The 57,671-nt window shown below is 69.5% G+C and carries 48 protein-coding genes (1 of these 48 running past the window's edge); 30 read left to right on the top strand and 18 right to left on the bottom strand.

The features are described from left to right. Positions 1-176, top strand: partial view of a 4-carboxy-4-hydroxy-2-oxoadipate aldolase/oxaloacetate decarboxylase gene (locus G537_RS0109450; RefSeq protein WP_034851196.1) — the final stretch only. 475 nt of this gene lie to the left of the window's left edge; 176 of the gene's 651 nt are visible here — the last part of the coding sequence; its start codon lies off the left edge, out of view; the stop codon is at positions 174-176. Positions 177-215: 39 nt separating this feature from the next. Here the strand turns inward: G537_RS0109450 and G537_RS0109445 are convergent, their stop codons facing one another. The 13 genes from G537_RS0109445 to G537_RS0109385 all read right to left on the bottom strand — a co-directional run bounded on the left by G537_RS0109445 (position 216) and on the right by G537_RS0109385 (position 15,701). Next, on the bottom strand, positions 216-956 hold the full coding sequence (locus G537_RS0109445; protein ID WP_026869910.1) for a FadR/GntR family transcriptional regulator: 741 nt from the start codon (positions 954-956) through the stop codon (positions 216-218). A 123-nt stretch (positions 957-1,079) separates the two neighbouring features. Next, complete coding sequence (locus G537_RS0109440; RefSeq protein WP_034851195.1) at positions 1,080-2,231, bottom strand: mandelate racemase/muconate lactonizing enzyme family protein; 1,152 nt, start codon at positions 2,229-2,231, stop codon at positions 1,080-1,082. Positions 2,232-2,236: 5 nt separating this feature from the next. Continuing rightward, positions 2,237-3,448: a D-mannonate dehydratase ManD gene (manD, locus tag G537_RS0109435; RefSeq protein WP_026869909.1), complete on the bottom strand. Its 1,212-nt coding sequence runs from the start codon at positions 3,446-3,448 to the stop codon at positions 2,237-2,239. Between the two features lie 192 nt (positions 3,449-3,640). Continuing rightward, entirely contained in the window at positions 3,641-4,507 is an 867-nt protein-coding gene (locus tag G537_RS0109430) for an NAD-dependent epimerase/dehydratase family protein (RefSeq protein ID WP_211230341.1), read from the bottom strand. Positions 4,508-4,521: 14 nt separating this feature from the next. Continuing rightward, on the bottom strand, positions 4,522-5,484 hold the full coding sequence (locus G537_RS0109425; RefSeq protein ID WP_034851194.1) for a mannonate dehydratase: 963 nt from the start codon (positions 5,482-5,484) through the stop codon (positions 4,522-4,524). Positions 5,485-5,659: 175 nt separating this feature from the next. Beyond that, positions 5,660-6,664 (bottom strand): ABC transporter ATP-binding protein, encoded by a 1,005-nt coding sequence (locus G537_RS0109420; protein WP_026869906.1) that lies wholly within the window; start codon positions 6,662-6,664, stop codon positions 5,660-5,662. Position 6,665: 1 nt separating this feature from the next. Then, on the bottom strand, positions 6,666-7,652 hold the full coding sequence (locus G537_RS0109415) for an ABC transporter ATP-binding protein (protein ID WP_026869905.1): 987 nt from the start codon (positions 7,650-7,652) through the stop codon (positions 6,666-6,668). A gap of 47 nt (positions 7,653-7,699) precedes the next feature. Then, positions 7,700-8,608, bottom strand: a complete 909-nt coding sequence (locus G537_RS0109410) for an ABC transporter permease (protein WP_026869904.1) — start codon at positions 8,606-8,608, stop codon at positions 7,700-7,702. 12 nt (positions 8,609-8,620) lie between these two features. Next, positions 8,621-9,619, bottom strand: coding sequence for an ABC transporter permease (locus G537_RS0109405; protein WP_026869903.1), 999 nt, complete (start codon positions 9,617-9,619; stop codon positions 8,621-8,623). A 401-nt stretch (positions 9,620-10,020) separates the two neighbouring features. Then, complete coding sequence (locus G537_RS0109400) at positions 10,021-11,826, bottom strand: ABC transporter substrate-binding protein (RefSeq protein ID WP_026869902.1); 1,806 nt, start codon at positions 11,824-11,826, stop codon at positions 10,021-10,023. A 249-nt stretch (positions 11,827-12,075) separates the two neighbouring features. Beyond that, positions 12,076-12,843 (bottom strand): GntR family transcriptional regulator, encoded by a 768-nt coding sequence (locus G537_RS37170; RefSeq protein WP_081688711.1) that lies wholly within the window; start codon positions 12,841-12,843, stop codon positions 12,076-12,078. A gap of 298 nt (positions 12,844-13,141) precedes the next feature. Beyond that, positions 13,142-14,314 (bottom strand): galactonate dehydratase, encoded by a 1,173-nt coding sequence (gene dgoD / locus G537_RS0109390; RefSeq protein ID WP_026869901.1) that lies wholly within the window; start codon positions 14,312-14,314, stop codon positions 13,142-13,144. 67 nt (positions 14,315-14,381) lie between these two features. Then, on the bottom strand, positions 14,382-15,701 hold the full coding sequence (locus tag G537_RS0109385) for a mandelate racemase/muconate lactonizing enzyme family protein (RefSeq protein ID WP_051248241.1): 1,320 nt from the start codon (positions 15,699-15,701) through the stop codon (positions 14,382-14,384). Positions 15,702-15,854: 153 nt separating this feature from the next. Between G537_RS0109385 and G537_RS0109380 the strand changes: the two genes are divergently transcribed. From G537_RS0109380 to G537_RS0109340, 9 genes are all read left to right on the top strand, one after another. Next, positions 15,855-16,892 carry a LacI family DNA-binding transcriptional regulator gene (locus tag G537_RS0109380; RefSeq protein ID WP_026869899.1) on the top strand — a complete coding sequence of 346 codons (1,038 nt, stop codon included), beginning with the start codon at positions 15,855-15,857 and terminating at the stop codon, positions 16,890-16,892. Positions 16,893-17,171: 279 nt separating this feature from the next. Beyond that, positions 17,172-18,368 carry a mandelate racemase/muconate lactonizing enzyme family protein gene (locus G537_RS0109375; protein ID WP_026869898.1) on the top strand — a complete coding sequence of 399 codons (1,197 nt, stop codon included), beginning with the start codon at positions 17,172-17,174 and terminating at the stop codon, positions 18,366-18,368. Between the two features lie 143 nt (positions 18,369-18,511). Then, positions 18,512-20,017, top strand: a complete 1,506-nt coding sequence (locus G537_RS0109370) for an ABC transporter substrate-binding protein (RefSeq protein ID WP_081688710.1) — start codon at positions 18,512-18,514, stop codon at positions 20,015-20,017. 80 nt (positions 20,018-20,097) lie between these two features. Then, a complete protein-coding gene (locus G537_RS0109365; RefSeq protein WP_155888575.1) occupies positions 20,098-21,054 on the top strand; it encodes a carbohydrate ABC transporter permease in 957 nt (318 codons plus the stop codon). Next, positions 21,051-21,941 carry a carbohydrate ABC transporter permease gene (locus G537_RS0109360; protein WP_026869895.1) on the top strand — a complete coding sequence of 297 codons (891 nt, stop codon included), beginning with the start codon at positions 21,051-21,053 and terminating at the stop codon, positions 21,939-21,941. Before G537_RS0109365 ends, G537_RS0109360 begins: the two co-directional genes overlap by 4 nt. Before the next feature lie 15 nt (positions 21,942-21,956). After that, positions 21,957-23,054, top strand: a complete 1,098-nt coding sequence (locus G537_RS0109355) for an ABC transporter ATP-binding protein (protein ID WP_026869894.1) — start codon at positions 21,957-21,959, stop codon at positions 23,052-23,054. Positions 23,055-23,107: 53 nt separating this feature from the next. Then, positions 23,108-24,280: a mandelate racemase/muconate lactonizing enzyme family protein gene (locus G537_RS37165; protein ID WP_034851193.1), complete on the top strand. Its 1,173-nt coding sequence runs from the start codon at positions 23,108-23,110 to the stop codon at positions 24,278-24,280. A 35-nt stretch (positions 24,281-24,315) separates the two neighbouring features. Next, positions 24,316-25,059 (top strand): ribonuclease activity regulator RraA, encoded by a 744-nt coding sequence (locus G537_RS0109345; protein ID WP_026869893.1) that lies wholly within the window; start codon positions 24,316-24,318, stop codon positions 25,057-25,059. 289 nt (positions 25,060-25,348) lie between these two features. Then, positions 25,349-26,725: an aminotransferase gene (locus G537_RS0109340; protein WP_026869892.1), complete on the top strand. Its 1,377-nt coding sequence runs from the start codon at positions 25,349-25,351 to the stop codon at positions 26,723-26,725. Here G537_RS0109340 and G537_RS0109335 read toward each other — a convergent pair. The 4 genes from G537_RS0109335 to G537_RS37150 are packed head-to-tail and all read right to left on the bottom strand — an operon-like array spanning position 26,691 to position 30,130. Further along, positions 26,691-27,284 (bottom strand): hypothetical protein, encoded by a 594-nt coding sequence (locus G537_RS0109335; RefSeq protein ID WP_034851192.1) that lies wholly within the window; start codon positions 27,282-27,284, stop codon positions 26,691-26,693. The genes G537_RS0109340 and G537_RS0109335 overlap by 35 nt on opposite strands. A 2-nt stretch (positions 27,285-27,286) precedes the next feature. Next, on the bottom strand, positions 27,287-28,099 hold the full coding sequence (locus tag G537_RS41975) for a nucleoside-diphosphate kinase (RefSeq protein ID WP_155888560.1): 813 nt from the start codon (positions 28,097-28,099) through the stop codon (positions 27,287-27,289). Between the two features lie 13 nt (positions 28,100-28,112). After that, a complete protein-coding gene (locus tag G537_RS37155) occupies positions 28,113-28,847 on the bottom strand; it encodes an amino acid kinase family protein (RefSeq protein WP_034851189.1) in 735 nt (244 codons plus the stop codon). Positions 28,848-28,858: 11 nt separating this feature from the next. Then, entirely contained in the window at positions 28,859-30,130 is a 1,272-nt protein-coding gene (locus tag G537_RS37150; protein WP_211230340.1) for a DegT/DnrJ/EryC1/StrS family aminotransferase, read from the bottom strand. 108 nt (positions 30,131-30,238) lie between these two features. Here G537_RS37150 and G537_RS0109315 point away from each other — a divergent pair, with 108 nt between their 5' ends. The 10 genes from G537_RS0109315 (at position 30,239) to G537_RS37130 (ending at position 40,663) form a co-directional block, all read left to right on the top strand. Continuing rightward, positions 30,239-31,336, top strand: a complete 1,098-nt coding sequence (locus G537_RS0109315; RefSeq protein WP_483790110.1) for an EamA family transporter — start codon at positions 30,239-30,241, stop codon at positions 31,334-31,336. A 43-nt stretch (positions 31,337-31,379) separates the two neighbouring features. Beyond that, positions 31,380-32,216 carry a MurR/RpiR family transcriptional regulator gene (locus tag G537_RS37145; protein ID WP_051248239.1) on the top strand — a complete coding sequence of 279 codons (837 nt, stop codon included), beginning with the start codon at positions 31,380-31,382 and terminating at the stop codon, positions 32,214-32,216. A gap of 77 nt (positions 32,217-32,293) precedes the next feature. After that, positions 32,294-33,493, top strand: a complete 1,200-nt coding sequence (locus G537_RS0109305) for an ABC transporter ATP-binding protein (protein ID WP_026869889.1) — start codon at positions 32,294-32,296, stop codon at positions 33,491-33,493. Next, entirely contained in the window at positions 33,490-34,404 is a 915-nt protein-coding gene (locus G537_RS0109300; RefSeq protein ID WP_064742099.1) for a carbohydrate ABC transporter permease, read from the top strand. Before G537_RS0109305 ends, G537_RS0109300 begins: the two co-directional genes overlap by 4 nt. Continuing rightward, the gene (locus tag G537_RS0109295) at positions 34,401-35,255 is read left to right on the top strand and encodes a carbohydrate ABC transporter permease (RefSeq protein WP_081688708.1); all 855 of its coding nucleotides are present in this window, start codon (positions 34,401-34,403) and stop codon (positions 35,253-35,255) included. The genes G537_RS0109300 and G537_RS0109295 overlap by 4 nt, the downstream gene beginning before the upstream one ends. Before the next feature lie 35 nt (positions 35,256-35,290). Beyond that, on the top strand, positions 35,291-36,574 hold the full coding sequence (locus G537_RS0109290; protein ID WP_026869886.1) for an ABC transporter substrate-binding protein: 1,284 nt from the start codon (positions 35,291-35,293) through the stop codon (positions 36,572-36,574). 23 nt (positions 36,575-36,597) lie between these two features. Continuing rightward, entirely contained in the window at positions 36,598-37,461 is an 864-nt protein-coding gene (locus G537_RS37140; protein ID WP_051248238.1) for a phosphodiesterase, read from the top strand. Positions 37,462-37,469: 8 nt separating this feature from the next. Next, complete coding sequence (locus G537_RS0109280) at positions 37,470-38,129, top strand: HAD family hydrolase (protein ID WP_026869885.1); 660 nt, start codon at positions 37,470-37,472, stop codon at positions 38,127-38,129. A 201-nt stretch (positions 38,130-38,330) separates the two neighbouring features. Then, entirely contained in the window at positions 38,331-39,440 is a 1,110-nt protein-coding gene (locus G537_RS37135) for a hypothetical protein (RefSeq protein ID WP_081688706.1), read from the top strand. After that, positions 39,437-40,663, top strand: a complete 1,227-nt coding sequence (locus G537_RS37130; RefSeq protein ID WP_051248237.1) for an MFS transporter — start codon at positions 39,437-39,439, stop codon at positions 40,661-40,663. The genes G537_RS37135 and G537_RS37130 overlap by 4 nt, the downstream gene beginning before the upstream one ends. Positions 40,664-40,928: 265 nt before the next feature. On the opposite strand, the gene G537_RS37125 is transcribed toward G537_RS37130, so the two are convergent. Continuing rightward, positions 40,929-41,852, bottom strand: coding sequence for a LysR substrate-binding domain-containing protein (locus G537_RS37125; RefSeq protein WP_051248236.1), 924 nt, complete (start codon positions 41,850-41,852; stop codon positions 40,929-40,931). 125 nt (positions 41,853-41,977) lie between these two features. Between G537_RS37125 and G537_RS0109260 the strand changes: the two genes are divergently transcribed. The 10 genes from G537_RS0109260 to G537_RS37115 form a co-directional block, all read left to right on the top strand. Beyond that, a complete protein-coding gene (locus G537_RS0109260) occupies positions 41,978-43,033 on the top strand; it encodes an ABC transporter substrate-binding protein (protein WP_034851259.1) in 1,056 nt (351 codons plus the stop codon). A 45-nt stretch (positions 43,034-43,078) separates the two neighbouring features. Further along, positions 43,079-44,149 (top strand): ABC transporter ATP-binding protein, encoded by a 1,071-nt coding sequence (locus G537_RS0109255; protein ID WP_026869883.1) that lies wholly within the window; start codon positions 43,079-43,081, stop codon positions 44,147-44,149. Beyond that, positions 44,142-45,017: an ABC transporter permease gene (locus G537_RS0109250; RefSeq protein ID WP_026869882.1), complete on the top strand. Its 876-nt coding sequence runs from the start codon at positions 44,142-44,144 to the stop codon at positions 45,015-45,017. The genes G537_RS0109255 and G537_RS0109250 overlap by 8 nt, the downstream gene beginning before the upstream one ends. Beyond that, on the top strand, positions 45,014-45,808 hold the full coding sequence (locus G537_RS0109245) for an ABC transporter permease (protein ID WP_026869881.1): 795 nt from the start codon (positions 45,014-45,016) through the stop codon (positions 45,806-45,808). Before G537_RS0109250 ends, G537_RS0109245 begins: the two co-directional genes overlap by 4 nt. A gap of 2 nt (positions 45,809-45,810) precedes the next feature. Continuing rightward, positions 45,811-46,104 carry a (2Fe-2S)-binding protein gene (locus G537_RS0109240; protein WP_026869880.1) on the top strand — a complete coding sequence of 98 codons (294 nt, stop codon included), beginning with the start codon at positions 45,811-45,813 and terminating at the stop codon, positions 46,102-46,104. Then, positions 46,101-47,501, top strand: a complete 1,401-nt coding sequence (locus tag G537_RS0109235; protein ID WP_026869879.1) for an FAD/NAD(P)-dependent oxidoreductase — start codon at positions 46,101-46,103, stop codon at positions 47,499-47,501. Before G537_RS0109240 ends, G537_RS0109235 begins: the two co-directional genes overlap by 4 nt. 1 nt (position 47,502) lies before the next feature. Beyond that, complete coding sequence (locus G537_RS0109230; RefSeq protein ID WP_026869878.1) at positions 47,503-48,669, top strand: NAD(P)/FAD-dependent oxidoreductase; 1,167 nt, start codon at positions 47,503-47,505, stop codon at positions 48,667-48,669. A gap of 6 nt (positions 48,670-48,675) precedes the next feature. Next, positions 48,676-49,332, top strand: a complete 657-nt coding sequence (locus G537_RS0109225; protein ID WP_026869877.1) for a GntR family transcriptional regulator — start codon at positions 48,676-48,678, stop codon at positions 49,330-49,332. A 245-nt stretch (positions 49,333-49,577) separates the two neighbouring features. Then, entirely contained in the window at positions 49,578-51,956 is a 2,379-nt protein-coding gene (gspD, locus tag G537_RS37120; protein WP_155888558.1) for a type II secretion system secretin GspD, read from the top strand. Between the two features lie 439 nt (positions 51,957-52,395). Next, the coding region (locus tag G537_RS37115) for a toxin TcdB middle/N-terminal domain-containing protein (protein WP_034851187.1) at positions 52,396-57,671 on the top strand (5,276 nt) is incomplete at its 3' end.

Genomic DNA, 57,671 nt, shown 5'->3' with positions numbered 1-57,671 from the left:
TCGTCATCGGCGACGACGACGGCGTCGTCGTGGTCCCGCGCGCCCTGATCGCGCTGGCCCTGAAGGCCGCCCGCGAGCGCGAGGACAGGGAGGATGCGATCAAGGAGAAGCTGAAGGCCGGCGCCACCACGCTCGACCTGCTTGGGCTGCGGCCGCTCCTCGAGCGCGCAGGCTGAGACTGCCCGGATGTTGTCACACAGCTTGACGGCGGTTCTCTACTCGCCGGTCATCGCCTTGTAGCGCGCCCGGCTGCCGGCCAGGTGCCGGCGCATCTCGGCGCTCGCGAGCGCGCTGTCGCGCTGCCGGACCGCCTCGAGGATCGCCCGGTGCTCCGCCTCGATCCGCTCCTGGTGGTCCGCGAGACCATAGGCCGACGCGGCCGACGGATCGAGGTGGCGGCGCGGAAAGGCGAATTCGCCGAGATGATCGATGAAGTCCGCGAAATACTTGTTCTGCGTCGCCGCGGCGATCGCCTTGTGGAATGCGAGGTCGGCAGCCACCAGGCGCCGCCAGTCCTTGGCAGCCGCCTCTCCTCTCTCCAAGGCGACGGACATGGCGCGGATGTCGTCGTCGCGGTGGCGGGCGGCGGCCAGTGCGGCCGCCTCGACCTCGACGGCCAGACGAAGCTCCAGGACCGACAGGATGTCGTCGAGCGTGGCCCGCAGAACGGCCGGACCGATCCGGGGCGGCGCCGCTTGCGCCGCCACGAAGGCTCCGGAGCCGCGGCGCGTCTCGACCAGCCCCGACGCCCGCAGCGCCGCGACCGCTTCGCGCACCACCGTGCGGCTCACGCCGGTGGTCCGGGACAGCTCGCTTTCCGTCGGCAACCGATCGCCGACCTTGAACCGTCCGCTCAGGATCTCGCGCTCGAGGGCCGCGCTCAGCGACGACACGAGATTGGTGTTCGGCACCACCCTGTCGAGCGTCAGGGATGCGGGGGGAGATCGTCTGGCCACCGTCGCCGCGCGCTCAAGTTGTCATGCAACTCCTGGAATATGGGCTGCCGCGCACCGTTGCAAGAGCGATGAAGCGAGCGGCATGGGAGGCGAAAGCAGGCCCCTCGGTCCGGCCGAGGGCTGCTACCAATTCGTCACCGAGCCGTCCTTGCGCGTCAGATGCGGCGCCTCCCAGAACTTGAAGCTCTGCTTCCGGATCAGCTCCTCGTTCACCTCGACGCCGAGGCCGGGCGCGTCCGTGACCGGATAATGGGCGTTCTCGATGCGCGGCTGGACCGGGAAGAGCTCGGCATCGTCGAAGCCGAGCTGCTCGGCCGTCGAGGTCCGGGTCTCGAGCCAGGCGAAGTTCGGCACCGCCGCGGCGAAATGCACCGTCGCCGCCGTGCAGATCGGGCCGAGCGGGTTGTGCGGCATCATGTCGACGTAGTGCGCCTCGCTCCATCCGGCGACCTTCATCGCCTCGGTCAGCCCGCCGACATTGCAGACATCGATCCGGTTGAACTGGTGGATGTTGCGCTCGATGTAGGGCAGGAACTGCCATTTCGAGGCGAATTCCTCGCCGATCGCGAAGGGCACGTCGACCATCCGCCGCAGCGCCTCATAGGCCTCCGGCGTCTCGTCGCGGATCGGCTCCTCCAGGAAATCGAGCGTGCCGGAGGGCATCTTCTGGCAGAAGCTCGCCGCCTCCGCGACCGACAGGCGGTGATGGAGATCGATGCCGAGCACGACCTCGTCGCCGAGCGCCTCGCGCGCCCTGACGCACCATCTGGCCGTCGTCGCGATGTGCTCGCGCGGCTCGTAGACCGTGCTGCCGCCATGGCCGGAGGGCGACAGGCGCATCGCGGTCCAGCCGGCCGCGATCAGCGCCCTCGCCTGCTCGATCATCGCCTCGCCCGGCGGCGCCGAGGTGGTGGCGAAGGTCGGGATCCGGTCGCGCTGCTTGCCGCCCAGCAGCTGGTAGACCGGCACGCCGAGCGCCTTGCCGAGGATGTCGTAGAGTGCGATGTCGATCGCCGAGATCGCCGCCTGCAGCACGCGGCCGCCCTCGAAATACTGGCTGCGATACATCTCCTGCCACAGCGCGCCGATCCGGAACGGATCGCGGCCGATCAGGAATTCGCGGTAGTGGTCGATGGCGCCGACCACGGCCTTCTCGCGGCCGGAGAGGCCACTTTCGCCCCATCCGAACAGGCCCTGGTCGGTCTCGACCTTGACGAGCAGCTGGTTGCGCGTGCCGACCCAGACCGGGTAGGCGCGGATGGCGGAGATCTTCATTCGGGTCACCAGTGCCAGAGCGTGCCGTCCTCCAGCCGGTTCACCGGCAGGTAGGCGCGCTGATAGGGGTGTTTCGCGGCGAGCGCCTCGTCGATGTCGACGCCGTGGCCCGGCGCGTCGCCCGGATGGATGTAGCCGCCCTCCTGCGTCCAGGCATGCGGGAAGACCTCGTGCATCAGCGGGGTGTAGCCGGAGAACTCCTGGATGCCGAAATTCGGCACCCAGAGGTCGATATGCGCATTCGCGCCCATCGCCACCGGCGAGACGTCCATCGGCCCGTGGCAGGCGGTGCGGATGTGATAGACCGAGGCGAAGTCGAAGATCCGCCGCAGTCCGGTGACGCCGCCGGCATGGACCGAGGTGACGCGGATGTAATCGATGAGCTGCTCCTCCATCAGCAGCCGCGCATCCCAGATCGTGTTGAACACCTCGCCCAGCGCGATCGGCGTCGTCGTGTGCTGCCGGATCAGGCGGTATCCCTCCTGCAGCTCGGCCGGCACCGGGTCCTCCAGCCAGAACAGCCGGAACGGCTCGAGGTCCTTTCCCAACCGCGCCGCCTCGATCGGCGTCAGGCGGTGATGCGTGTCGTGCAGCAGGTGCAGGTCGTCGCCATAGACGTCCCGCAGCCGCGCGAACAGCTTCGGGATGTGGTTCATGTATTTCGCGGTCGACCACACTTCCTCGTGCGGCAGCGCCTCGACCATGCCGCCGGTGCCCTGCTTCGCCCCCTTGCCGGTGCCGTAGATCGCGGGCAGGCCGGGGATGCCCACCTGGCAGCGGATCGCGACATGGCCCTCGTCGCGCTTCCGGCCAACGGCGTCGACCGCCTCCTCGATCGTCATGCCCTGGGCGTGCGAATAGATCATCGCCTTCTGCCGCGAGGCGCCGCCGAGCAGCTGGTAGAGCGGCATGTTCGCCGCCTTGGCCTTGATGTCCCACAGCGCCATGTCGACGGCCGAGATCGCCGCCATGGTGATCGGCCCGCGCCGCCAATAGGCGCCGCGGTAGAGGTATTGCCAGATGTCCTCGATCTGCGCCGGGTCGCGCCCGATCAGGAGCGGCGCGACATGGTCCTGCAGGTAGCTGACGACCGCGAGCTCGCGCCCGTTCACCGTGCCGTCGCCGATGCCGGTGAGGCCCTCGTCGGTGACGATCTTGAGGGTGACGAAGTTCCGCCCGGGCGAGCAGACGATGACCTTGACGTCCTGGATCTTCATGGCAGCCCCTCAAATGGAATCGCTGTTCGGCGATCGACAAAGCCCTGTCATCTTTTCTCGATTGTCATCCTCGGGCTTGACCCGAGGATCCAGGGGACGCCAGAGCGGCTCTCGATGGCCCCTGGATTGCCGGGTCAAGCCCGGCAATGACAATCAGGGTGAAATGCTCTTGCTCACGGTTGGCACCCATCCTCAGTCGGGATCGTGGCGCCAGCCGAGCATCCGTTCGGCCTTCGCTGACGAGAAGAAGGCGCGGTTGCCGCCGAGGTCGCCGCGGATCGGCACGTCCGGGAAGAAGCGGGCGGCGAGCTCCAGGCTCGGGATATCCATCACCGTGTCCGGCGCGACGATGTAGAACACCTCGTGGCCCCGAAACGGCGCGTCGAGCGCCAGCAGGCAGGCCCGCGCCGCCGCGTCGTAGAGCGTGTAGGCCCAGAGATGCTTCGACGCCGCCTTGGTGACGAAGCCGTAGACGGCCGCCGCCTGGGCGCGTTCCTCCACCACCAGGTGAAAGCGCATGCTGGCGATCCTGAGGCGGCCGTAGCGGCGGGCGAAGGTGTCGGCCTGCTGCTCGCAGATCCATTTCGACAGCCCGTACGCCTCCTCGGTGTAGTTCGGATGCGCCTCGTCGAGCGGGAGATAGTCGAAATGCGCCTCCCGGCTGAAGGACAGGCCGATCGCATTGACGCTCGACGCCTGCACGATCCGGGTGATGCCGACCTCGACCGCGGCGCGCAGAGCGTTGTAGCTGCCGACGACATTGTTGTTGTGGACGATGTGGTCGGGGTGGTGGCCCGGCGAGGGGATGGCCGCCATGTGGATCAGGGCGTCGCAGCCGCGGAAGGCGTCGACCAGCGCGTCGTAGTCGCCGATATCGGCCTGGACGAAGCGGAGGTTCTCCTGTGGCTCCGCCGGCGCAGCGCGGTCGATGCTGACGACGCGGTGGCCGCGGCGCAGCGCCGCCGCGGCGATGGCGCGGCCGATGCGGCCGCTGCCCCCGGTCAGCGCGATCGTCTTCGTCCGGGCCCGGGCGGGCTTGCTGGTCTCGATCGTGTCCATGGTCCCCTCCCCGCTCAGGCGCCGTAGACGGACTGGTGCAGCCCGCGGATGTAGCCGATGGCGTAGAGCCGCCCGAAGGCGGAGTAGCCGGCATGCTCGTTGCTGTCGCCCTCCACCGTCGGCACGTGGTCGGGGCGCAGCACGCCGTCGAAGCCGATGTCGCGATAGGCGCGCATGCAGGCCAGCATGTCGGTCTTGCCGGCGTCGTGCCATGTCTCCCGGAACGCCTCCGGCGTCCCCTGCACGTCGCGGAAATGGACGAAGGAGATGGCCTTGCCGAAAGACCGGATGGCGCCGGGCAGGTCGTCGGTCATCAGCGTGAAGTTGCCCTGGCACAGCGTGATCGTGTTCATCGGGCTCGGCACCGTCTCGATCAGGCGCTGGAAATTGTCGATGCTGCGCATGATCCGGCCGACGCCGCGGATCGGCGACAGCGGCGGGTCGTCGGGGTGCATCGAGATCTTCACCTTCGCCTCTTCGGCGACCGGCAGCACCTTCTTCAGGAAGTATTCGAGATTGGCCCAGAGCTCGTCCTCGCCGATCGGCGGGTTGCTGGTCAGATCCTCGGGCACGTCGGCGAGGTTGAAGCTGGTGACCACCGAGCCGCCGCGCGAGGGCGTGGCAAGGTTGGTGCGCACCCAGTTGAAATCGGTCATCCACTCGTAGCACCAGACCGGGATGCCGAGCCGGCCCATGTTCCGCAGCAAGGTGCAGACCGTCGCGATCTCCTCGTCCCGCCCCGGCAGGCCGCGCTTGGCCTTGTTCAGCGGCGGCCGGGCCTCGATCACCTTCAGGGTGAAGCCGGCGTCCTCGTAACGCTGCTTCAGGCGCTGCAGCGGCCCGTAATCCCACGGCGCCTCGCCCTGCAGCAGGTCGTCGGGCGGCAGTCCCCCCACGGCGAGGTCCACCCCGGCCTGACGCGCCAGCTTCCAGACGGGCGTCGGCGTGGGGCTGATGAATTCGGCGATTTCGAGCATGTCGTAACGTTCCGTGCGGTTCAGTGAGCCCAAAAATCGTCATTGCGAGCGAAGCGAAGCAATCCAGGGGCCAGTGCGCACCGGCCCCTGGATTGCTTCGTCGGCTTCGCCTCCTCGCAATGACGGTTCTTTCGTGGGAGAGAAGAGTCTCATCATCGGTGATGCTCATCGACACTCAGGCAGGCAGCAGTTCCGACAGGCGCTCCTGCGCGACCTGCGGCTGCCGATCGTAGAGGAAGCATGAGGCGGTATGGCGATCGCCGATGCGGAACAGCGGCGGCTCCTTCCCGCAGGCCTCCATCGCCCTGGGGCAGCGGGGCCGGAAGCGGCAGCCGTCGGTGCCGATGGCGGCGTCGCGCGCCCTGATCGGCTGCGCGCCCCAGCGCCGGTCGAGATTGGGCCAGGGGATCGAATCGACGAGCAGCTGCGTGTAGGGGTGCTGCGGATCCTTGATCACCCGGTCGACATCCCCCGCCTCCATCACCGAGCCGCGATAGAGCACGATGATTGACTTGGCGATGTGATAGGCGGTCGTCAGGTCATGCGTGACATAGATGATCGAGACGCCGTGGTCGCGCTGCAGGTTGCGGAGCGTCTCCAGGATGGTGGCGCGGAGCGACGCGTCGACCATCGACACCGGCTCGTCCGCGATCAGCAGCCGCGGCTTCAGCAGCAGCGCGCGGGCGACGTTGATGCGCTGGCGCTGCCCGCCGGACAGCTGGTGCGGGAAGCGGCCGAGGATGTCCTCGGGCCGAAGCCCGACGGCGGTGAGCGCCTCCTCCATCTTGCGGCGGCCATCCGCCTTCGACGTCGCCAGGCCGAATTTCCGGATCGGCACCGTCAGCAGATGGTCGACCGTGTAGAACGGGTTGAACACGGCGAAGGGATCCTGGAAGACCGCCTGCACCTCGCGGCGATAGGCCATCTTCTCCTTGCCGCGCAACGCCGAGACATCCTTGCCGCGATAGATGATCCGGCCCGTCGTCGGCGCGATGAAGCCGAGCAGCAGCATGGCGAGGGTGGTCTTGCCGCTGCCGCTCTCCCCCGCCACGGTCAGGATGGTCGGCTCGTCCTCCTTCAGCGTCAGCGAGATGTCGCGCAGCGCCACCGTCGTCTGCGCATGGACGAGCCCGCGCGTGTAGGTCTTCGAGACGTGTTCGAGCCGCAGCAGATCGGCCATCTCAGGCGTCCCCGTCATAGAGGTGGCAGGTCACGCCGCGGCCGCCGGCCAGGAGGCGCGGCTCGGGCCGGGTCGTGCTGCAGACGGCCATGGCCCTGCTGCAGCGCGGGTGGAAGGCGCAGCCGCCCGGAAGCCGCAGCAACGACGGCGCCAGGCCGGGGATGCCGCGGAACACGCCCTTGTTCTCGAGGCTCGGCAGGCTCTCGATCAGCGCCTGGGAATAGGGGTGCTTCGGGTCCGTGAACATCTCGCGGACCGTGCTGACCTCGACCAGCCGCCCGGCATACATCACCGCGACCTTGTCGACGAACTGCGCCATCAGGCCCATGTCGTGGCCGATCAGGATGACCGCGGCGTTGATCGCCTTCTGGACATTGTCGATCGTCTCCATCACCTGGCGCTGGGTCACCACGTCGAGAGCGCTGGTCGGCTCGTCGGCGATGATGACGTGAGGGTCGAGCAGGATGCCGATGGCGATGCAGACGCGCTGCTTCATGCCGCCCGACAGCTCATGCGCATACATGCGATAGACGCCGATATCGAGGTCGACCGATTGCAGCGCCCGCTTGCAGCGCGCCTCGATGGAAGCACGGGATTCGCCCGGCAGATGCGACTTCACCGCGTCGACCATCTGGGCGCCGATCCGCGTCACCGGGTTGAGCGAGTTCATCGCGCCCTGCGGGATATAGGCGATCCGGGACAGGCGCGCCTGGCGCATCCCTTCGGCATCCAGCGCCATCAGATCGGCACCGCCGACGATCACCTGACCGCCCTCGATCCGGCCCGGCGGCTTGATCATCCGCATCATGGCGAGCGCCAGCGTGCTCTTGCCCGAGCCGGACTCGCCCACCATGCCCAGCTTCTCGCCGGCATCCAGCGTGAAGCTGACATTGTCGAGCGCCCGGGCCCGGCCGGAATCGGTGTAGTAGGTCACTTCGAGGTTGCGGACATCGAGGACCGGCTGCATCGTCGCGGCTGGTCGGTTCATGGCCTTTGCCCTTTCCCGGGGCGGCGCCAGCGTCGCATCCATCGCCGTCACTCCGACCTCCGCACGCGGGGATTGGCCAGCTCGTCGAGCCCCATATTGATCAGGGCCAGCGAGCCGAGGATCAGGATCATCGCCACCGAGGGGATGATCGGCCACCACCACCAGCCGTTGAAGAAGGCGCCCTGCGACTGCGCCGCCCAGATGATGTTGCCCAGCAGCGGCTCACGCAGCGGCCCCAGCCCGAGCACCGCGAGGTAAAAGGAGGCGAAGACGGCCGAGAACACCTGCGCCACGAAGGCCGCGGCGATGAAGGGCAAGAGGCAGGGCAGGATCTCCTTGAAGATGATGCCGAGGTCGCTGACGCCCGACAGCTTGGCCACGGCGACGAACTGCCGTTCCTTCATCGTCAGCACCTGGGCGCGGATGACGAGGGTCGGCCCCATCCAGGCCAGCAGCACCACGATCAGCGCCATGGTCACGATGGTCACGTCGCGCTTGTCGAGCGAGCCGGCGATCACGACCTGGATCAGCAGCACCGGGATCGGTGTCAGAATCTGGCAGACCGTGCGGATCGCGGCATCGGTCCAGCGGCCGAAATAGGCGGCGATGAAGCCGAGCACGACGCCGATCAGCGTGCCGAGGCCGCCGGCGACGAAGCCGATGAAGGCCGTCTGCCACATGCCCACGACCATGGCGGCAAGGAGGTCGCGGCCGAAGAAATCCGTGCCGAAGGGGTATTTCAGGCTCGGCGGCTTCTTCACCGCCGCCGAGAGCGGATAGGCGTCCTTCGGATCGACCGTCATCAGGCCGATGATCGTGAAGGCGGTGAGGCCCAGCAGGATCAGGACGCCGAGGGCGAGCCCCTTGTTGCGGCGCAGATACCGCAGCACCAGAACGAAGCTGCCCGGGCGTTCGATCCTCGGTTCGGCGGGCGGCGAGAGCGCGGCGATCGACATGTCTCTCGCTCCTCACGAATTGCGGACGCGGGGGTCGAGCAGTGGATAGAGGAACTCGACCGCCGTCATCAGCACCGCCACGGCGATCGTGATGAACAGCACGACGCCGTAGATCGTCGGGAAGTCGTTCGCGCGGATGGCGAGGTTGAGCATGCTGCCGATGCCCGGCAGGCCGAACAGCCCCTCGACGATAATGGCCGAGGTGACGACGGTGCCGAGCGCCAGGGCCAGCCCCGTCACCTGCGGCAGCAGCGCGTTGCGGAGATAATAGTCGCGGAAGATCCGGCCGCCGGTCAGGCCCTTGTGCTCGGCGAAATTCACATAGTCCTCGCCCTGGATGGTGACGCCCATGCCGCGCATCGACAGCACCCAGCCGCCGACCGAGCCGAAGATCAGGGCCAGCGCCGGCAGCACCTGGTGCCGCAGCAGGTCGAGGACGAAGTCGAGGGAGAAGTTCGGCACCACGCCGGCCGAATAGGCGCCGCCGAGCGGCAGCCATTTCAGCCGGAAGCCGATGAAGAACAGCAGCAGGATGGCCATGATCACGGGCGGCACGCCCGTCAGCAGGATGAAGGGCGTGGCGAAGGTCCGGAGCCAGCGCGGCGCCCGCGGCCAGGCGGCGACGGCGCCCAGCAGATTGCCGATGACGAAGCTCAGGATCGTCGTGACCAGCAGCAGGCCGATCGTCCAGGGCAGCGACTGCGCGATCAGTTCGGCCACGGTCGACGGATAGCGGTACAGCGAGTAGCCGAAATCCATCCGCACGATGTTGCCGAGATAGGTCCAGTACTGATGGTAAAGCGGCTGGTCGAGCCCGAACTGCTGCTGCATCGAGGCGATGATCTTCTCCAGATCGGCCGGCGAGAAGCCGCCGGTACGGGCCAGCTCGCCGAAGCGTTCGCGCAGCGCATTGCGGCTCGACAGGCGCGGGATGAAGAAGACGATCGTCGAGGCGGCCCAGACGACCAGGATGAGGAAGAGAAGACGGCGGATGATGAGCTTGAGGGTCATATCAGCGGCCTTTGAGATCGACTCTCCGGCCCTTTTTCGTCATGGCGAGGCGTGAAGCGCCGTAGTGAGTTCAGAGGGAGCCATCCAGGGGCCACTGCCGCTGGATGGCCACGCCCCTGCGGGGCTCGCCACGGTGAAAGGGACTGCGAAAGCACCCGACCAGCCTGCCGCCCCTTGATACGGAGAGCAGGCATATACCCCCACACAGTCATGGCGAGCGAAGCGTGGCCATCCAGTCCCGCGGCCTCAACTGCATGGCGGCGAAAGTCTGGATGGCCATGCCCCTGCGAGGCTCGCCATGACGTGTTGAGAGTTCGGGCCGGCAATATCACTGGACGATCCTGGTGCTGTTGCCGTTCAGGAGGTGCGCGCCCGGCGGCGCGCACCTTTCGCAATCGGACCTACGGCGCGCCGGTCGGCTGCAGCGACGTGATCACCAGCAGGCCGGTATGGGCCCAGAACGCGCCATTGGTGCCCGTGCCGAGGTTCGAGGCGCTCGGCCAGTTCTTCCAGTAGTGGTTGTTGTACGGGATCCGGTGCAGCCACTGGATGACGGGCACGTCGATCACATCGCGCCAGTAGATGCCGAGAGCCTTCGCGGCGCCCTCCTGGAACTTCGGATCGTTGGAATCGAGCGGCGAGATCTCGTCGAGGATCTTGTCGAGCTCGGGGTTCTTGTAGCGCGAGAAGCGGTTGTTGCCCGCCGCCGAACCGATCGTGTTGCTGTACTTGCCATGGAACAGGTTCATGGCCTCGAACGGATCGTAGAGGCTGGCGCCGTGGCCGAAGAGGTAGAGGCCTGGCTTGCCGTCCACCATGGCCTGATAGGCATCGGTGCCGAAATTGACATTCGCGTCGAAGCCCGCCTGGCGCAGCATCTCCGCCAGGACCGGGGCGATGTCGCCATGGATGTTCTCGAAGGCGTGGATGGTGGCGTCGAAGGTCTTGCCGTCCTTCTCCCATAGGCCGTCGTCGTTCTTGGTGAAGCCGGCCTCGGTCATGAGCTTCTCGCTCTCATCCGGGTCGAACTTGCCCGGCTCATACTTCGCCTCCTCGGCCTTCACGGCCTCGGATTCGGCGAATTTCTGCAGGTTCGGATACAGCGGGAACGGATAGATCGTCGCGATCTTGGCACCGTCATACAGCACCTCGTCGATGCGATCGCGGTCGATCGCGCGGCTGATCGCCTTACGGACCCGCGGATCGTTGTAGGGCTCGAGCTGGGTGTTCATCCACAGCGAGTTCGGCCACCAGTCGAGATAGCCATAGGGCGGCTCCGCGCCCGTCCAGGACTGGATGTCCTTGTTCTGCTCCACGATGTTGCCGATCACCTGGGCGCGCATGTCGACCGAGGAATCGAACTCGTTGTTCACCAGGCGCTGCGCCACCGTGTCGATCGGCTGGTTCAGCACGTTGACGATGACGACGCGCTTCACCGCCGGCTGGGCGCTCCGCCCCGCCTTCACCGCCCACCAGTCGGGACGCAGGTCGAGAATCTTCTGGTTGGCGTTCCAGGCGACGACGTTGTACGGCCCCGAATGCGGGATCTCGTCGAGCCCCACGGCCGCCGTCGGGTTCGGCTGGGCCGATTCCCATTCCGCCGGCACGATCGGCAGGCCGGTGTCGAACTTCTCCGTCAGCACCTCGAATTTGAAGCGCGGCGCCGGCTGCTTGAACCTGACCTCGACCGTCAGGTCGTCCTTGGCGCTGACGCTGTCGACGAATTGCTGGAAATGCGCGTGGTAGGGCAGCGTCTCATACTTCATCTGCCCTTCGAAGGTGTAGACCACATCCTTGGACGTGACCGGCTTGCCGTCGCTCCACTTGGCGTCCTTGTTGAGCTTGATCTCGAGCGTCTTGAAGTCCGGCGAGTATTCCATGCTGTCGGCGAGCCACGGGATGAATTCGCCCTTGAAGATGGCGAAATACATCAGCGGCTCGAACAGCAGGTTGTTGCCCTCCTGATGCGTATAGCCCGGCAGCACCCAGGGGTTGGTGGTGCCGACGGAGGTGCCGCCCGCGACGCCCCAGCCCAGGATCAGCGTCTGGTTGCGGGGCACGTCCGGCAGCGGGCCCTTGGGCGTGATCTCCTGCGCCGGCGGCAAGCCGGCAGCCTGACCGAAGGCCGCGGCCGGCGCGATGATCGCCGCCGCGGCGAGCACAAGGCCGGCCAGGCTTCGGCCGGCAAGGCGTTTCAGATCGATCATAAGACAGATCTCCTCCCTTGATTGTCTTTTGCGCCTCATGGGCGCCTTTCCGGTATGACCGCGCGTTCCCCTTCTTCCACATCAGCCAATCGGGTAAAGGACTATCGACCTATCTTATTGTCATGCCCGGGCTTGACCCGGGCATCCAGGACTGTCGATGCCGCTCCGGGTGGTCCCTGGATCGCCGGGTCAAGCCCGGCGATGACAACAAAAAATGAGCCCTACTCCTCATCCGCACTCCGAGAACCCTTAGCCGGACTGCTCCTTGTCTTTCTGGTTGTTGCGGCGCGCCACGCGCATCTGTTCGATGATGTGGCGCCCGGATCCCTCGACATGGCGGGCGATCACGGCCGCCGCCGCATCCGCGTCCTGGGCCTTGATCGCGTCCAGGACCTCCTGATGCTCCCGCATCACCGCGGCCTGGCGGCCGAGCGAGATCGGCAGCCGACGGCTGATCGCGCGCAGGATCTCGCGGTGCTTCCACCACAGTTCGACCGCGTGCCGGTTGTAATGGCGCTCATACATCGTGTGGTGGAACTGCGTGTCGAGCAGCCCGTGCCGCACCGGGTCCGAATAGTTGAGCCGCAGCATCTCGGCGTGGAGCGCCTCCAGCACGGCGATGTCGGCATCGGTCGCGATGCCGACGAACCAGCGCGTCAGCGCCGGCTCGATCAGGACCTCGATCTCGTAGATGTCGCGGATGAAATCCTCGTCGATCGGCCGCACGCGCGCCCCGCGATTGGGCGTCATCACAACGAAGCCCTCGCCGCGGAGCTGCTGCAGCGCCTCGCGCACCGGATTGGTCGAGGTGCCGTGCCGCTCGGCGAGATCGGCGACGATCAGGCGGGCATTGGCCGGGATGCGGCCCGAGATGATGTCCTCGCGGATCGCCTCATAGACCGAGGCCTCGCGGTCCGCCTGAAACGCAGGCAGGTCCAGGCCGGGAACAGTGCCGACGGGCTGCGCTTCCGCGCCGCCTTCCGCTGTCCACTGATGTCCGGCCTGGGGATTCGACACGCGATCCTCCGGATTTTGTGTACGATCTTTGGCGAACTCGACACGAAATGTCGAGTCTGAAGCGCACCAGGCAAGAAAGATTATCGTCCCTCGCGAGCACAGAAGCGCGCAGCCTCTCCCGTTTGTGAGACTTTTTCAAAACACTCATCCCTTACCGTCATTGCGAGGAGGCGAAGCCGACGAAGCAATCCATGCCTCCGTTCGAGCGGCGCCATGGATTGCTTCGCTGCGCTCGCAATGACGGTGTGGGGAATTCCGAAACTCTCTCGCAAGCGGGAGCGGCAATCGGCCAGCGCCCTCACCAATCCACGATGCTGCCGTCGTCCAGGATGGCGTTCTGCGTGTGCAGGACCTCCGGCGCGAACGGGTGCTTGGCGCATTCGGCCTCGTCGACCTCGACACCCAGGCCCGGCGCGTCGGGGACCTGCCAGAAGCCGTCGACCATGCGGATCGGGCCGCGGACCACGTCGAAATACCAGGGCACCGCGCCCACCATCTCCTCCTGGATCACATGGTTGGGGGTGGAGACGGCGAAGTGCAGCGCCGCGACGCCCGCGATCGGCCCCAGCGGGTTGTGCGGCGCGATCCCGACCGACACCGCTTCCGCCATGGCCGCGATCTTCTTGGCCTCCAGCAGCCCGCCGCAATGGCAGATGTCCGGCTGGATGATGGAGACGGCCTGGGCGGATAGCAGCTCCTGGAACTCCGCCCGATCCACCAGCCGCTCCCCGGTGGCGAGCGGCACGGTGGTGCGCGCCGCGACGGCCTTGAGGCCGGCGGTCTCGCCCGGCGGCAGCGGCTCCTCGACGAACATCGGCCGGCCGGGCGCCAGGGCCTCGATATAGGCCAGCGCCGCCGCGACGCCGGCGGGGCGGCCGTGGAAGTCGACCATGACCTCGACCTCGGGTCCGACGGCCTGCCGCAGCGCCTGCATCATGCGCGCGACCTTGTCCGCCTCCGGCAGCGGCGCGTGATAATGCGTGTAGGGGATGAACACCGCCTTGAAGGCGCGATAGCCCTTCGCCACCACCTGATGCGCGCGCTCGACCAGCGGCGCTTCGTCCAGCGTCTCGTAGACCGCCCGCATGTCGCCGAGTCCGAGATGGGTATAGACCCGCACCCGGTCACGGACCTTGCCGCCGAGCAGCCGCCAGACCGGCACGCCGAGATGCTTGCCCAGGATGTCCCACAGCGCCATCTCGATGCCGGAGACGGCGCTCATGCCGATCACGCCCAGGCGCCAGAAGCTCTGCTTCTTCATCGCGCGCACCGCCTGCTCGATGTCGCGCGGGTCGCGGCCGAGCAGCAGCGGCTCGAGGTCCTGCACGGCGCCGGCCACGGCGCGGGTCTTCCATTCCAGCGTCGCCTCGCCCCAGCCGAACAGGCCGGGATCGTCGGTCATGACCTTGACGAAGACCCAGTTGCGCATCTCGGCATTGACGATGCGCGTCTCGATGCCCGTGATCTTCATGGCGTCGTCCTGAGCAGCCGGCCGGTCCGGCAGGGTACCGCGTCCGTCCGGGCGAGCGAAGCCGGGCTCAGCCGCGCGACCGCCGCTCGAAGCCGACGCGGATCCGGTTCCAGTCCTCGGTCGGCTGGAACAGGGCGCCAGGATGGCGCAGATGCGCCGCCACCGCCTCCTCGTTCAGCTCGACGCCGAGGCCCGGCGCATCCGGCACGGTGACGTAGCCGCCCTCGAGATAATCGGGGTCGATCCCGGTCACGAGGTCGCCCCAATGCGGGATGTCCAGCCCGTGATGCTCGACCGCCACCAGGCCGGAGATCGCGGCGCCGCAATGCACATTCGCCATGAAGCCGATCGGGGTGCAGCAGGCGTGCAGCGCGGCCGCCAGCCCGAAGCGCTCGCCGTAATCGGCGATGCGCTTCGTCTCCAGCATGCCGCCCGAGGTCAGCAGGTCGGGGTGCAGGATGTCGAAGGCACGGGTCTCGATCGGCTCGCGGAACCCGTCCCAGAGATACAGCTCCTCGCCCGCCGCGATCGGCGTCAGCAGCGCGTCGGCCACCTTCCTGTGGCCGGCGAAGTCGTGCCAGGGCAGCGGATCCTCGAGCCAGGCCAGGTCGAACGGCTCCAGCGCCCGGCCGAGGCGGATCGCCTCGTCGGCCGTCACGAAGCCTTCGCCGAAATGGTCGATGCACAGGGAGACCTCGCTGCCGACCGCCTCCCGCACAGCGCGGACCACATCGACCGCGGCGGCGATGCCGGCCTGGCTCAGCTTGATCCCCCGCCCCGCCCCCGGCGCGCGCCAGGCCTTCGCCAGCTCGTATTCGTGCCGGGTGGCCTGCCCCACCAGCGCGCCGTCGACCGCGTTGAAGAAGCGCGGCGGCAGGTCGAACTTGATGAAGGTCAGGCCCAGCGCCTTGCGGCGCAGCACCGCCTCGACATAGCCCTCGGGCGTCGGCTGGGCCGGCGCCGGAGTGTCGCCGTAGATCCGCACCCGGTCGCGGTGCTTGCCGCCGAGGAACTGATGGCACGGCACGCCATAGGCCTTGCCGACAAGGTCCCACAACGCGATCTCGATGCCGGAGACGCCACCCCCTTCCCGCCCCCAGCTGCCGTAGCGGCGCAGGGCCGAGAAGATCATGTCGACATTGCAGGGATTCTGCCCCAGCAGCAGGTGCTTGAACTGCAGCGCGTTCTCGGCGTGGCCGCCGTCCCGCACCTCGCCGAGGCCGGAGATGCCCTGGTTGGTGTCGATGCGGATGATCGGGTGGTAGCCGCTGCCGACCACCACCGCGACCCGCAGGTCGGTGATCCTGAGCCCGCTCGGCCGCGAATGGGTCGAGACCGCGTCCTCGACCCGGCCGAGGGCCGCGCTGTCCAGCCGTCCTGTGGCCATGATGCACGCCCCGCTGCAGTTTGCTATTCGTTAGGCAAATTGCTATCATTACCAAACAAGTTGCGCAAGCCGGACCAGCCGGGCGTGGCGATATTGACGGCGGAACGAGCGCTGCGGCAGAAGGTGCGGCCCAAACATGGAACGCAACACCGCATGAATTCAGGCCGCGTCACCATCCAGGACATCGCCGACCGGCTCGGGATCTCGAAGTTCTCCGTGTCCCGCGCCCTGTCCGGCAAGTCCGGCGTCGGCGAGGCCACCCGCAGCCGGGTGCTGCGCGCCGCCCACAGCATGGGCTATCGGCGCAGCCAGGAGCTGCCGGCAGCCAACGGGCAGATCCTGTTCATCCGCCAGGAGATCGACCCGGTGTCGAGCGAGCTGTGGCTGAACATGCTGCACGGCGCCGAGCGCGAGGGCGAGCGGCTGGGCTTCTCGATCGTGCCGCGCCAGGCCCGGCACCTGGCCGAGGGCGGCCCGCTGGACAGCGCCGTGGCCGGGCTGATCCTGGCGGTGCCGCGGCCGCACGAGATCTCCGCCCTGGCCGCGCGCACCGGCCTGCCGGTGGTCTGCGCCACCTATGTCGGCGCGATGGAGCGGATCGACCAGGTGGTCGGCGCCGACTGGGAGGCAGGCGTGGGCGTGGCCCGTCTGCTGACCGGCCTCGGCCATCGGGCCGTGGCCTTCGTCCACGGCAGCACCCTGCCCCTCGGCCGGGCCGAGCGCTTCCGCGGCTTCCGCGACGGGATGCTGGAGACGCCGGGCACCACGGTCGAGGACATCGTCTTCGACGAGGCCGAGGGCTTCCGCGACGCCTTCCTCGCCCATCTGCGGCGCGGCGGCGCGCCGACGGCGCTGTTCTGCGCCCATGACGGCATCGCCGTGAACGTGATCTCGGACCTGCTGCGCCTGGGCCTCCGCGTGCCCGAGGACATCTCGGTCGTCGGCTTCAACGACTTCGCCGCGGCCTCGCAGGTGTCGCCGCGGCTGACCACGGTGCGGACGCCGCAGGTCGAGATCGGCGCCGCCATGGTCCGCTGCATCGCCGACCGGCTGGGCGACGCCGAGGCCGCTTCCCGGCCGCCGGTGCGCCTGGCGCTGGTGGCCGAGATCGTCACCCGGGCCTCGACCGGCCCGGCGGCGCCGACGACCTGGCTCGCGCCGGTGCTGAAGCGGGCGAAGGCGGCGACATAGGCAGAGCTTTTCATCCTTCCCTCCCTCTCTGTCATTGCGAGGAGACGAAGCCGACGAAGCCATCCAGGGGCCGGTGCGAGCGGCCCTGGATGGCTTCGCTGCGCTCGCCATGACGGTTTTGGGTATTCTCGCAGACCAGGGCACCTAACAAGTTGCAATGCTTCTTGCCTGTGTTAGGCTCGCCCTTCGCCTGCCTAGATCGGACATAAAAAGGGCAGCGGAGAGGAAACACCGGGTGGGCGGCAGCGCCCGTCCCCGACCAAGCGGGGCGCCCAGGACATGAAGATCGTCGATCTGAAATGCGCCGTGATCGGCAAGAATCCGATCGTGCGCATCGTCACCGATGAGGGCCTCAGCGGCTATGGCGAGGTCGAATCCTACAAGCCCTATCTGAAGCCGCATATCCTGCATTTCCGCGACGCCCTGATCGGCGAGGACCCGACCCTGGTCGAGCGGGCCATGCTGCGGATCCGCCAGCGCGGCGCCTTCAAGCCCTGGGGCAGCGCGGTCAGCGCCATCGAGATGGCGCTGTGGGATGTCGCCGGCAAGGCGGCGGGATTGCCGGTGCACCGGCTGCTCGGCGGCAAGGTGCGCGACCATGTCCGGGTCTACAACGGCTCGCTGCGCGTGCCGATGGACGGCTATCAGCCCGAGCACTATGCCAAGGATGCCAAGCGGCAGATGGCCCTGCCCGAGGGCTTCACCATGATCAAGCAGGGCATCGGCTTCCACAGCCCGATGAAGCGGGAGGTGCCGGACTTCTACTACGGCACGCCGGGGCAGAGCGTGTTCCACGGCGCGATGGATTCCGGGCTGATCACCGAACGCGGCCTGAAGCACATGGTCGACTGCGTCGCGGCGATGAAGGAGGTGCTGGGCGACAAGGTCGCGCTGGCGCTGGATTGCGGGCCGGGCTGGATGGTGCCGGACGCGATCCGCTTCGCCCGCGCGGTCGAGCGATACAACCTGCTCTGGCTCGAGGACCTGATCACCGGCGACTACGTGCCCTATGTCAACGCCGACGTGTATCGCGAGGTGACCCTCGCCACCTCGACCCCGATCCACACCGGCGAGCAGATCTATCTGCGCCAGAACTTCAAGGCGCTGATCGAAGGCCATGCGGTGAACGTGGTCGGCCCCGACCCCTGCGATGTCGGCGGCATCGCCGAGCTGAAATGGATCGCCGAATACGCCAACCTGCACGGCATCCTGATGGCGCCGCACGGCACCGGCAACGGCCTGCTCGGCCTGGCCGCGCTGGTCCAGGTCTCGGCCACGCTGCCGAACAACTTCATCGCCTTCGAGTATCCGAGCGGCAACCCGGCCTGGTGGTACGACATCGTCGACGGCCTGCCGAACCCGATCGTCCGCAACGGGCTGATCGAGGTCTGGGACCGGCCCGGCATGGGCGTCGACATCAACCCCGAGCGTGCCCGGCAGTATCTGACCGAAGAGGACAAGGCATTCTTCGACTGAACGGTCGGTCGAGGAATGTTCCCGGCTAACAACATAACAAAAACCGCAAGTTGTTGCGCACTGATCCTTGACGCGTTTTACCCCCGAAGCCTAGGCTGACCGGAACTCGCAGACGACAAGCGAGGCCATTGGGAGGACCGCTCATGACCAAGCCTCATGCAGGTGACCTCTTTCCCCATGTCGTCGACCGTCGCCGTTTCCTCGGCTATGCCGCCGGGGCCGGAGCGCTGGCCGCGGGCCTCCGCCCGCTCGGCGCCCTGGCGCAGGACACCGGCATCGACACCGCGAACTGGACGCCGGACTACATCAACAGCATCGCCGGCACGGTCGAGGTCGACACCGCGGCCGAATGCGCCAAGGTGGTGCCGCTCGACCACAAGGGCCGGCTGACCTACTGGTGGGTCGGGCCGAACGAGGCGTCGCCCCGGATCGACCATGAGATCGACGCCCAGTTCTGGGAAGCCTTCGCCAAGACCTATCCGAACATCACGGTCGAGAAGCAGAACCTCGACTACAACCAGATGCTGAACAAGCTGCGCGCCGCGGCGCTCGGCAACGCCGCGCCGATGGTGGCGAAGCTGCCGATCCTGTGGGGCGTGGAGTTCGCGGCCAAGGGCCAGTTGAGCGAGCTGTCGCCGGAGATGGTCGGCCACCGCACCGCCGATTTCTGGCCCGGCGCGATGAAGTCGGTGACCTGGAAGGACAGGACCTACGGGGTGCCGACCAACAACGAGACCATGGCCCTGATCTGGAATGCCGGGATCTTCCAGGAGGCCGGCCTCGACCCCGAAAGCCCGCCCGCGACCTGGGACGACCTCGTCGCCTATTCCAAGCAGATCAAGGACAAGACCGGCAAGAACGGCTACGGCCTGGTGGCCCGGCCCAATGCCGGCAACACGCCGTTCCGCTTCATGCCGCAATGCTGGGCCTATGGCGGGGGCGCGCTGGACGAGGCCGAGGCGAACCCGACCTACCAGGAGGTCTACATCAACAATGACGGCTCCAAGGCCGCGCTGCAGGCCTCCTACGACATGTACGTCCGGGACAAGTCGGTGCCGACCTCGGCCCTGACCAACACCCAGACCGAGAACCAGGATCCGTTCATCGCCGGCCAGCTGGCGATGATGATCAGCCATCCGGCGGAATACGCGACCATGCTGGACCGCGCCAAGAAGGCGACCGGCGCGGACAAGAAGGTGGCCGAGGCGGTGGTGGCGAACATGCGCTACGGGCTGATCCCGAAGGGGCCGGTGCGGCGCGCCGTGGTGTTCGGCGGCTCCAACGCCCACATCTTCAACCCGGATGTGGTCGATGGCGGGCTGGACATGGACGCCGCCCGCGCCTTCGTCGCCTTCGCCACCGGGCCGGAATGGTCGACCAAGGTGGCCTGGGTCGCCTCCAACCCCGGCAACACCCGCGGCTTCCGCACCAAATGGATGAAGCAGCGGCTGGACGAGATCAAGTTCCTGAACGTCACCACCTCGATGCTGCCGAGCGGGATCCCCTTCCCGGTGATCCCGGAATCGGCGGAGATCATGAACATCATCGTCCCGAACATGATGCAGAACGCGCTGACCGGGAAGATGACCGTGGCCGAGGCGGCCGACGACGCCGCCAGCAAGATCAAGGACCTGCTGTCGGGCCTCTAGGCCCATCCGTCCCGCACCCGGCCGGTGCCTGAGGCGCCGGCCGGCCCCGTTCCCCCTGCAAAGGAGAGTCGGGCGTGACCATGGCTGCCGCGCAGGACGATGCGCCCCGGGCGCGGGCGGCGCCCCGCCGCCGCCCCGGCCTGTTGCGGCGCATCGCCCGCCACTGGGCCGACTATCTCTACATCCTGCCGGCCTTCGTGGTGATGCTGCTGGTGATCGGCTATCCGATCTACGACACCATCTATCTGTCCTTCTTCAACACCCCGCCCAGCCTGGCCATGGCCGACAAGACCTATGTCGGCCTCGACAACTACAGCCGCATCCTGGGCAGCGACAGCTTCCGGGAAGTCACGATCAACACCCTGATCTGGACGGTGTTCTCGACCTTCTTCGCCTTCATCCTCGGGCTCGGCGCCGCCCTGTCGCTGAACAGCTATTTCATCGGCCGCGGCATGCTGCGGGGTCTGTTCCTGATCCCCTACGTGATCAGCGCGGTCGCCGCCTCCTATGTCTGGCGCTGGCTGTACCACAGCGATTTCGGCGTGATCGGCGCGCTGTCGGTGGCCTTCGGCATCACCGAGACGCCGATCAACTTCCTGGACAACGTCCACACCTCCCTGCCGTCGCTGATCGTGGTCAACATCTGGAAGGAGTTCCCCTTCGCCATGATCATGCTGCTGGCCGGGCTGCAGACCGTGCCGGACGAGCTGCACCGCGCCGCCAAGGTCGACGGCGCCGGCGCCTGGCAGCGCTTCTGGCACATCACCATGCCGCATCTGAAGGGGGTGACGCTGGTGACCGTGCTGCTGCTGCTGGTCACCAACCTGAACGGCTTCACCATTCCCTGGATCATGACCGGCGGCGGCCCGGCCGGGTCCTCCGACATCTGGATCACCCAGATCTACCAGCTGGCCTTCGGCCGCATCCGCTTCGGCATCGCCTCGGCCTATTCGGTGATCCTGTTCGTGGTGATGATGGCGCTGGGCTGGTTCTACGTCCGGGCGCTGACCCGGGGCGACGGGAGGCGGCCGGAATGAGCGCCGTGACGCTGGAACAGCGGCCCGCCCCGAAGCGCCGCCGCGGCCGGACCGGCCCCTGGGGCGCGGCCCGCATCGTCTACCTGGTCCTGCTCGGCATCTTCACCGTGCTGCCGATGGCCTGGATGCTGCTGACCTCGGTGAAGACCCAGTTCGCGGCGCTGCAGTATCCGCCGGAATGGATCCCGTCGGAGCCGACGCTGGAGCAGTACACGCGCCTGCTCTCCCCCGCCAACGAGGTCGGGCAGGAGTTCCTGCACTACCTGCTGAACAGCATCCTGGTCTCGACCGCGACCACGATCCTCGGCGTCGTCATCGCGGTGCCGGCGGCCTACGCCTTCTCGCGCTTCCGCTTCCCCGGCCGCAAGCTGCTGTTCTACGCGGTCCTGGTCCGGAACATGTTTCCGGCCGTGGTCTTCCTGATGCCGCTGTTCATCATGATGAAGTGGATGGGGCTGGTGAACACGGCATGGTCGCTGATCCTGACCTACCTGACCTTCGGCCTGCCGCTGTCGATCTGGCTGCTGAAGGGCTTCTACGACAACATCCCGGTGCAGCTCGAGCAGGCGGCGCGGATCGACGGCGCCACGCGGTTCCAGGCCTTTCTCCTGGTGGTCATGCCGCTGTCCTCGCCCGGCATCATCGCCACCGCGATCTATTCCTTCGTCCTGGCGTGGAACGAATACGTCTATGCCCTGACCTTCATCAACGACAAGAGCAAGCTGACCCTGCCGGTCGGGCTGGAACGCTTCTTCACCGAATACGCGACCAACTGGCCCGGGCTGATGGCGGCCTCGTTCATCATGAGCGTGCCGGTCGTCGTGCTGTTCCTGGTCCTGCAGAAATACTTCGTCCGCGCCCTGACCGAAGGCGCGGTCAAGTCCTGACGAGAAGGGGAGCCCATGGCGCAGGTGGTGCTGCGGGACGTGGTCAAGCGGTACGGCGACATCTACGCCGTCGACCATGTGTCGCTGACGGTCGAGGACGGCGAGTTCGTGGCCCTGGTCGGCCCGTCCGGCTGCGGCAAGACGACGACGCTGAACCTGGTGGCCGGTCTGATCGAGCTGAGCGACGGCGACATCCGGATCGGCGACCGGCTGGTCAACGACCTGGACCCGAAGGACCGGGACATCGCCATGGTGTTCCAGAACTACGCGCTGTACCCGAACAAGACGATCTACAAGAACCTGGCCTTCCCGCTGAAGATGCGGAAGCTGCCGGCGGCCGAGATCGAGCGGAAGGTCCGGGCCGCGGCCAAGCTTCTGGACATCGAGCATCTCTTGGAGCGGCGGCCGCGTGAGCTGTCGGGCGGGCAGCAGCAGCGCGTGGCGCTGGGCCGGGCCCTGGTGCGCGACCCGCGCGTCTTCCTGATGGACGAGCCGCTGTCGAACCTGGACGCCAAGCTGCGCACCCAGATGCGGGCGGAGCTGAAGCGCTTCCACCAGGATCTGGGGGCGACGGTGATCTACGTCACCCACGACCAGATGGAAGCCGTCACCATGGCCGACAAGATGGCGGTGATGAGCGGCGGCGTGCTGCAGCAATACGACACGCCGGAGCAGGTGTTCGAGCGCCCGGTCAACACCTTCGTCGCCGGCTTCGTCGGCAGCCCGGCGATGAACCTGGTGTGGGCCCGGGTGGCCGGCAACGGCACCGGCGCCGCGATCGAGAGCCCGGACGGCTGGCGCTGCGCCCTGTCCGACGCCAATGCCCGCAAGGCTCGAGGCGCGACCGACGGCGAGGTCGTGCTCGGCGCCCGGCACAGCACCATCCGGCTGCACCGGGAAGAGGTGCCGGGCGCGATCGCCGGCCGGGTCTACACGGTCGAGCCGACCGGCGACATCACCTACGCCCATGTCCATCTGGGATCGGCGACGCTGGTGGTCAGCGTCACGCCCGACGTCAAGCTGGGGATCGATCAGCCGGTCTGGCTCGAATTCGACCAGCAGAAGCTGCACCTGTTCGACGGCAAGACCGGCCAGGCGCTGCCGGCCGGCTGACGCATCAATCGGCCCGATCAAGCGGGCCGGCTCTCGGAGGGAAGGAAGGACCCGTGAAGATCACCAATCTGCGCACCGCCGTCATCGCGGGGAACTTCCCCTGGGTGCTGGTGAAGGTGGAGACCGATGCCGGCATCACCGGCCTGGGCGAGGCCTATTGGGGCGCCGGGGTCGCCGAGCTGGTGCACAAGGCCAAGCCGGTCATCATCGGCGAGGATCCGGTCAACATCGGCAAGATCGTCGAGATCCTGATCCGCTGCCTGTCCGGCGAGGGATCGCAGGCCGGCGCCACCGTCACCGCGATCAGCGGCATCGAGATCGCGCTGTGGGACCTGATGGGCAAGGCGCTGCAGACCCCGATCTCGACCTTCTTCGGCGGCCGCTTCCGCGACAGGATCCGGATCTATGCCGACTGCCACGCCGGCGACACGCCGGAGCCGTCGTCCTACGCCGCCAAGGCGCGCGAGGTGGTGGCGGACGGGTTCAGCGCCATCAAGTTCGACCTCGACACGCGCAACCCGTACACCATCGACATCTCCGACGACCCGAACCCGCGGCGGCAATGGTTCGAGCCGTTCAACCGCACCATCGGGTCGCGCGAGCTGGCCTGGATGGTCGACGTCGTCCGCGCCGTGCGCGAGGCGGTGGGGCCCGAGATCATGGTGGCGATGGACGCCCACTGGAAGTTCGGGGTGAACGACGCCATCAAGCTGGCCCAGGCGCTGGAGCCCTTCGACCTCTTGTGGCTGGAGGACCCGGTGCCGCCCGAGAACATCGAGGCGCAGCGCCACGTCACCCATTCGACGAAGACACCGATCTGCACCGGCGAGAACCTCTACCGCAAGCACGGCTACCGCGAGCTGATCGAGAAGCAGGCGGCGCGGATCATCGCTCCGGACATCCCGAAGATGGGCGGGCTGGCCGAGGCCAAGAAGGTCGCCGACCACGCCGACCTCTATTACATCCCGATCGCGCCGCACAACGTGGCCAGCCCGATCGGCACGGTGGCCGGCGCCCATGTCTGCGCCGCCATGAACAACTTCCTGGTGATGGAATTCCACGCCCATGACGTGCCGTGGTGGAGCGACCTGGTCGATGGCGGCCCGCCGATCGTCGACGGCTACATCCACCTGAACGACCGGCCGGGCCACGGGCTGACGCTGAACGAGGACGTGGCGCGGGCGCATCTGAAGCCGGGATCCAGCTATTTCGGCGACGAGCCCTGATCGCCGCCGACCGACCATCGAAGGACGAACCGAGAATGATCGAGACCAGCGACATCAAGCGGCCGCCGGCGGAATGGTCGGCGGCGCTGCAGGCGATCGGCGCCGCCACGGCCAGCAGCACCCTCGCCCATATGGGCATCCGCAACACCCATATCTGCGGCCCGGTGGCCTGGACCAGGGGCAAGGCGATCGCCGGGCCGGCGCTGACGCTGCAGTTCATGCCGAAGCGCGAGGATTTGTACGGCGAGGACGAATACGCCGAGCCGGAGAAGCAGCTGCACCGGCACGTGCTGTATCACGCCCAGAAGGGCGACATCGTGGTCGTCGACGCCCGCGGCGACATGAAGAGCGGCGTCTTCGGCGACATGATGCTGACCTACTTCAAGGGCCGCGGCGGCCTGGGCGTGGTGATCGACGGCTGCATCCGCGACTATCCGAACACCGGCCGGCTGGACCTCGGCTTCTGGCTGCGCGGCGTCACCCCGAACTTCCACACCCAGACCGACCTGATGCCCTTCGGCGTCAACATCCCGATCGCCTGCGGCGGCGTGCTGGTGATGCCGGGCGACATCATCGTCGCCGACGACGACGGCGCCGTGGTGGTGCCGGTGGCGCTGGCGCCGCAGGTGATCGAGAAGGCGACCCAACACCACGAATGGGAGGAGTTCTCGCGCGAGCGCCTGTCCCAGGGCGGCGACCTGCGACGCTACTATCCCCTCAGCGAGGCGGCGCGGCCGGAATACGAGGAGTGGCTCAAGAGCAAGGGCCGGGCCTCATAGGCGAAGCCGGCAGCCCTTGGGCCGTTTGCCCGCTGGCCGGAACGTCGACGTCTTTTCACCGAAGTGCCAGTGGCGGGTTCGAGCCGACAAGAAGCAGGCAGAAGAGCGATATGGAGCAAAACCGTCCAATCGGCGACAGAAAATGGAGCAAAACTCCAATTTGCAATTGACTCCGGCGAGGCCGATCCGCAACCTCCTCGGCACAGCGCACTGCCGGAGATGTCACGCCGCATCGTCCATGAGGGCACATGGGCGCTGTCCGTGACGACCAGGGAGGATGTCAAGGATCATGCCTGCCGTGACGGACGCCGTCGCCCGCCGAGACATCGCCTTCCATATCCACTCTCAGACCAATCCGGCGCTGCTCGAGGAGCAGGGGCCGCTGGTGGTCGCACGCGGAGAGGGCGTCCGCGTCTATGACAGCGGCGGCAAACCCTATATCGACGCGATGGCCGGGCTCTGGTGCGCCTCTCTGGGCTTCGCCAACGCGCGGCTGGCGGCCGCGGCGGCACGGCAGTACTCGGAGCTGGGCTTCTACCACACCTTCTTCCACCGGACCTCGGAGGTGGTGGCGGACCTGGCCGAGAAGCTGGTGGCGCTGACCGGCATGGCCGGCGGCAAGGCCTATTTCGCCACCTCGGGCTCGGAGGCGAACGAGACCATGGTCAAGCTGGCCTGGGTCTACCACGCGGCCCGGGGCAAGCCGACCAAGCGGAAGGTGATCGCGCGCGACCGCGCCTTCCACGGCTCGACCATCGCCGCCGCGTCGATGTGCGGCCTGCCCTTCATGCATCGCGAATTCGGGCTGCCGCTGCCGGGCTTCCTGCACACGCTGTGTCCCGACCCCTATCGCGGCATGCAGCCCGGCGAGGACGAGGCGGCCTTCGTCGAGCGCCTGGCGACCGAGCTCGAGCGCCTGATCCTGGCCGAGGGGCCGGACACGATTGCCGCCTTCATCGCCGAGCCGATCCATGCCGGCGGCGGCATCATCGTGCCGCCCGAGCGCTACTTCGCCCGCATCCATGAGGTGCTGGAGCGGTACGACATCCTGTGCCTGGACGACGAGATCGTCTGCGGCTTCGGCCGGACCGGGAACTGGTTCGGCAAGGACACCGTGGGCATGCGGCCCGACATGATGGCCCTCGCCAAGGGCCTGTCCTCGGCCTATTTCCCGATCTCCGCCGTCGTCGTGGCGCCAGCGGTCTATGACGCGCTGCGCGAGTTCAACCGCCGGGGCGGTGCCTTCGGCCACGGCTTCACCAATTCCGGCCATCCGGTCGGCGTCGCCGTCGCTGCGGAGGCGATCCGGATCTACCAGGAGATGGACGTGATCGCCCATGTCCGCCGCATGGGCGCCCGGCTGCGCGCGCATTTCGAGGAGATCGGCCGAGGCTCCCCGATCGTCGGCGAGGTGCGCGGCGCCGGGCTGATGCTGGGGATCGAGCTGGTGCAGGACAAGGCGACGCGCCGGCCCTTCGCCCCGGACCGCCAGGCCGGCCCGACCTTCGACCGCCTGGCCTATGAGAACGGGCTGATCGCGCGCTGCATGGGCGACGTGCTCGGCTTCTCGCCGCCGCTGATCGTCGACGAGGTCGATGTCGACGAGATCGCCGACCGGTTCGCCGCCAGCCTCAGGCAGCTGGAACGCGTTCTGGCGGCGGCCTGACCCCGCGAAGGATCCCGAAGCCCAGCCGGGCGCAGGCGGCGCGGAACTCCGCCGGCGACAGCGCCGATTGCAGCGTCAGCGCCGGCCCGACCAGGGACGACACGGCAATGCCGTGCCGCTCCAGCGCCGCCAGGTCGGCGACGTGCTTGCCGTCGCCGCTCTCCACCGCCATGGCGAGCTTGCGGGCGGCGACGTCGAGCCGGTGGGCGGCGAAGCCCAGCCGCTGGTCGGGGAAGGCCCTCTGCCCCACCGGCGCCTGGTCCACCACCCAGTTCAGCACGACGGAGACATCCGGGTCCGTCGCCAGGGCATAGGTCGCCTCGCATTCGCTGCCGTCGTCGCGGAGCCCCATGCGAATGAAGCCGGCCGCGGCCAGCGCGGCGTGGTCGCAGGCCATGGCCCGAGAGGCATCCGGCCAGCAGCGGTGATGGATGTCGAAATCGCCGGGCGGCCGGTCCAGCAGATCCGCCAGCACCAGGCTTCCCGCCCAGTAGCTGGCCGAGGAGCGGTGCGGGCGAAGCAGGCCGACGATCCGTCGGTGCAGCGCGGGGAGGGGCATGGTCAGCCCCCCGCGGCCACGGCGCAAGCCGGGCCGGGCGCCCCGGCCGCCCGCACCCAGAGTGGATTGGAGTGCTGCGCGCATTCGAGCAGCAGCGCCTCCCAGCTGCCGATCCGGCCGAACGCCCGCCGGATCCGAGGCAGCATCGGCTCCTCCCCCGCCAGGAAGGCATCGACCAAGTCGCGCGCGGCCGGCTCCCGCGCGGCCAGGTCCCTCAGCCAGGCGACCAGCCGGCGGCCGGTCTCCCGCGCGTCGCCGTCGGCCGGAAGGTCGGGCAGGTCCTCTCCCGGCCAATGCCGGGCCGCGAGCCGGGCGAAGGTCAGCAGCCCGGAATGCCGGATGCCGAGGCCGCCGCCCTCCGGGACGGTGAAGGCGGCGGCGGTCCGGCGCGACCTCAGGATCTCCGCCTCCTCCGCCATCATCGGATAGCTGTCGCTGACATGGATCAGGTTGCAGACCGGGTTGTCGCACCAGAAGCGGCTGCGCACGGTCCCGGCCTCGGCCCGGGCCGGCTGGGTCGCCCCCTTGATCCGCTGCAGCCGCGCCAGCGGGTCGGCGCCGCGCCATTCGGTGACGCAGGCGGCCCGGCCGTCGAACAGATCGACCACCAGCGGCCAGTGCCGGCCGCCGGTGCCGCCGGACAGGCCGTAGAAGGCCTCGATCGAGCGGGCGTCATGGACCACGGTGCCGCGGCCGGCCGGGACCAGGCCGGTGGCCTCGGCGATGAAGCGGTCGAGGGCTCCGACCAGGCCGGAGAGCACCGCGTCGGGGGAATAGACGGTCAGCGCCCGATCGGGCGACGGGACGATATGCATGATCGATCTTTCCTCAGGCAGCGGCGCGCCGGGGCGCGGCACCGGTGATCGCCGTGCCGGTCGCGGCCTGACCCCGGGCCCAGGCGGTCACCCGGTCCGGATGCAGGCCGTTCAGCACCGTGCAGTCCATCCCGCGCGCCTGCAGGAAGGCGACGGCGCAGGCGTCGATCGAGGTGTGGCCCATGCGCAGCAGGTCGGCGGCGGAGATGGCGGCGATCAGGTGGTCGGGATCGCCGATCCGCCCGGCCTCGAACACGCCGTCGACATCGGTCAGGATGGCGACGCGGCGCGCCCCGGTCAGCCAGGCCAGCCAGACCCCGACCGCATCCGAGGTGATCTCGAAGGTCTGCTCGACCGGGTCGACGTCGAACAGCAGCCGGGACGGCAGCAAGACGGCGACCTTGCCCCGCCCGAGCGCAGCGCGGCAGGCGGCCAGCGTCTCGCAGGCCACCAGCCGGTCCGAGAAGGCCGGGTCGGCCAGGATCAGCCCGGTCTGGTCCTGGGCCAGGGCGCAGGCGCGGTGCGCCGTCTCCGGCGCCAGCGGCCGCTCCCGATCGATCGCCTCGATCACCTTGTCGGTGCGGCCGCCGCCGGGGAGGATCAGGATGCGCTGCCCGTCGGCGGCGAGGCCGGCGATCGCCCCGATCAGCTGTCGGCAGCGCTCCAGGTCCCGGGTCAGGCTGCCGCCGAATTTGAGGACGATGTCGACACCGTAGTCGACGAAGCCCTTGATCGACTGGTTCCGCATCGCCGCCTCCCTCAGTTGGTCGCCGTGCCGCGCCGCTCGGCCTCCGCCCGCAGCTCGGGCAGGGCGCTCCACACCTTCTCGAAGGCGTCGGCATAGGCGTGCATGGCGGTGTCGTCGTTCGGCGGCGCGATCTCGGACAGGTAGAACATCGTGTCCAGGAGCGTCCGCGTGTTCGGGAAGTCGGCCAGCGACCAGCGGTCGCGCCAGAACGGCAGATGCTCCCACACCGGCTTGCGCAACCAGACCCAGACCGGCACGCCCTCGGCCTGCAGCAGCTCGACGATCAGGTCGCGGGCGGCGGGCCCCGGCGGCAGGCCGAGCCTGGCCGGGTCAATCCGCAGTGGGACGTTGAGGAAGGAGTTGCGCGGCCGGCGGATGTCGTAGAGCGGCAGCAGCCCGGGCAGCCCGGCCAGGCGGTCCGTGAGCACGGCCGCGTTCTGGCGGCGCTGGGCCAGCTGCTCGTCCAGCTCCGGCAGCCGGCTGAGCGCGACCGAGGCCGAGAACACGTTGGGCCGGTAGTTGTAGCCCGCGGTCATCGGCGAGAACACGCGCTCGCCGTTGCGGGCCGAGCTGGTCAGCGACACCCGGTCGACATGGTCGATCAGCCCGGGATCGGCGGTGCAGAGCAGCCCGAGCTCGCCGGCGCCGAGATGCTTCGCGCCGTTGCCCGACAGGGCCAGGGCGTCACTGTCGAGCGGTGCCTCGCCGTCGCGGCTGCAGGTCACCGCGATCGACTGGGCGCAGTCGTCGACCAGCCGGACCCGGCCGGTGGCCCGCACGGCGGCCCGCAGCTGCGGCGCCAGCACCGGGTTGCCGAACAGATGGGTGATCAGCACCGCGGCGGTGTCGCCGGACAGGGCCCGGACGGCGGCGCCCTGGTCGATCGCCGCATCGGCCAGATCCACATCGACGAAGACCGGTTCCAGCCCGGCGAACCGGATCGGGCCGATCGCGCCCGGCCAGTTCAGCGCGGCGGCGACCACCTTGGTCCCCTGCCCCCGCGCATGGTCGAGCGCCACATGGATCGCGGCGGTGCCGGTCGACACCGCGCGCACGGTCCAATGGCCGGTCCAGGCCGCGAAGTCCTGCTCAAGCGCCGTCACCACCGGGTGGTTGACGCGATGATACTTGCCGCTCCGGATCACGCGGTTGAGCGCCGCGAGATGGCCGCTATGCGAGGCCGGCCACGGCACCACCAGATCCTCCGGCACCGCCCGCTGGCCGCCGAACGCCGCCAGCTGCGCCTTCGCCGAGCCGGCTCGCGGCCGCGCATAGGTGGGCACGGCCGATCTCACATCATTCTTGTGCAGCATCATTGTCTCCACGCCAGTACTGTTCATCATGAATCGAGAGAATTTTACTCAAATATTTGAGCGAGATTTTTCCCGTCGATGGATTTAGGTATCGATGTAACCGAACTGTCAAAATATTTAAGAAGAATATGTGAAATATATTCTCCCGCTTCACTGTATTTCTGTGAACATCCACAGATGCCCGGATCTTTCACTGGACCCAGCCGGATGATACGCCCCTTCCCCATAGCGCCCGCCGCGGCGGCCGTGCTGCTGATGGCTGCCAGCGCGGCGCTCGCCCCTCTGGCGGACGCCGCCGGCAAGGAGCTGATCACCGCCTACGCCGCGGTCCAGATCGCCTGGATGCGGTTCGCCGTTCATGCCGTCCTCGCCGGCGGCGCGGCCGTCGCCACCGGAGGCGGCCTGGCGACGCTGCGCCCCACCCGGCTGCAGCTGCTGCGGGGAAGCGCGCAATTCGCCTCCTCCCTGTGCCTGCTCTGGGCCCTGGCGCTGCTGCCGCTGGGGGCGGCGCTGATCATCGTCTTCACCGCGCCGCTGCTGCTCCTGCTCGCGCGGGCGGCGTTGCGCTGCCCGGATGCGGACGGCGCCACCGTCGCCCTGTCGCTGCTGTGCCTCGCCGGGATCGCCGTGGGATATGCGCAGTCGCCGGAGATTTCCCCGGCCGGGGCGGGCCTGGCCTTCGCCGCCGCCATGCTGCTGGCGCTCTGCTTCGGCCTGACCGCCCGCACGGCGCGGACGGCGGGGGGCTTCGCCAACAGCTTCCACATCGCCGCGCCGGGCGCGGTGCTGGGCCTGGCGCCGATGATCGTCCTGGGCCGCTGGCCCGAAGGCGCGGACTGGCTGGTGGCCGGGCTGATCGGCGTGATCTCGGCGCTGGCCCATGCCCTGATCGCCTGGGCGATGCGGCTGCACCGCTCCGGCGCCTTGCCGTCGATCGGCTATCTCGAGATTCCCTTCGCGCTGGCCTATGGCTGGCTGCTCTTCGACCACACGCCGACACGGGCGGAGACCGCCGGCGCCGTCCTGATCCTGCTGGCCGCCGGCGGCATCGCCCTGCGCCTGAACCGCGCGGCTTCGGACGCCTTGGTGCGGCGGGCGGGGAATGCTATGGCTCGGCCGGGCGCGCCCGGCGGCGTGGTCGGGCGGAGTGCGCCGCCCGGCGGCGCGGGGCGATGACGCGCCGCCCGATCCGTGGGGCCGATCCGTGGGGGACGACGGCATGGCTGGCGAGAACGAGCTCGGGACGGCGGCGGCGGATCTGCCGGAGGCGGAGCTGCGGCCGCTCGCCTTCATGGAGCGGAACCTGGACAGCTTCCCGCCGGCGCTGGCCCGCGCCGCGAAGTACCTGCTGGAGAATCCGGAGAAGGTCGTGCAGTACACGCTGCGCGAGCTCAGCGGCTTCTCGCGGGCCGGCGAGGCCAGCATCGTCCGCCTGTGCCACATCGTCGGGGCACCGGGCTTCTCGCAGCTGAAGATCGCCGTCGCCCGGGAGCTGGCGCTGCGCAACGCCGCCGGTCGCACGCGCGGCGAAGGCGGGCAGGATGCGCTGGCGGAGCTGGCCGCCGATCTCGCCGCCTCGATCACCGACACCGGCGCCGCGTTGGATGCCCGCGCGCTGGATGCGGTGGCCCAGGCGCTGCAGGCCAGCACCCGCATCGACCTGTTCGGCTCCGGCGTCTCCGGCATCATCGCCGAGCTGTTCTCGTACCGGCTGCTGCGGGCCGGCGTGAACGCGCATTGCATCCGCGACGCCGTGCTGGCGCATGAGGTCGCGAACGGCCTCGGCCCGGACAGCGCCGCCATCGCCATCTCCGAGTCGGGCGCCACCACCGAGACCGTGGCCTTCCTGGAGGTGGCGCGGAAGGCCGGCGCTTTCACCGTCGCCGTCACCTGCCAGGAGCGGAGCGCCCTGGCGTCCCATGCCGATGCCGTGCTGCTGATGGCGAAGCTGCAGCGCCCGGCCTATGGCGGCACAATCTCACCGGTGCCGCGGGCGGTGTTCCTGGCGGAGGCCCTGGCCAGCCGCCTGACTCCGCCGGGCCGGACCGCTCGATAGAGCAAAACTCCATCCACCGTTCATAAAACTGAAGTCACACTCCGTTATGGTCTCCCCGACTCGATCGGGGGTCTCGCATGACGGACAAGGCACTGGTGCTGCGCGGGCTGACGAAGCGTTTCGACGCGACCGACATCCTGCGCGGAGTCGATCTCGAGCTGGGCGCGGGCGAGTTCGTCGCCCTGGTCGGGCCGTCGGGCTGCGGCAAGTCGACCCTGCTGCGCCTGATCGCCGGCTTCGACGCCGCCGATTCGGGCTCGATCGCGATGGCCGGCCGGCCGATCGACCGGCTGCCGCCGCATGAGCGCGACATCGCCATGGTGTTCCAGAGCTTCGCGCTGTACCCGCATATGAGCGTGTTCGAGAACTTGGCGACGCCGCTCGCCGTCCGCCGGCTGTCTCTGGCCGGCCGGCTGCCGCTGACCCGCCACCTCGCACCCGGCGCCCGCGCCGCCTGGGCCGGGATCCGGCAGGACGTCGCCGAGATCGCGCGGATGCTGCAGATCGAGCCGCTGCTGGGCCGCCGGCCGGGCCAGCTGTCGGGCGGCCAGAAGCAGCGCGTCGCGCTCGGCCGCGCCATCGCCCGGCGGCCGCGGATCTTCCTGATGGACGAACCGCTGTCGAGCCTGGACGCGGCGCTGCGGACCGAGCTGCGGGTCGAGCTGGTCGAGCTGCAGCGCCGGCTCGGCGTGTCCTGCCTTTACGTCACCCATGACCAGACCGAGGCCATGACCATGGCCGACCGCATCGCCGTGATGCTGAACGGCCGGGTGGCGCAGGTCGGCACGCCGGCCGAGGTCTATGGCGACCCGCAGCACCTGGCGGTCGCCCGGTTCATCGGCACCCCGTCGATCAACATCCTGCCGGCGGAGCTGGGCCCCGACGGGCGGCTCTTCGTCCTGGGCCAGGCCCAGCCGCTGCGGGTCGCGGCCGATGCCGGGCCGGGCCTGACCGCCGCGATCCGGCCGGAGCATCTGGCCTTCCGGCGGACCGCGCAGCGTGCCGCCGAGCCGGGCGACCTTCTCGGCTCGGTCCGCCATGTCGAGCATCTCGGCCATGAGGCCATGGTGCAGCTGACCCTGGCCGGCCGGCCGGACCTCGCCGTCAGCCTCCGGGTCGGCCAGGCCCGGCTGCACGAGGCCCTGGCCCTGGCGCCGCAGGAGCAGCTGGCCCTGCGCATCGCCCCCGAATCCCGTCTGGTCTTCGACGCCGGCGGGCGCCGCCTGCCGGCCCTGCCGGTGATAGGCCAGCCGGCCGCGACGGCGGTGGCGTCGTGACGGCCGCCTCGCTGGCCCACCCCGCGCCGCGCCCGGCCACGGCCCGGCGGGAGGCGCTGCAGGGCTGGTGCCTGGCGCTGCCGGCCACCCTGCTGCTGGTGGTGATCGTGCTGGCGCCCCTGGCGGTGGTGCTGGGGCTGAGCCTGACCGACTACAGCCTGGGGCAGACGGACACCCGCTTCGTCGGCACCGCCAACTACGCCCGGCTGTGGAGCGACCCCGCCATCCGCCGGGCTCTGTCGAACACCGCGACCTATGTCGGGCTGGTGGTGCCGGCCTCCGTCGGCATCGGCCTGGGGCTGGCCCTGCTGATCCAGGCGCGGCGCCGGCTGCGCCATGTCTACGAGGTCGTGTTCTTCCTGCCGGTCACCAGCACCTTCGTCGCCATGGCCTTCGTCTGGCAGTACCTGCTGCACGGGCGCATCGGCCCGATCAACGGCTGGCTGCGGCAGCTCGGCCTCGGCCGCGTCGACTTCCTGACCGACCCCTCGGTCGCGATCTTCTCGCTCGCCGCAATCGGCGCCTGGCAGCTGATCGGCTTCAACGTCATCCTGTTCCTGGCCGGTCTCACCTCGCTGCCGCGCGACGTGCACGACGCCGCCGCCCTGGACGGGATGCGCGGCGCCGAGCGCTTCGCCCGGGTGACCTGGCCGCTGCTGGCGCCGACGGCGCTGTTCGTCACCGTCACCTCCTGCATCACCGCCTGCCAGGTGTTCGACTCCGTGGCGGCGCTGACCCGCGGCGGCCCGATGGGGTCGACCGACGTGCTGCTGTACCGGCTCTACCAGACCGCCTACCAGCAGCTCGACATCGGGCTGGGCGCCGCGCTGTCGGCCGTTTTCCTGGCCGTGATCGTCGCGATCTCGCTGCTGCAGGTCGCCATCGCCGACCGCCGGATCCACTATTCATGACGCGCCCAGCCCTCCCCCTCGCCCGGATGCGCCGCGCCCTGGGCCCGCTGCTCGGACATCTCGTGCTGATCGCCGCGGCCGCTTTGGTGCTGCTGCCCTTCGCCTGGATGGTGCTGACCGCGCTGCGCCCGCCGGCCGACGTGCTGTCCGAACCCTTCGGCCTGCCGACCGACGCCGCGGCCGCCATCGACAACGTCCGCCAGGCGGTGACCGCCGTGCCGATGCTGCGGCTGCTGCTGAACGGCCTGATCGTCGTCGGCGGCATCGTCGCGGCGCAGCTGTTGGTCGCCATCCCCTGCGCCTACGCCCTGGCCAAGCTGCGCTTCCCGGGCCGCCGCCTGCTGTTCGCGCTGGTCCTGCTGGCCCTGTGCATCCCGGTCCAGGTGCCGATGCTGCCGCTGTATCTCGGCCTGGCCCGGCTGCACCTGCTCGACAGCTACGCGGCTCTGATGCTGCCTTTCCTGCTGTCGGTCTTCGCCATCTTCCTGCTGCGCCAGCACTTCCGCGGCTATCCCGATGCGGTGCTGGAGGCGGCGCGGCTGGACGGGCTGACCCTGCTCGAGATCCTGCTGCGGCTGGTCGTCCCCAGCGCCCGGCCGGCGATCGCGGCCTTCGTCGTGTTCTCGGCGACCGCCCATTGGAACGACCTGTTCTGGCCGATGATCGTGGTCTCCTCGACCGACATGGCGACCCCGCCGCTCGGCCTCCTGTTCTTCCGCGACGGCGAGCTGGGCGCCAACTACGGCGCCCTGATGGCCGCCGCGCTGATCGTCACCGCGCCGCTGGTCGCCGCCTTCTTCGCCGCGCAGCGCCAGTTCATCCGCGGCATCGCCATGACCGGCCTGCGATGAGGCGGGCCGGTCGTCCACAACAGGGAAGCATCGCCATGAAACGCATCTGGACCGGCCTGTCCGCCGCCATCGTCCTGGGAGCGGCCCTCACCGCGCCCCCTGCCGCCGCCGAGCAGGTGACGCTGCAGGTGCTGCACGCCTGGCCGTCGCACAAGCGCTTCCACGAGCCGATCGCCGAGGCCTTCATGAAGGCCCATCCCGACATCAGGATCGAGTTCCAGGCCCCGGCCGCCAGCTATGGCGACGCGCATCAGCGGATCGTGCGCGCGGCGATGACCGACACCCTGCCGGATGTCTACTACGCCGCCTACAACACGCTGCCGGAGCTGGTGCGGACGCTGCAGCCGCGCGGCCAGATCGAGCCGCTGAACGGCTTGCTGCAGGCCGAGGGCACGGACTGGATCGCCGCCAACTACAGCCCGACTGTGCTGGCGCTCGGCCAGGTCGACGGCCAGCAATGGGGGCTGCCGTTCAACGCATCGACCCCGATCGTCTATTTCAACCGCGACCTGATCGCCAAGGCGGGCGGCAACCCCGACGCCTTCCCGGCCGACTGGGACGGCATCATCGGCCTGGCCCGCAAGATCAAGACGTCGAGCGACGCCGACGGCATGTCCTACGCCGTCGACGAATGGGGCGACGACTGGCTGTGGCAGGCGCTGGTCGACAATTTCGGCGGCCGGGTGATCGACCCGCAGACGCAGAAGGTGGCGTTCGGCGGCGAGGCCGGCCGCAAGGCAGTGGAGCTGGCGCGCCGCTTCGTCGCCGAGACCGACATGCCGTTCCTGAACGAGGACCAGGCGATCCAGCAATTCGCCGCGGGCAAGCTGGGGATCTTCATCGGCTCGACCGCGGAGGTCCTCAGCATGGGCGACGCGATCGGCGGCAAGTTCAAATTCGGCACCGCGCCCTATCCGGTCGCCGACAAGGCCAAGGGCGGCCTGCCGACCGGCGGCAACGCCGCGGTGATCCTGACCCAGGACCCGGCGAAGCGGAAGGCGGCGTGGGAGTTCCTGAAATTCGTCACCGGGCCCGAGGGCCAGACCATCGCGGTGCTGGGCTCGGGCTACATGCCGACCAACCTGCAGGTCACTAAGCCCGAATATCTCGGCGACCACTACGCCAAGAACCCGGACTGGACCACCAGCATGAAGCAGTGGCCGATCGCCCGGTCCTGGGCCGGCTATCCGGGCAACAAGAGCGTCGGCATCTGGGACGAGCAGAAGGCGATCCTGTCCGCGATCATGCGCGGCTCGGTGACGCCGGAGGAAGGGCTGGCCCAACTGGTCGCGACCACCGACACGATCCTGACCAACTGACCCCATCACCGCCGGGCGGAGCCATGCGCAAGATCATCCACCTCACCGACCTCCATCTCTGCCCGCCCGGCGGGCGGGTGATCGGGTTCGAGCCGGAAAGCCGGCTTCGGGCCTGCATCGCCTCGATCAACAGCCGCCACGCCGATGCCGATCTCTGCGTCGTCACCGGCGACCTGACCGATGCCGGCGACGCCGCCTCCTATGAGCGGCTGCGCGGCATCCTGGCCGAGCTGCGCATGCCGGTGCGGCTGCTGCTCGGCAACCACGACCGGCGGGCGGCGTTCCGGGCTGCCTTCCCGGAGGCGGAATGCGATCCGCACGGCTTCGTCCAGTCCGTGCTCGACCTCGACCGCACCCGACTTCTGTTCCTCGACACGCTGGACGAGAGCCGGCCCGGCGCCGGGATCCTGTGCCGCGACCGGCTGGGCTGGGTCGCCGACCGGCTGGCCGAGAGCGGCGACCGGTCGGTGACGGTGTTCCTGCACCACCCGCCCTTTGCCATCGGCGTCGAGTATTTCGGCCACATGCTGCTGGCCAACGGCGCCGAGCTGATGGAGCTGCTGCGCGGCGCCGGCGGGCGGGTGCGGCATCTGGCCTTCGGCCATTGCCATGTCGGCCTGTCCGGGCAGCGCGGCGGCCTGTCCTTCAGCGCCAACCGCGGCACCTGCCACCCGATCGACGTCGAGCTGCGGGGCCTGCGGGCGCTCTATGTCGACCGCCGGCCGACCTACGACGTGCTGCTGCTGGAGGATGGGGATGTCGTCGTCCACAGCGTCGAGCCGGGCAGCGACGAGGATGTCGTGGCCGAGGAGCGGGCCGAGCTGGACGGCGGGTCCGGCGTGATCGAGATGCGGCCCCGCCGGCCGGTGCTGGCGGTGGCGCGATGAGGCCCGCCATGGGATTCGACCTGCTGATCTGCGACTGCGACGGCGTCCTGATCGACAGCGAGGTCATCGCCTGCGAGGTCGATGCCGAGACCTTCACCGCAGCCGGCTTCCCGCTCAGCGTCGTCGAGGTGCGCCGGCGCTTCGTCGGCATGTCGCAGGCCGAGATGCGGGCGACGCTGGAGCGCGAGGCCGGGCGGAGGCTGCCGGACGATTTCGACGCGCGCCTGTCCGCCCGCCTCGTCGCCGCCTTCGAGCGGGAGCTGGCGGCCCTGCCCGACGTGCGCCAGGCCGTGCTGGCGCTGGGAACGCGGCGCTGCGTCGCCTCCAGCAGCTCGCCCGACCGCCTGCGCCACACCCTGACGCTGACCGGGCTGTACGACCTGTTCGCGCCGCATGTGTTCAGCGCCTCGCAGGTCGAGCGCGGCAAGCCGGCCCCCGACCTGTTCCTGTTCGCCGCCGCCCGCTTCGGCATCGCGCCCGGCCGCTGCCTGGTGGTCGAGGACAGCGTCGCCGGCGTCACCGCCGCGCGGGCGGCCGGCATGACCGTCATCGGTTTCACCGGCGGCGCCCATTGCGACGCGGCCACGCCGCACCGGCTGCTGGAAGCGGGCGCGCATCACATTGCCCGCAGCTGGCGCGAATGCCAGGAAATTCTCGTCCCGGCTTAGCTCCGATCAGAACAAGCAGGCATTCACTCAATAACTCGCCGAACACACAATTAAAACTGGATCAAATATTAAGAATAAATTCATCTTCGATACATTGACTCTCGAAACATGATCTGGAATCTATTCTGTACCATCGAATAGCTTGATCGAATCTTGACGGACACCTGACAGGCCATTGCCTTCACGCTCGGGAGTTGAGACATGACCGGTCTCGGTTTTTACGATCCGACCCTGCGCCTGCCGGCGGCCCCACCCCTGCGCCTCGCCGGCGTCCCGATCGAGCCGCCGCGCCCGGCCGCGCTGGACGCGGCCCATGTCGGGCGGCTGGTCCGGGCGGCGCTGAAGGCGGTCGCCGCCGGCACGGCCTATGGCGAGAAGGTGGTGCTGCAGCCGGGCGAGCCCGAGCTGCTGGAGCTGCTGCAATCTCCCGCGCTGGACAGCCGCTTCACGCAGGAGCGGCTGAACTGGAAGCTCAGCGCGCTGGTCAGCGTCAACGACCGCTACGGCGGCGTGAAGATCGTCGGCTCCAACGCCTATAACCGCCTGCTCAACCTGCCGCGGTCGCGCTCGACCATCCTGCTGTTCGACAAGCTGACGATGCAGCCGCTCGCGGTCTATGACGGCACCGAGATCTCGGCCGCGCGCACCGGCGCCTATGCCTCGATCGCCGTCGACCTGTTCCTGGCCGACCTGCCGTCCTTCGCCGTCTTCCTGTTCGGCGCCGGCGCGGTGGCGGAGAAGCTGATCGCCGATCTGCAGGCGCATCACGGCCCGCGGATCGCCGCGGTCTACGTCAAGAGCCGGACGCCGGAGCGCGCCGCCGCCTTCGCCGCGGAGCAGTCCGTCCGCACCGCCTTCCCGGTGATCGCGGTGACGGATGAGGATCGCCTGCCGGCCTGCCGCCTGGTGGTCACGGCCTCCAATGCCCGCGAGCCGGTGCTCGACGCGGCGTCGATCGGGCCGGAGGCCGTGGTGCTGCATCTCGGCGGCGACGAGACACCGCCCGCGCTGATCCGGCGCATGCTCGAGCACGGCACGGTGATGTGCGACGACGTGCATTCGGTCAGCCACCGCAATTCGCAGAGCTTGGCGCTGTACTTCTCCCGCTCCGGCCGGTCGCTGGAGGCGGAGGCCGGGCGCTACCAGATCCTGAGCGCCTGGCAGGCCCTGGCCGGCCAGGGCGCGGCCTGGCGCCGGCCGGCGCTGCTGACCTGCGTCGGGCTGCCGGTGCTCGACCTCTATGTGGCGCAGAGCATCCACGAGACCCTGACCGGAGGCCCGAGCGCCATGATGGCCGCCGAAGCGGCGTGACCCCGGTGGCGGCGCCGTTGCGGGTGGCCTGCGCACCGCTGCGGTCCGGTGCCTTCCGGTCGCTGTGGATCGCGACCATGATCGCGAATGTCGGCGCCTGGGCGCAGACCGTCGGCGCGGCCTGGCTGCTGGTCGAAGGCGGGGCCGACCAGGTGGCGCTGGTGCAGACCGCCAGCTCCGCCCCCGTCGTCCTGTTCTCGCTGGTCGGCGGCGTCCTGGCGGACCGGCGCGACCGGGTGCTGGTCCAGCTGCTGGCGCAGAGCTGGAGCGCCGTCGCCGCCCTGGTCCTGGCCGGGCTGGCGCTGCAGGGGCTCGCGACGCCACCGGCGATCCTGATCCTGACCTTCCTAATCGGGGTGGGCATCGCCATCCGCGGGCCGGCCTGGCAGGCCGCGATCTGCGATCTGGTGCCGGCGCCGCAGGTGCCGGCCGCCGTCGTTCTCAGCAGCGTCGGCTTCAACCTGTCGCGCGTCGTCGGCCCGTTCATCGGCGGGATCGTGGTGGCAACGCTCGGCGCTGCCCCCGCCTTCCTGCTCAACGTGCTCACCTCGCTGGTGCTGATCGGGGTGCTGCTGGGCCGCCTGCATCGATCGGCCGCCCGGCTCGACCGGGGAGATGGCCGGGCGACGCTGCGCGCCGGGCTGCGCTCCATCCTGGCCAGCCCGGTCCTGCGGGCGGTGCTGGTCCGCGCCGTGGCGGTCGGCGTCCCGGCCAGCGCGGTCCTGGCCCTGCTGCCGGTCTTCGCCCGCTCGGGGCTGGCGGGCGGCGCCCTGCTGTACGGCCTGCTGCTGGGAGCCTTCGGCGCGGGCGCGGTGGCCGGGGCGGTGCTGCTGGCCGGGCTGCGCCGGCGCTGGCCGCCGGAGACGGTGCTGAGCGGCGCCAGCCTGCTCTTCGCCGGAGTGCTGGCCGGCCTGTCGGCCGCGCCGCCGCCCGTCGTCGCGATGGTGCTGCTGGCGCTCGCCGGCATCGGCTGGATCGCCATGCTGTCGACGCTGAACGCGACTGTGCAACTGTCCGCGCAGCCGGAGCTGCGCGGCCGGGCCCTCTCCGCCTACATGACCTGCGCCTTCGGCGGCCTGGCCGTCGGCAGCGTGATCTGGGGCGAGATCGCTGCCGCGAGCGGGCTGGGGGCGAGTTTCCTGGCGGCGGGCGCCACGCTGGCGGCCGGGGTGGGGCTGCGCCGCCGCTTCGCCCTGCCGGTGCGGGACGGCAGCTTGGCCTAGCCCGCATTTCTCACACTCCCTACGCCCTGCGTCACCTTGCGGCGAGTCGGATGCGGGGGCGGGACGCGAAAAGCGTATAGAGACATACGGTTGAGCGGCCCGCCCCCGCAGGCGGCCGCCGCAAGGCGACCCTCTGGGCCGACGCCTCATGCCGCCAGGGTGCGTCGCCGCGCTTGCCCGATGCGCCCACATCGCGCTGCGCGCGGCTCCTGCCCTGGCGGCATGGGGCGTCGGCCCAGGGCACAGGGAGTGTGAGAAATGCGGGCTAGATCCGCCGGGACAGAGCGATCTCGACCCGGCGATCGGCGTCGCGCTTCTGCCGGGCCAGGTGCAGCAGGAATTCGGTGACCAGCAGCGAGCGGGCCGTGGCGGCGGGGAACACCGCCTGCATGATGAAGGGCGTGCGCGGCGAGAAACGGCGCAGCACCACGTCGCCGCGGTCGAACCGGTCGAGCGCCGAGATCGGGTCGGCGATCGTCACCCCGGCGCCGCTGGCCACCAGGGCGCAGGCCGTTGCGGAATAGCCGGTCTCGATCACCACCCGGCGTGCGACCCCCGCGGTCTCGAACGCACCGTCGATGCGGTGGCGCAGCGCGGTGTCGCGGCCCAGCGAGATGAACCGCTCCCCCTCCAGGTCGGCGGCCCGGATCTCCTCCCGGCCCGCCAGCGGGTGGTTCAGGGGCAGCACGCAGACGCTGTCCGTCGGCTCGAACGGCTCCATCACCACGCCCGATCCCGCCGGCGCCCCGGACACGAAGCCGAGATCCGCCTGCTGGCCGGCCACCCATTCGGCGACGTAGCTGGAGGCGCGGACGTTCAGCGTCACCGTCACCTCGCGCCGGGTGGCGAGGAACGAGGCGATGGCACGCGGCAGGAAGTCGAGCGCCAGGGCGGCGAAGGCCACCAGCCGCAGATGCCCGGTCTGGACATTGGCCAGCTGGCGGGCGTTGCGCCCGACCTCCTCCATCGCCGCGAACAGCTTGTCGACATGCTGGAACAGGGCGACCGCCTCAGGCCGTGGCACCAGCCGGCCCTTCACCCGCTCGAACAGCTGCAGCCCGCTGCCCCGCTCGAACTGGGCGATCAGCTTGCTGACCGTCGGCTGGGACAGCCGCAGCAGCTCCGCCGCCGCGGTCGCGGTGCCGACCATCATCACGGCGCGGAACGCCTCGAGCTGGCGGACGTTCATGACGCCGCCCTATGCCAACCAGGCATGCTTACGCGAAATCATGGAATTAGACAGCATAGCCTCGACTTCTCATAGTGCGGCTCATGTGTCAATTCTGTGACAACGGGAGCAACACCGTGTCGCTGATGAACATGGGAGGACGGTCCGGCATGCTGCCGGCGGTCGGGGTGGTCCTGGGCCTGGCCGCTGCGGCCACGCCGGCCCGGGCGCAGCCCACGTTGGTGTTCGCCGGTTATGGCGGGTCGTCGGAGGCGGTGTTCCGCGAGCGGATCCTGCCGCCCTTCGAGCAGGCCCATGGCGTGCGCGTCGACTATGTCGCCGGCACTTCGGCCGCGAATCTGGCCCGGCTGCAGGCGCAGCGGGCCCGTCCGGAGGTGGATGTCGCGCTGCTCGATGACGGGCCGATGCAGCAGGCGATCGGCCTCGGCCTGTGCGATCCGCTGCCGACGGCGCCGGTGCTGGAGGAGCTGTATCCCCTGGCCGGCGCCGGCGGTGCCGGGCGGGCCGTCGGGATCGGCATCGTCGCCACCGGGCTGGCCTACAACACCGAGACCTTCCGCAAGCTGAACCGGCCGCCGCCGCAATCCTGGGCCGAGCTGGGCGATCCCGCGCTCAGGGGGCAGGTGCTGGTGCCGTCGCTGAGCAACAGCTACGGCCTGCACGCCCTGCTCGCCCTCGCCCGGACCGGGGGCGGTGACGCCCGGAACATCGAGCCCGGCTTCCGCTTCATGAGCGATGCGGTGGCCCCGGGGGTGCTGTCCTTCGAGACCAGCTCGGCCAAGATCTCCGAGCTGTTCCAGACCGGCGAGGCGGCGCTGGCGGTGTGGGGCAACGGCCGCACCCAGGCGCTGGCCGACACCGGCTTCCCGGTCGCCTTCGCGATGCCGAAGGAGGGCGCCGTCGCCCTGGTGTCCATGGCCTGCCCGGTGGCCGGCAGCGATGTCGCCGAGCTGTCGCGGCAGCTGATCCTCTACCTGCTCAGCCCCGAGGTGCAGGCGTTGCTGGCGGAGCAGGCCGGCTGGGGGCCGGCGAACCGACGGGTGACGCTGACACCGGCGGTGGCCGCCCGTGTGGTCTACGGGCCCGAGGCGATCGACCGGCTGGTCCGGGTCGACTGGCCCGAGGTCAATGCGGCGCGACCGGACTGGACCCGCCGCTGGGCCCGCGAGATCGAGCGCTGATCCCGCCGCCCGACGACACCGCTCCCCGACTGCGGAGGCCCATCGATGCCCGACCTCGTCCTCGAAAACCTGTCGAAGCGCTTCGGCCCCGTCGCCGCGGTCGACGGGCTGTCGCTGACCGTGCGGGACGACGAGTTCGTCTCGCTGCTGGGGCCGTCCGGCTGCGGCAAGAGCACCACCCTGCAGATGATCGCCGGCTTCATCGACCCGACCGGCGGCGCCATCCGGCTCGGCGGCCGCGACATCGGCCGGGTCCGCGCCTGCGACCGCGGCCTCGGCGTGGTGTTCCAGAGCTATGCCCTGTTCCCGCACATGACCGTGGCCGAGAACGTCGCCTTCGGGCTGGAGATGCGGCGCGTACGGCGTGACGCGCGGGCGCGGCGCGTGGCGCAGGCCCTGGCGCTGGTGCGGCTGGAGGATCTGGCGCGGCGCATGCCGGCGCAGCTCTCCGGCGGCCAGCAGCAGCGCGTCGCCCTGGCCCGCGCCCTGGTGATCGAGCCGCCGCTGCTGCTGCTCGACGAGCCGCTGTCCAATCTCGACGCCAAGCTGCGCGAGGAGATGCAGCTGGAGCTGCGTCGGATCCAGCGCGAGGTCGGCACCACCACCCTCATGGTGACGCACGACCAGGCCGAGGCGCTGGCCCTGAGCGACCGGGTGGCGGTGATGCGGGCCGGCCGGATCGAACAGGTCGGCACGCCGCGCGAGGTCTATGAACAGCCGGGCTCGAGCTTCGTCTCCTCTTTCCTCGGCAAGAGCAACATCCTGGCCGGCACGCCGATCCGGACGCCGGCCGGGATCGAGCTGGAGGTCGGCGGCCGCCGCATTCCGGCGCCGCCGCTGAACGGCCATGCCGGGGCGGGCCGGCTGGTGCTGTCGCTGCGGCCGGAGCGGATCCGGATCGACGGCGGACAGGCCGGGGACGGGCTGGCCGGCGTCGTCCGGGCGCGGGCCTTTCTCGGCAGCCACTGGGTCTACCAGGTGGACTCGGCCCTGGGCTCGCTGCTGGTCCACCGCCAGAGCGGCAGCGCGCCCTTCGGCGAGGGCGAGGCGATCCGCCTGTCCTGGGACACCGAGGATCTGCGCGTTGTCGGCGGCCGGGAGGACGGTCATGCGTAGCCCCGCCGGGACCTCATACCTCCTTTGTGCCCCGCCGCTGCTGTTCACCGCGCTGCTGCTGGCGACGCCGCTGCTCGCCACCCTGCTGCTGAGCCTGCACGGCTTCCGGCCGGAGAGCGGAATCGAGGCGACGACGGGCCTCGGCAATTATCTCGAGATCCTGTCCGACCCCTACTACCACGCGATCTTCCTGCGCACCCTGGCCCTGGCCTCGGTGGTCACCGCCGCCTGCGTGGTGCTGGGCTCGATCGAGGCGGTGGTGCTGTCCCGCATGGCCCCGCCCTGGCGCGGCATCTTCCTGCTGGTGATCCTGGGACCGCTGCTGATCTCGGTCGTGGTGCGCACGCTCGGCTGGGCCCTGCTGCTGGGCGGCCGGGGTCCGGTCAGCCTGGCGCTGCAGGCGCTCGGCCTCGCCGGCGGGCCGGTCTCGCTGCTGCAGAGCCCCGGCGCCGTGGTGCTGGCGCTGGTGCATGTGCTGGTGCCCTTCATCGTCGTCGCGGCCTGGGCGTCGCTGCAGCGCCTCAATCCCGAGATCGAGCGCGCCGGGGCCTCGCTCGGCGCCGGCGAGCTGACCATCCTGCGGCGCCTGGTGCTGCCGCATATGCTGCCGGGCATCCTGGGCGGGGCGGTGATCGTGTTCTCGCTGGCGGCGACCGCCTTCGCCACCCCGGCGATCATCGGCGGCCGGCGGCTGAAGGTGGCGGCGACCGCCACCTATGACGAGTTCCTGAACACGCTCAACTGGCCGCTGGGCGCCGCCATCGCCATGCTGCTGCTGGCCGGCAACATCGCCGTCCTGCTGCTCTGCCGCCGGCTGATGGACCGCCGCCGCAGCGGCAGGGTGGTGCGGCCGGAGGCGGCGGTATGAGGCGCAACGGCCCCTTCGCCCTCGCCTTCCACGCGCTGTTCATCGGCTTCATCCTGGCGCCGTTGGCCATGGTTTGCCTCGTCTCCTTCACCGACAAGGCCTACCTGTCCCTGCCCTTCGACGGCGCCTCCCTGCGCTGGTACCTCGCCCTGCTCGAGCAGCCGGAGTTCCTGCGCGCCCTGCGGCTCAGCCTGCTGGTGGCGCTGGCCTCGGCCACCCTGGCCGCGGCCCTGGCCCTGCCGGCGGCGCTGGCGATCGCCCGCCGCGACTTCCCCGGCCGCGACGCCGTCAGCGCCGCGCTGCTGTCGCCGCTCCTGGTGCCGCATGTCGTGCTCGGCGTCGCCTTCCTGCGCTTCTTCACCGGGCTCGGCCTGTCCGGCGGCCTGCCGGCCCTGATCCTGGCCCACACCGTGGTCGTCCTGCCCTTCGCGCTGCGGCTGACCATGGCCGCCTGCGCCGGCCTCGACCGGCGGATCGAGCAGGCGGCCGCGTCACTCGGCGCCCGCCCCTTCACCGTGTTCCGCCGGATGACCCTGCCGCTGCTGACCGCCGGCCTCAGCAGCGGCTGGATCCTGGCGTTCATCCACAGCTTCGACGAGCTGACCATGACGGCCTTCATCGCCTCGCCCTCGACCACCACCCTGCCGGTCTGGCTCTATCTCCGGATCGAGGAGACGATCACGCCGCTGGTCGCCTCCGTCTCCACCCTGCTGATCATCGGCGCGCTCGGCGCCATGGCCGTGCTGGAACGCCTCTACGGCCTCGACCGCATCCTGGCGGGGCGGGGCTGACCATGGCCGCATTCTCGCGCATCGCCGCCGCGGGCGAGCCCGCCACGCTGGAGATCGAGGTCGACGGCCGGCGGCTGGCGGTTCCCGCCGGCGCCTCGGTGGCGGCGGCCCTGCTGCTGCACGGTCGCCGGGCCCTGCACCGCGCCGCGGTCAGCGGCCTGCCGCGCGGCCCATACTGCATGATGGGGGCCTGCTTCGACTGCCTGGTCGAGATCGACGGCCGGCCCGGGCAGCAGGCCTGCCTGGCCGAGGTCCGCCCGGGCATGCGGATCCGCACCTCGGCGGGCGGCCGATGACGGTCCGCCACCAACTCGCCGTGATCGGCGCCGGACCCGCGGGCATGGCCGCCGCGGTGCAGGCCGATGCGCTCGGCCTGGACACGGTGCTGCTGGACGAACAGGGCGGGCCGGGCGGTCAGATCTACCGCTCGGTCGAACGATCGCCGCTGCGTGGCACCCGGATCCTGGGTCCGGACTATGCCGCCGGGGCCGGCCTCGCCGTGGCCCTCCGGGACAGCGCGGTCGAGTACCGGCCCGGAGCCGGCGTCTGGCATATCGAGCCCGGCTTCCGGCTGGCCCTCTCCGACGGCGACGGGATCCGCCTGATCACCGCCGACCGGGTGATCCTGGCGACGGGCGCCCTGGAACGCCCGATGCCGGTCGCAGGCTGGACGCTGCCCGGGGTGATGACCGCCGGCGCCGCCCAGCTGCTGCTGAAATCGAGCGCCCTGGCCGTCGACGGCGCCGTCTTCGCCGGCTGCGGTCCGCTGCTGTATCTGGTGGCGGCGCAGTATCTGCGCGCCGGCCTGACCATCCGGGCGATCCTCGACACCACCGATCCGGCCGATCGCCGCAGCGCTTTGGCATCGCTGTCGCTGGGGGGATCAGCGCTCCGCACCCTCGCCAAGGGCCTGGGCCTGCTGGCCGAGATCCGACGCGCCGGCGTGCCCGTGTTCCGCCGGGTCGAGGATCTGCGGATTGTGGGCCGCGGCCGCGTCGCCGGCGTCGCGTTCCGGCGCGGCGGCGTCTGGCAGCCGCTCGACGGCGTGACGACGGTGTTCCTGCATCAGGGCGTCGTGCCCAATCTCCAGCTCGCGTGGGCCGCCGGCTGCCCGCCGCTGTGGGATGCCGACCGGCTGTGCTGGACGGCGGAGACAGATGCCTGGGGCCGGTCCGCGGTGCCCGGCCTGCTGATCGCCGGCGACGCCGCCGGTATCGTCGGGGCGCGGGCGGCGGCGGACCGCGGCCGGCTGGCGGCCCTGGCCGCGGCCTGGTCTCTCGACTTCCTCTCCGAGCGGCACCGGGATGCGTTGGCCCGGCCGCTGCAGGCGTCGCTGCGGCGCGAGGCTGCGATCCGGCCGTTCCTGGAGCGGCTCTACCGGCCACGCTTCGGGCTGCGGGTCCCGGCCGACGACGCCGTGATCGTCTGCCGCTGCGAGGAGGTCACGGCCGGCATGGTGCGGCGGGAGGTCCGCCGCGGCGCGGTGGAGGCGAACCGGCTGAAGAGCGCTCTGCGCTGCGGCATGGGGCCGTGCCAGGGCCGGATCTGCGCCGGCACGGTCAGCGAGCTGGCCGCCGCCGCATCCGGCCTGCCGGTCGAGGCCGTCGGGCGCTTCCGGGTGCGGCCGCCGATCCGGCCGGTGCCGCTCGACCAGCTGGCACGTCTGCGGGCGGCTGAGACGGCGGAGGCATGAGATGCGGCCGACCTCGGACGCGATCGTGATCGGCGGCGGCCTGCAGGGCTGCTCGACCGCGCTGCATCTGGCCCGGCGCGGCCTCGGCGTCACCGTGATCGAGAAGGACTATGTCGGCCGGCATGCCTCGGGGGTGAATGCCGGCGGCGTCCGCACCCTGGGCCGGGCCCTGCCCGAGCTGCCGCTGTCGGTCGCGGCGAAGGCGCTGTGGCGGCGGATGGAGGCGCTGGTCGACGACGATTGCGGCTTCCGCCCCAGCGGCCAGGTCCGCGTCGCCGAGACCGTGGAGGAGATGGAAGGGCTGGGCCGGCGCAGCCGCGCCGTCGACGCGCTCGGACTGAACCATCGCGAGGCGGTGATCGACCGGCCGGAGCTGCGCCGGCTGCTGCCCGCGGTCGCGCCGCACTGCCTCGGCGGGCTGCACGTCGCCGATGACGGCTTCGCCGACCCGTTCCGGACCACGACCGCGTTCCGGCGCGCGGCCGAACGCGAGGGCGTGCGCATCGTCGAGGGCGCCGCGGTCACGGCGGTGACCCGCCCGGATCGCGGCAGCTGGCGCGTGACCGCCGGAGGCGAACCGCACGACGCGGCCCTGCTGTTCAACTGCGCCGGCGCCTGGGGCGGCCGGCTGGCGGCGGCGCTCGGCGATGCCGTGCCGCTGGCGGCGAACGGGTCGATGATGATGGTCACGGCCCGGATGCCGCGTTTCGTCGGGCCGGTGGTCGGGGCGGCGGGGCGCGCCCTGTCCTTCAAGCAGTTCGAGAACGGCACCGTGCTGATCGGCGGCGGGCATCGGGCCCCGGTCGACCTGGACAGCAACGCCACGGCGATCGATGTCCGCGCCCTGTCCCGGGCCGCCGGAAACGCGGCGGCGCTGTTCCCGATCATGGCTCGGGCCTCGATCGTGCGCTTCTGGTCCGGCATCGAGGGCTTCACCCCCGACGGGCTGCCCGTGCTCGGCCCCAGCGCCGCGGAGCCGGGGGCGTTCCACGCCTTCGGCTTTTCCGCGCACGGGTTCCAGCTCGGTCCGGTGGTCGGCCGCATCCTGGCCGAGCTTGCGCTCGACGGGACTGCCTCCCTGCCCGTCGCTCCCTTTCGGGTCGATCGCTTCCGGCGCGACCCTGCCGCCGCCGGCGCCGCCGGAACGATGGCCTGCCCCACGGAGTAAACGGACATGTATTACGGTGTCGAGAGCCGTAAGGTGGCTTCGGTCTATTCGAAGCTGAAGGAGCTGGTGGTCGATTTCCAGTTCCGTCCCGGCGAGCATCTGCACATCAACGAGTTGTCGGCCACCCTCAAGGTCAGCGTCACGCCGGTCCGCGAGGCGCTGATCCGCCTGACCGACGAGGGGCTGATCACCACCCAGCCGAACCGGGGCTTCTTCACCAAGGTCCCGGACCTCCACGAGATCGACGACCTGTACGGCCTGCTGCACGTGGTGCTGCGCAGCTCCCTGGAGGCGCGGAAGGATGATTTCGTGGCGGCGCCTCCATCCGGAGAGGACCCCGCCATGGCTGCGCCCGAGGCGTCACGCCTGCTTTGCATCCGGTTGGAACGCCTGCACGAGCAGATCGCGCGCATCTCGCTTAACCGCGAGCTGGTCCGGTTGACGCGGCAATGCAACGAGCGGACGCGGTATGTGCGTCTGGTCGATTGCGGATCGACCCACGCCGCCGAGATCCGGGAGCAGATCGAGGCACTGACTGGCGCTCTCGATGCTGGCTCGATGCAGCGGGCGATTCATGAATTGGATCGCCTCCTCTATTCGCAGCGGGGACGGCTGACCACGATCGTGAGAGAAATCGTCTCCGGCGCTGCCGCCGATGTTTAGACGTCGGCGAACTTTGCCTCGATCACACGGTCGCTTGACGATACGGCTCCGGAGCGATCGCCGATTCGCCCCCTCTATGGCCCGACGCAGGGTCAAATCGGGGGCAGGATGCCACCGATCCCCATACAAGCTCGCCATCGCCGTATAGCGAGCGTGCCGACGCTACGACGCGTTCACCTCCTGGACAGGTAGCCAACCACACGAAAGCTCTCCGATGCCTGCCTGCTTGAGCTCCCCGCCAGATCGTGCTCGGCGGCCGCGTCGGCGAGGCAACTCAACGGCCCCGCTGCACCACTCCCAGGGACACGCCCTATTGCGAAAGACCGTCACTTGTCAGAGCGCCTGCCGCCCGGCATGGTGGGGAGGATCCGAATAGGCACAAATTCGGACGTGTGGGGGACGGTTCGTACATGCACCGTGTGGGGAAGGCCGGCTGGCTTGCCGGTTTGCGGCTTGCTGCGATTCTGGCGGCGGCGCTGGGCGTGGCCTGCTGTCAGCAGAACGGCCAGGGGACCGTTCCGCGGGTCAACCCACTGGCCGCGGCGAACTTCGACGTTCCGTCAAAACTGCCGCGGCAACCGTCGGGATCGGTGGCGGTGACCGCTTCGCCGACCGACCTCCGCGGCCCACAGCTTTACTTCGGCACCGACGGCGCGCCCGTCCCGGCCGGAGCCGCTGCCGCGCCGGTCGTTGCCTCAGGCCAGGGCGCACAGATCAACTTCGAGAACGCCGACATCCGAGACTTCCTGAAGGCCGTCCTCGCCGACACGCTCAAGGTCTCCTACAGCGTCGACCCGCGGATCCAGGGCAGCGCAACCGTGTCCAGCAGTGCCGCCCTCAGCCGACAGGACCTCCTCGCAACGGTCGAGACCGTGCTGCGGATGAACGGCGCCGCCATGGTCGCCGAGGGCGCCGGCTATCGGATCGTGCCGGCAAGCGAAGCCGCGGGCGGCCGGGTGATGGTGCAGCTGGGATCCGACCCGACGCCCCTGCCGGCCGGCTACGGAGTCTCGATCATTCCCCTGCGGTTCGTCGAGGCGGCCACGGTCGCGCCGTTGATCAGCCCGGTGGCGAACAGCAACATGGTCCGGACCGACCCGGCCAGGAATCTTGTCGTAGTCTCGGGGCCGAGCGGCGACCGGGCGGCGATCGCGGAGATGGTCGCGGCCTTCGACGTGGATGCGATGCGCGGCGTCTCAGCGGGGCTGTTCCCCCTGCGCCGCTCCGATCCCGCCTCGATGATCCAGGAGCTGCGCTCCGTCTTCAAGCTGGGCGCCGAGGGCACGCCGCTGCAGGGCGGGATCGACTTCATCCCGGTGCGCCGGCTCAACGCCGTCATGGTCGTGGCCAGGCAGCCCGTGCGCCTGCGCCAGGCCGAGACCTGGATCAACCGGCTCGACCAGGGCGACAAGCAGGGCGTGCAGCTCTACGTCTACCGGGTCGCGAACGGCACGGCCGAGAATCTGGCCTCGATCCTCGGCCAATTCATGGGCCGTGGCCGCGGCGGTTCCCAGATCGGCGGCGACGGCAGCGCCGTGGCTCCTGCCCTGCCGGTTCAGACGGCGTCCACGGGCGCCGCCTCGATCCCCTCGCGCGCGGATGGCGCCTCGACAATGGATACGGGAGCCGTGATGTCCGCCGGCGAGAAGCTCGGCATTCTCTCCGACGATCTGAACAGCATGGTAGGCGGCGATGCCGGAACGCTCGGGTCAGGTGGCGCGGGCCGCGGCCCCGATCCGTTCGACGGCGCCCAGATCGTCGCCAACAAGGAGCGGAACTCGCTGATGGTCATGGCGACGCCCGAGGCCTGGCGCAAGATCGAGGCGGCGCTCCGGCTGATGGACACGCCGCGGTACCAGGTGCTGATCGAGGCGACGATCGCCGAGGTCACCCTGACCGACCAGCTGCGCTACGGGGTCCATTTCTGGCTGGAGAGCGGCAATTTCTCCGGCGTCTTCACCCAGAACAGCAGCTTCGGCGTCAACCCGACCGTCCCGGGCTTCAACTTCATCATCAGCAGCGGCAATTTCCGCGTCATCCTGGACGCATTGGCCAGCATCACCAATGTCCGCGTGATGTCGTCGCCGTCGCTCGCCGTGCTCGACAACCAGACCGCGCAGTTGAAGGTCGGCGACCAGGTCCCGGTGATCACGCGGCAGCAGCAATCCACCGACAACCCGGACGCGCCCATCGTCAACAATGTCGAGTACCGCGACACCGGTGTGATCCTGCAGGTGACACCCCGCATCAACCCCGATGGCCAGGTCGATCTCGACATCCGCCAGGAGGTCAGCAACGTCGTGGAGGGAACCGAGGACCGGACCAATCCGACGATTTCGCAGCGAGAGGTCGGAACCTCGGTCTCCGTGGCGAGCGGCCAGACCGTAATCCTCGGCGGGCTGATCTCCGATCGCCAGAGCACCGGCAATTCCGGCGTTCCGGTGCTGCGCGATATTCCGCTCGTCGGCAACCTCTTCAGCGGCGTCTCGAACAGCGACCAGCGCACCGAGCTGGTGATCCTGATCACGCCGAGGGTGATCCGCAGCGCCGCCGACGCGAAGGCGGTGGCCGAGGAGTTCCGGAACCGGATGCAGCTGTTCGGCGCTCCCCCGCCCAAGAAATGATGCCTTGCAACCGGGCGGCAGTCGGCCGGGCGCGTCGTCCCGTCAGGAATATTTGCGTGAGTGGCTTGCGCGCAGCCCGAGACTCGGATTAACTTTTATTCATGTTCCCGTGAAATTCGACCGGCACGGCACGGCGAAGCAGGGCTGTGACCGGCGATGAAGCGGGCACGGAGGGCATTTGTCATAAATTGATCTGAAGACCGAGGACGGCGGATCTGCCGGAGTCGGAGTGAGGGTTTGCGTGCCCGGGACCGTCGGTCGTCCGGAGCATTGATCGGATAAGTGCGGTAGCGCTGGCGAGATGGACGCCGGCCTTGTGATTTGAACCAGTGATTTTCTCGACGCTCGGTCGAGTCACGCCGGTCCAAGCCCGCCCCGAGAGCGGGCGACGCCGGCGGGAGGCGAGACCGCAAGCGCGCAGCGGGGGAGAGACAAGATCATGCGGGCGGACGTTCGGGTCTGGTCGGGCGCGGCTGCGTTCCCGGCGTGGGGCGCGGTGCGCGCGGTCTCGGTGTCGATGCTGGTGCTGGCGGCCTTGTCCGGTGCGCCGGCGGTCCGCGCCCAGGACGAAGCCCCGCCGCCAGAGACGATCGGGCCGGAGACCTTGGTTCCTTCGGACGAAGCGGCCGAGGCGCCCCCCTCGTCCGAGGCAGACACGGCCGAGGCTCAGCCGGAAACGCCGGCGGAGCCCGAGAGCGGCGCCGCGCCGGACGCAGCCGCGACGACGGTTGCCGCAGCGGCCGCATCGGATGATGCGACGCCGCGGCAGCTGTCGCTGCCGGTTCTGCCGAACGAGCCGCCCCCGGCGCCCTTCAACGGCAGCTACACGACAGAGCTGCCGATCGAGGTTCCCGCGTATCGTGGCCTCGAGCCGAAGCTGAAGCTGGTCTACGATTCGACCCTGGGCCTGAAGGCCGGTGGCCACTATGCCGGCTTCGTCGGGATCGGGTGGCGGCTCGCCGGCGTCCCGGACATCGTGCGGGTATCGCCGCGCAAGGGCGTGGCGAATCTCGACAGCAACGACGTCTACATGCTGGACGGGCAGGAGCTGGTGTCCTGCAGCGCGTTGTCGGAGGCGACCCGGGCGAACACGGCGAGCTGTGCCGCCGGCGGCACGCACACGACCCGGGTCGAGAGCTACCGCAAGATCAAATACGAGGCCGCCTACAACCAATGGCTGGTGTGGGATCCGGACGGGACGCTGTCGGTGTTCCGCCTGGCGCAGGATGTCGCGGCCGCCGGGGCGGCCGCCGCGGAAGCCGAGCCGGCCATGGCCGCGACGGCGACCGCCGGCGTGGCCGAGACGAGCACGGCCCTGGACGGCACGCCCGAAGCGCCGTCGCCCGAGGAGACGGAGGCCGGCATAACGGCGGAACCCGGACCGGACGTTGTCGATGGTACCGGTACGGTCACAGAGCCCGACCCGACGCTGGAGGGGACTTCGGCCGAGCCGCCGGCCGAGGAGGAGAACTGGGATCTCGACAGCGCCGTGGTGACGGTGCCGGAGCTGGTCGAGCCGCCCGATGATCCAGCCGAAGTGCCGGAGACGCCAGTGGCGGAGGCCGCATCGACCGCGTCGTCCTCGGCGACGACCATGGCGGTCGGGGACGAGGATTGGGTGGCGCAGAACCGCTACCGCTGGCTGCTGACCCGGGTCAGCGACCCGCACGGCAATGCGGCTTATTACCGCTACGCATGCACCGCACCGATCTGCTGGCCGTACCAAGTCACCTACAACCAGGTCAAGGTGAACCTCGGCTGGTACCTCGGAGAGCAGCTGACCCGCGCGACCGGGAACGGGCTGGCCCGTCTGCGAGAGAGGCTCCACCGGATCGAGGTGTTCGTCGCCGACCAGCGCCTGCGTGCCTATCACCTGTACTACACGAACGGCTCGACCGGCCTCCCCCGGCTGACGTCGGTGCGGCACTACGGGACGGACTTCGTCTGGCACGACCAGAATGGCGGCTATTACACCGGCCGCCACCTGCCGGAATGGCAGTTCAAGTACTCCACGGGCGGGGTGTCACTGTCGGGGGGACCATCCTACCAGGTCGGGGACACCAAGGATCAGACCTTTACCTACGCGGATTTCACCGGCGACGGCCGGCAGGACGTGCTGATGGTCCGCACCGATAGGGAGAACATCGGGACATCCCAGGAGCCGGAATACGTCAAACAGTGCTCATTGCAGCTGTGGCGGTCGGTGCCGGGTAGGAACGAGCTGGCGACGACGACCGCGCCGGGCGGGGAGCGGCGCTGCGACCCTCAAGCCGAGGAGGAGGACAAGGCGCCGAATTACAGCTTCCGGACGGGGGATTTCGACGGCGACGGCAAGGCGGATATCGCACATGTGACGAGCCGCAGCATCACGGTGTGGCTGTCGCGCTGGAACGGGTCGGCGCCGAACTGGCAGGAATACCGAATCGGGATCGCCGATCCGGTGCGGCATTGCACCGGGGGCAATCCGGACAACCGCACCTGCGATCCGCTGGATCGGACCGGCGGCGGGGACGTCGCCCTGGCCGATATCGACGGCGAAGGCAGGGTGGAGTTCGTCGTCACGGCGAAGAACGATCCCGTCCACGGATACGAAAAAAGGAAGATCCACTACTGGACGGGCGGCGGCTTCGGCTCGATCGACCATGGCGCCGATCTCGGCGACACCATGCAGGTGGTGGCGACCCCCGACCTGAACGGCAATGGCCGGCAGGAGCTCGTGGTCGCCGAGATGAAGCTGGGGAGCACCGGCTCCGGGGTGTACGAGCACCGGGCGGGGGCGCGGTTCGACCTGGACAAGACGGCGAACACCGCCTTGCCCGACGGCTGGAGCTTCATCGGCGCCCAGGGCGATTTCAACGGCGACGGCGCAACCGATCTCGCCAGGCTGGTCGGGACCACCGACCCGAAGGTGCAGTTCCTGTTCTCCTACGGCCACAAGCTGGCGCTGCATGGTCAGGTCCCTATCGAGGGCAAGTGCAGCCAATACGACGACAGTCGGGGATGCCGCTTGTTTGCCGGGGACTTCAACGCCGACGGCCGGACCGACCTGCTGGTGACGGGTTTCCTCGACAAGCCGGACGAGTTCCTGAACACCAAGACACATGCAAAGCTGCTGCTGACCGGCCAATGGTCGCGGCCGCCGCAGATCATCGACGCCCACAGGGTGGACGGCGTCGCTGACTTCAACGGCGACGGGATGGCCGACATTGTTCAGGTGCTGAACGACGAGTTCTCGATCCGGTACTCGTCGCCGGCCGCGAACTCGCCGGCGCCGGTGCCGGACCTGCTGATCTGGACCAAGAACCCGATCGGCGGCCAGACCTGGATCGGGTACACGCCCTCCTCGGCCTATACCAATGCCAACCTGCCTTTCGTGCTGCCGGTCGTGACCTATGTGGGGCAGTGGGACGGCGTGAGCCCGCGGGCGGTGACCACCTTCCGTTACGGCGGCGGCCGCTGGCATGCGGGCGAGCGGCGCTTCCTCGGCTTCGCCAGCGTCTTCGTCGAACGGCCGGCGAGCGTGACGGGCCCGGCGCCCGGGGTCCATTACCAGTTCATGCAGAGCCTGGCGTCGGCCGGCAAGCCGAAGCTGATCCGCCACCATGCCGGCCCCAACGGCTACACCGCGGTGCTGCGAGAGGAACGCGAGGGCTATGCCGAGCGGAACACCGTCCCCTATCGGTCGTGGAACACGGTGAGCGCGGCGGATCTCGTGCTGGCGAGCGGCGATCGCCATACCACCCGCACCGAGCGGAGCTTCGATATCTGGGGCAACGTCACGCGGCTGGTGGAGCAGGGGCTGGTCGTTCCGAACGATCCGGCGGCGGCGGCCGACGACCGCGTCACCCTGACCGGCTATTTCCCCAACACGGCCGGCTACATCGTCGCACTGCCGGCCTACCGGAAGCTGCTCGGCCCCGGCGGCACGCAGCTGCGGCAGACACTGTATCTGTATGACGGCGCGGCCGACTATTGGACGCCGCCGACCAAGGGCGACATGACGGCGGAGCGGCGCTGGCTGTCGAACCCTTCCGGCTGGGTGACGCGGCGCTTCGCCTATGACGGCTGGGGCAACCAGATCGCCGCGGCCCAGACCGTGGGCTCGCAGGAGATCCGCACCACGACCTCCTACGACCCGCAATTCCACCTCTTTCCGGCGCAGGTCGTGAAGCAGCTGTCCGCGACGGAACCACGGCTGAACCACGTCACCAAGGCCAGCATCCACCTGCCGTGCCTGAAGCCGGCGACGACGACCGACGTGAACGGCCAGGTCTCGACCTGGTTCTATGACGAGTTCTGCCGCCCGACCCAGGTCGACAAGCCGGGCGGAGACTATCTGCGATGGCTATACCTGGGCATCGGCGATCCGGCCACGCAGAAGGTGGAGGTCCGGATGCCGGGCCCGGTCTGGGGGACCTATATCGGCGGACAGCAGCAGTTCGACGGCTTCGGCCGTATCCGGCACACCTACGCTACGGCCCCGGATGGCACTCAGGCCCAGGTCATCGTGGTCGACAAGGAGTATGACGGCCGCGGCAATCTGATCGCCGAGACGGTGCCGTACTACGCCGGCGACCACTCCGTCGCCAACCCTGCGCCTCGAACGAGCTATCGTTTCGATGCGCTGGACCGGCAGGTCTGGAGGATCCTGCCGGATAAGAACGCCTACCGGACGGAGTACGGCTTCAACCCGGGCGCCGAATCCTACAGCTGGGCGGCGGTGTACGACCCGACCGGCCGGAAGATCTCCGCGACCCGCTACGACGCGTTCGGCCGGGTGCGGGCGACCGAGCAATGGAAAGACAACAGCGCCCGGGCCGACACGGTGTTCACCTGGGACGCGGCGGATCAGCTGGTCGGGATCACCGATCCGATCGGCGCGAGATGGAGCTACGGCTACGACACGCTGGGGCGGCGGATCGCGGTGTCGGACCCGGATCTCGGGGCGTCGACCTATCGGTACGACCTCGCCGACCGTCTGGTGGCGCAGACGGATGCGCGGGGGACGGTGACCAGCTTCGCCTATGACGCGTTGAGCCGGGTGACGCGCAAGCGGGTGCGGCTGCAGGGGCAGCCGCCGACCGGCGGCGAGGTGACGGATTATTTCTACGACGGCGGCCCGGCGGGCGCTGCCAACAGGGGGCAGCTGGTGCGCCAGGTGAACGCCTTCGGCCGGCTGTGCACGGATTACGATGTGGCGGGCCGGGTGGTGACGCAGCGCTGGACGGTGTGGCAGCCGGGGGCGGACCAGACGGTGAACTGCAGCCAGCCGGATCCGCGCTCCACCTTCACGGCCCGGACGGCATACGACCGCGGCGGCCGGGTGCTGGGCAAGACCTATCCGGACAATTCGAGCGCCGGCGACACCGTCGGCCAGGTGGGGAGCACCGGCACCCCGTTCACCTATGACGGGGCCGGACGGCTGAAGTCGGTCCCGGGGCTGATCGCGTCGATCACCTATGATGCGGCGGGCCGGCCGCTGGAGACGAAATATGCCAGCGGCGCGACGACGGTCGACAGCTACGATCCGAACCGGGGCTGGCTGCTGACCCGGTCCACCAAGGTCGGGTCGGACGACCGGTTCTCGGTCCGCTACACCTACGACCCGACGATCGGCCTGATCAAGACGGCCGACATCACGGTCCGGCAGCCGGAGCACTGGACCTACGCCTATGACGGGCTGTTCCGGCTGGTCACGGCGGACAACCAGGACGG

Origin of the sequence: Inquilinus limosus DSM 16000 (genome assembly GCF_000423185.1) — a bacterium.
Classification (GTDB): Bacteria; Pseudomonadota; Alphaproteobacteria; order DSM-16000; family Inquilinaceae; genus Inquilinus; species Inquilinus limosus.
Note: the sequence above shows the minus strand (reverse complement) of the source record. Positions and strands in the feature narration are given on the sequence as shown.

Bases quoted from the DNA above. Each gene is read 5' to 3' on its own strand.
- G537_RS0109380 (WP_026869899.1), top strand. From the start codon at position 15,855: ATGAATTCAGGCCGCGTCACCATCCAGGACATCGCCGACCGGCTCGGG.
- G537_RS0109255 (WP_026869883.1), top strand. From the start codon at position 43,079: ATGCCCGACCTCGTCCTCGAAAACCTGTCGAAGCGCTTCGGCCCCGTC.
- manD (WP_026869909.1), bottom strand. From the start codon at position 3,448: ATGAAGATCCAGGACGTCAAGGTCATCGTCTGCTCGCCCGGGCGGAAC.
- G537_RS0109245 (WP_026869881.1), top strand. From the start codon at position 45,014: ATGAGGCGCAACGGCCCCTTCGCCCTCGCCTTCCACGCGCTGTTCATC.
- G537_RS0109225 (WP_026869877.1), top strand. From the start codon at position 48,676: ATGTATTACGGTGTCGAGAGCCGTAAGGTGGCTTCGGTCTATTCGAAG.
- G537_RS0109405 (WP_026869903.1), bottom strand. From the start codon at position 9,619: ATGACCCTCAAGCTCATCATCCGCCGTCTTCTCTTCCTCATCCTGGTC.
- G537_RS0109315 (WP_483790110.1), top strand. From the start codon at position 30,239: ATGGATTTAGGTATCGATGTAACCGAACTGTCAAAATATTTAAGAAGA.
- G537_RS0109440 (WP_034851195.1), bottom strand. From the start codon at position 2,231: ATGAAGATCTCCGCCATCCGCGCCTACCCGGTCTGGGTCGGCACGCGC.
- G537_RS0109340 (WP_026869892.1), top strand. From the start codon at position 25,349: ATGCCTGCCGTGACGGACGCCGTCGCCCGCCGAGACATCGCCTTCCAT.
- G537_RS0109420 (WP_026869906.1), bottom strand. From the start codon at position 6,664: ATGGCCGATCTGCTGCGGCTCGAACACGTCTCGAAGACCTACACGCGC.
- G537_RS0109375 (WP_026869898.1), top strand. From the start codon at position 17,172: ATGAAGATCGTCGATCTGAAATGCGCCGTGATCGGCAAGAATCCGATC.
- G537_RS0109400 (WP_026869902.1), bottom strand. From the start codon at position 11,826: ATGATCGATCTGAAACGCCTTGCCGGCCGAAGCCTGGCCGGCCTTGTG.
- G537_RS0109410 (WP_026869904.1), bottom strand. From the start codon at position 8,608: ATGTCGATCGCCGCGCTCTCGCCGCCCGCCGAACCGAGGATCGAACGC.
- G537_RS0109280 (WP_026869885.1), top strand. From the start codon at position 37,470: ATGGGATTCGACCTGCTGATCTGCGACTGCGACGGCGTCCTGATCGAC.
- G537_RS0109260 (WP_034851259.1), top strand. From the start codon at position 41,978: ATGAACATGGGAGGACGGTCCGGCATGCTGCCGGCGGTCGGGGTGGTC.
- G537_RS0109355 (WP_026869894.1), top strand. From the start codon at position 21,957: ATGGCGCAGGTGGTGCTGCGGGACGTGGTCAAGCGGTACGGCGACATC.
- G537_RS0109305 (WP_026869889.1), top strand. From the start codon at position 32,294: ATGACGGACAAGGCACTGGTGCTGCGCGGGCTGACGAAGCGTTTCGAC.
- G537_RS0109290 (WP_026869886.1), top strand. From the start codon at position 35,291: ATGAAACGCATCTGGACCGGCCTGTCCGCCGCCATCGTCCTGGGAGCG.
- G537_RS0109345 (WP_026869893.1), top strand. From the start codon at position 24,316: ATGATCGAGACCAGCGACATCAAGCGGCCGCCGGCGGAATGGTCGGCG.
- G537_RS37155 (WP_034851189.1), bottom strand. From the start codon at position 28,847: ATGCGGAACCAGTCGATCAAGGGCTTCGTCGACTACGGTGTCGACATC.
- G537_RS0109235 (WP_026869879.1), top strand. From the start codon at position 46,101: ATGACGGTCCGCCACCAACTCGCCGTGATCGGCGCCGGACCCGCGGGC.
- G537_RS0109430 (WP_211230341.1), bottom strand. From the start codon at position 4,507: ATGGACACGATCGAGACCAGCAAGCCCGCCCGGGCCCGGACGAAGACG.
- G537_RS0109240 (WP_026869880.1), top strand. From the start codon at position 45,811: ATGGCCGCATTCTCGCGCATCGCCGCCGCGGGCGAGCCCGCCACGCTG.
- dgoD (WP_026869901.1), bottom strand. From the start codon at position 14,314: ATGAAGATCACGGGCATCGAGACGCGCATCGTCAATGCCGAGATGCGC.
- G537_RS41975 (WP_155888560.1), bottom strand. From the start codon at position 28,099: ATGCATATCGTCCCGTCGCCCGATCGGGCGCTGACCGTCTATTCCCCC.
- G537_RS0109425 (WP_034851194.1), bottom strand. From the start codon at position 5,484: ATGCTCGAAATCGCCGAATTCATCAGCCCCACGCCGACGCCCGTCTGG.
- G537_RS0109385 (WP_051248241.1), bottom strand. From the start codon at position 15,701: ATGGCCACAGGACGGCTGGACAGCGCGGCCCTCGGCCGGGTCGAGGAC.
- G537_RS0109295 (WP_081688708.1), top strand. From the start codon at position 34,401: ATGACGCGCCCAGCCCTCCCCCTCGCCCGGATGCGCCGCGCCCTGGGC.
- G537_RS0109250 (WP_026869882.1), top strand. From the start codon at position 44,142: ATGCGTAGCCCCGCCGGGACCTCATACCTCCTTTGTGCCCCGCCGCTG.
- G537_RS0109370 (WP_081688710.1), top strand. From the start codon at position 18,512: ATGACCAAGCCTCATGCAGGTGACCTCTTTCCCCATGTCGTCGACCGT.
- G537_RS37145 (WP_051248239.1), top strand. From the start codon at position 31,380: ATGGCTGGCGAGAACGAGCTCGGGACGGCGGCGGCGGATCTGCCGGAG.
- G537_RS0109365 (WP_155888575.1), top strand. From the start codon at position 20,098: ATGGCTGCCGCGCAGGACGATGCGCCCCGGGCGCGGGCGGCGCCCCGC.
- G537_RS0109335 (WP_034851192.1), bottom strand. From the start codon at position 27,284: ATGCCCCTCCCCGCGCTGCACCGACGGATCGTCGGCCTGCTTCGCCCG.
- G537_RS37140 (WP_051248238.1), top strand. From the start codon at position 36,598: ATGCGCAAGATCATCCACCTCACCGACCTCCATCTCTGCCCGCCCGGC.
- G537_RS0109415 (WP_026869905.1), bottom strand. From the start codon at position 7,652: ATGAACCGACCAGCCGCGACGATGCAGCCGGTCCTCGATGTCCGCAAC.
- G537_RS0109230 (WP_026869878.1), top strand. From the start codon at position 47,503: ATGCGGCCGACCTCGGACGCGATCGTGATCGGCGGCGGCCTGCAGGGC.
- G537_RS37135 (WP_081688706.1), top strand. From the start codon at position 38,331: ATGACCGGTCTCGGTTTTTACGATCCGACCCTGCGCCTGCCGGCGGCC.
- G537_RS37125 (WP_051248236.1), bottom strand. From the start codon at position 41,852: ATGAACGTCCGCCAGCTCGAGGCGTTCCGCGCCGTGATGATGGTCGGC.
- G537_RS0109360 (WP_026869895.1), top strand. From the start codon at position 21,051: ATGAGCGCCGTGACGCTGGAACAGCGGCCCGCCCCGAAGCGCCGCCGC.